We start from the raw sequence: 56,855 nt of genomic DNA, 5'->3' as shown, positions 1-56,855 counted from the left end.
CACCTTCGACTACAGCGCCTGTGTCGGGGTCAGCGCCGCCTATCAGGCCAGCGACCACCCGGCCGCCGACCACGCCAAGGCCGTCATGCAGGTCGCCGCCGCGGGCACCGGCGTACGCGTCTCCGACGGCTCGACCAACGTCCTGCCCGTCGGCCCGACCGACCAGGTCCACGAGGCCTGGCGGCTGCACTACGGCCTCACCCGCCGCGCTCTGGCCCGTGCGTACTACCAGGGCTGGGACATGCACCCCGGTCACCTGCCGACGCGCTACGCGGCCGTCTACGCCTTCTACCGGGAGGGCCTGGAGCCGGCCGCCGCCCGGCTCGCCGCCTATGTGGCCAAGGCCGGCGGCGACGTCATGGACGAGCCCGCCACCGCCAAGGCCCTCGGCGGTTACCTGCTGCGCGGCATCGACTGCGGCGCGCTGGACACCGCGGAGGTGGCTCGGCTGACCGGCCTGACCCGCGCGGACCTGGAGGCCTTCGCCTCGCCTCGCCGGGGCGACCTGACGGTCACGACTCCGTAAGGGGCGTCAGCGGATTTCGCGCCCCGGCGGGACGGTCCCTCCCGCCGGGGCGCTCCGGCGTGCCCGGCCGCCGTGAACGATCCTCCGGGACGTGTCCCGGGTCCTGTCGTCGAACTCCTGTCGTCGAACTTCCGTCGTCGAACTTCCGTCGTCCCCCGGAGGGCAGGCGGCCGTTTGACGACAGGGCCCAGGGAAGGCGGGGTCCCGGCCCGTCCTCAGGCGTCCCGGCGCGCGGCCGCCCCGCCGCGGGCGCGGTAGGCGCGCATCTTGTGCCGTGCGCCGCACACGTCCATGTCGCACCAGAGACCGTTCGACGACGGTGCCCGGTCGTAGAAGACCCAGCGGCACTCCGGTGCCGCGCAGGCCTTGAGGCGGGTGGCGTGACGTCCGGTCAGGCCATGCGCCAGGAGGGCTTCGAGCACCGGGCGTACCACCTCCGCCGCCGCCCCGCCGGAGGCCGGCCGCAGGGTGAGCGTGCCGTCGGGGCGTACGGCGGGAGCACCCGCGACCGCGGCGATGAGCCGGTTGAGAGCGTCGACCGCCTCCGGTGAGGTCCGCTCGACCAGAAAGGCCCGCACGGTCTCGCGCGCCTGCGCGAGTGAGGCCAGCTCTCCCTGATCGGCCGGTGTCGGGAAGCCGTGCGCGCCGAGCCACCGGGCAGCCGTCTCCGGCCGGGCGAGATCGTCCTCGTCGTGGAGATGGGTGGCCGTGTTGCAGAAGTCCTCGACCAGTTCGAGCTCCGCGGGCGCAGGGTTCCGTCGCATGGTCACCATCTTACCTAAGTTACCGACAATGAGCATTAGCTGGTAACGTCGATGGTCCAGTGAGGGTTCCCCCTCCCCATCGCACCCCAGGAGGCGCACCATGAACGGGAAGCTGACCAGGACGTTCGAGACTCCGGACGGTTCGGTCCGCTGGGACGTGCTGGGGGCGGGGGAGCCGGTGGTCCTGCTGCACGGCACCCCCTTCTCCTCGCTCATCTGGCGCGACATCGCCCCGGCGCTCGCCCGCGACCACCGCGTCCACCTCTGGGACCTGCTCGGGTTCGGACAGTCGGAGCAGCGCGACGGGCAGGACGTCGGTCCTGCGGCGCAGGCGAAGGTCTTCACCCGGCTCCTGGAGCACTGGGGGCTGGAGCGCCCGCGCGTGATCGCCCACGACATCGGCGGGGCCGTGGCCCTGCGGGCGCTGCTCCTGCACGGCGCGCGGTACGCGGACCTCACCCTGGTGGACGCGGTGGCCTGCGGGGAGTGGGGCACCGGGTTCTTCCGGCTCATCAGGGAGAACGCGCACCTCTTCGAGCAACTCCCCGGCTACGCCCACGAGGCGCTGGTCGAGAGCCACCTGCGCCACGCGACGCACACCGGTTATCGGGCGGACGTCCTGTCGGCCCATGTCGATCCGTGGCGCGGCGAGCGCGGCCGGGCCGCGTACTACCGCCAGTACCGGCAGGCCGAACAGGCCGCGACCGACGAGTTCCAGCACCTGCTGGGGGACGTTCCGGTGCCGACCCGGATCATCTGGGGGCGTGAGGACCGGTTCCTGCCGGCGCCCTTCGCCGAGCAGTTGCACGCGCTGATCCCGCACTCCGAACTGCACTGGATCGAGGGCGCGGGCCATACGGTGCAGGAGGACGCCCCCGCGCAACTGCTGGCCCTGCTGACCAGGGAATTCCGGCAGGCCGGCGCCGGCGCCTGACCACGCGCCGACGGGCGCCGTCCCGGCGTGCGGTTCTCGCATCCCCGCGACGCGGTCGGCCCGGTGCCCCCGTGCGGTCGGCCGTGCTCGACGGGCCTCAGGCGGGGGGCAGTTCGCCCGAGCCGCGGGGGATCAGCGTCGTCGGCAGTTCCACCCGTGCCGTGGCGTGGTCCGCCCCGTCGAGGCGGCGGAAGAGGTGCTCGGCGGCGGTCCTGCCGACCGCCGCGGCGTCCTGGGAGATCACGGTGATGCCGAGCAGGTCGGCCAGCTCGATGTCGTCGAACCCCACGAGCGCCACCGGCCGCTCCCGCTCCGCGATCACCCGGACCGCCGTCACCGTCACCCGGTTGTTGCCCGCGAACAGCGCGGTGACCGGCTCGGGCCCGGAGAGCATCTCCTCGGCGGCGGCCCGCACCCGCTCCGGCTCGGTGGAGCCGAGGGAGACCCACCCGTCCTCGACGGTGATGCCCGCGTCCCGCATGGCGGCGTGATAGCCGCGCAGTCGCTCGGTGGCCGTGTGGATCCGCGGCTGGTCGCCGATGAATCCGATCCTGCGGTGGCCGTGCGCGATGAGGTGGGCCACGCCCTCCCTGGCCCCGCCGAAGCTGTCGGAGAGCACCATGTCGACGTCCACGTGGCCCGCCGGGCGGTCCACGAAGACCGTGGCGATGCCCGCCTTGATCTCCGGCTCCAGATAACGGTGGTCGTCGCCCGCCGGGATCACGATCAGACCGTCCACCCGGCGGGCGCACAGCGCCAGCACCAACTCCTGCTCCCGCTCCGGGTCCTCGGCGCTGGAACCGTTGATCAGCAGCGCGCCGTGTGCGCGGGCGACCTCCTCCACGGCGCGGCTCAGCGGACCGTAGAACGGGTCCGCCAGATCCTCCAGGACCAGTCCGATGGATGCCGTACGGCCCTTGCGCAGCACACGGGCGCTGTCGTTGCGGCGGAAGCCGAGTGCGTCGATCGCCTCCTGCACGCGGCGCTCGGTGTCCGGTGTCACGCCCGGCTCGCTGTTCACCACCCGGGAGACCGTCTTCAGGCCGACTCCGGCGCGGGCCGCCACGTCCTTCATGGTCGGCCGGTTGCCGTAGCGGGTCTCGGAATGACGGGCGGTCCGGTCCACGTGCGCTGTCCTGTCGTCGGATTACGGGCGGGGCTGCGGTGCTCCGGCCGGCGCCGGGCGGGGCCCGCTGGGGGCGCCGCTGGGGTGATCGGAGGCTGTGGCGTCGAGCATAGGCCCTGGACAACGTTGTCAACAGAATGGAGACTGTGCAGACTGTGGACGGAACCCGCAGGTCCCGCCCCCTCACCGATCCGGAGAGCCCACACCGATGCATACCGACCTCGTCGCCGCGCTCGACATCGGCGGCACCAAGATCGCCGGCGCACTGGTGGACGGCGACGGCTCCCTCCTCGTACGGGCACAGCGGCCGACGCCCGCCCGGGAGGGCGCCGAGGCGGTCATGGGCGCCGTGGACGAGGTGCTGGGCGAGCTGACGGCCTCGCCGCTGTGGGGTCGCGCCGGCTCCGTCGGCATCGGCAGCGCCGGTCCGGTGGACGCCGCCGCCGGCACGGTCAGCCCGGTCAACGTCCCCGGCTGGAGGGACTTCCCGCTGGTGGAGCGCGTGCACAAGGCGGCGGGCGGACTATCGGTCGCGCTGGTCGGCGACGGGGTCGCGATGACGGCCGCCGAGCACTGGCTCGGCGCGGCCAGGGGCTACGACAACGCGCTGTGCCTCGTCGTGTCGACGGGCGTCGGCGGCGGCCTCGTCCTCGGCGGCACCCCGCGGTCCGGCCCCTCGGGCAACGCCGGGCACATCGGCCACATCAGCGTCGACCTGGACGGCGACCCGTGCCCCTGCGGTGCGCGCGGCTGCGTCGAGGGCATCGCCAGCGGCCCCAACATCGCCCGCCGCGCGCTGGAGAACGGCTGGCGCCCCGGCCTTGACGGCGACGCGACAGCCGCCGCGGTGGCCGTCTCCGCCCGCGCCGGAGACCCGGTCGCCATCGCCTCCTACGAGCGTGCCGCCCAGGCGCTGGCGGCAGGCATCGCCGCCACCGCCACCCTGGCGGACCTCGACATCGCGGTGGTCGGCGGGGGAGTGGCCGGGGCCGGCGACGTACTCTTCGTGCCGCTGCGCCGCAGCCTGCGCGACTACGCCACGCTCTCCTACCTCCGGCGGCTGACCGTGGCGCCCGCCCTGATGGGCACCGACGCGGGTCTGGTCGGGGCCGCGGCGGCGGCCATCGCGCTGCGCTAGCGAACCCCGGCGACAGCTTCCAGGGGGCGCCCGGTTCGTCGGGCCGGGCGCCTCCTGGGGTCATGTTCCGAGCGTCCTGCCCGGCCTCCGGTCGCCGGGACGACCGCATCCGGTCAACGCCGTCGCCGCCGCGGGGTTTCCGCGGCAGGGTGTTGCGGGCAAGCCACAGGGGGCTACGGAAGAGGGGGAACCGTGATCGTCTGGATCAACGGTGCGTTCAGTGCGGGCAAGACCAGCGCCGCGGGCGAACTGATCGATCTGATCCCGAACAGCACGCTGTACGACCCGGAGGTCACCGGCGCGGGGCTGCGCGGTCTGCTCCCGCAGAAGAGGCTCGCCGAGGTCGACGACTTCCAGGACCTGCCGATCTGGCGGCGGCTCGTGGTGGACACGGCGGCGGCGCTGCTCGCCGAGGTGCCCGGGGTGCTGGTGGTGCCGATGACCCTGCTGCGGCAGGAGTACCGCGACGAGATCTTCGGAGGGCTCGCCTCCCGGCGCATTCCCGTGCGGCATGTGGCGCTCTCACCTGAGGAAACGATCCTGCGCAGCCGGATCGCGGGCCGGGAGGAGTTTCCCGGCGACGAGGAGCAGAGCGAGCGCGTGCGCCGGTGGGCGTACGAGCACATCGGCCCGTACCGCGACGCCCTCGACTGGATCACCGAGGACGCGCATGTGGTCGACAACAGCGTCCTCACGCCCCGGGAGACCGCCGAGCGGATCGCGGACGCCGTGCGCACGGGGAACGCCGCGCCGTGTCCGATCGTCCAGAGTCCGGAGCCGACCGCCGAGACGGTGGCCGCCGGGGTGCTGCTCTTCGACGAGCAGGACCGGGTGCTGCTCGTCGACCCGACGTACAAACCGGGGTGGGAGTTTCCCGGCGGGGTGGTGGAGGCGGGCGAGGCTCCCGCACAGGCCGGGATCCGTGAGGTCGCCGAGGAGATAGGCCTCCGCCTCGACCGGGTTCCCACCCTGCTGCTCGTCGACTGGGAGTCGCCCCGCCCGCCCGGCTACGGCGGGCTGCGCTTCCTCTTCGACGGCGGCCTGTTGCGCTCCGAGGACGCCGGCCGGCTGCTGCTGCCCGGCTCCGAGCTGCGCGGCTGGCGCTTCGTCACCGAGGAGGAGGCCGCGGGGATGCTGCCGCCCACCCGGTACGAGCGGCTGCGCTGGGCCCTGCGGGCGCGCGAGCGGTCGACAGTGCTGAACCTGGAGGCAGGGGTCCCGGTGGGCTGAGCGGCGCCCGTTCGCCGCTCACGCGCCGTTCGCCGCCGCGTCCATCGCCGCGGCCGCGTTCTCGGTGAGCGGGTCGCCGTGACCGAAGCAGACGGTGCGGGCCGCGAGCGCGGCCAGGCGCCGGAACGTGGCGGCCGCCCCGGCCCGGTCCACGTTGAACACGCCGAGCATCACCCGCCGCTCCGCGGAGGCGACGGTGTCCCCGGTGAACAGCACGTCGTGGCGCGGCAGATGGAGCGCGACGGAGCCCGCCGTGTGACCGGGGGCGTGGACCACCCGTGCCCCGTCCCCGAACGGCAGCACCTCGCCGCCGGTCACCTCCCGGTCGACCCGGGTGGGCGGGGCGTCGGGGACCGTCAGCCCGTGCTCCCACAGCGGCAGTTCCCAGTCCAGCAGGTCCGGCTCCGGTACGGGGCGCTCGCCCCGTACCACCGGGGCGTCCAGTGCGTGGGCGATGATCTCGGCGCCGTGCCGCTCCGCCAGCTCCTGCGCGGCCCCGTAGTGGTCCCGGTGGCCATGGGTGATGACGATGCGCCGGATCCCGGCGGGGTCGAGGCCGAGCGTGCGGATCGCGTCCTCGATCGCGGCGGCCGACCCGACGTCACCCGCGTCGATCAGGGTGAGCTCCGTCCCGTCGTGCCAGAGATAGGCCTGACCGATCCGGAAGCGGAACATGTGCAACTGGGGGAGTACCTCGACGAGATCCATGCGGCGAACGTAAGCGGCGGGGGACGTCCGCCGCACGGACCTACGCTTCGGGCGACTCCGCCGAGGGCGTAGCGGCGCTCCCGGCCGCCCCGTGGGGCGGCCTCAGGAGGTCAGATCCTCTTCGACTCCGCGTAGTTCCGCAGGAACAGCGCCTCGGCGACCGACATCCGCTCCAGCTCCTCGGGTGACACGCTCTCGTTCACCGCGTGGATCTGCGCCTCGGGCTCGCTCAGCCCGATCAGCAGGATCTCCGCCTCCGGGTAGAGGCCCGCCAGCGTGTTGCACAGCGGGATGGAGCCGCCCATCCCGGAGGACTGCATCTCCTGGCCCGGGTACGCGTCCCGCATCGCTTCCGCCATCGCCGTGTACGCCGGGCTGGTCATGTCCGCGCGGAACGGCTGGCCCTGGCCCACCTGTTCCACCCGCACCCGCGCACCCCAGGGCGCGCGGGACTCCAGGTGGGCGGTGAGCAGCTTCGTCGCCTCGGCGGCGTCCTGGCCCGGCGGCACCCGCAGGCTGATCTGCGCCCGCGCGCTCGCCTGCACCGACGGTGTCGCGCCGACGACCGGCGGGCAGTCGATGCCGATGACGGTGACGGCGGGGCGGGCCCAGATCCGGTCCGCGACCGTGCCCGTGCCGATCAGCTCCACCCCGTCCAGCACCTTGGCGTCCTGCCGGAACTCCGCCTCCGGGTACTGGAGCCCGTCCCAGTCGGCGTCGCCCGTCAGACCGTCGACCGTGGTCGTCCCGTCCTCGGCGCGCAGCGAGGCCAGCAGCTGGATCATCGCGGCCAGCGCGTCCGGGGCCGCGCCACCGAACTGGCCCGAGTGCAGGTTCCCCTCAAGGGTGTCCAACCGCACCCGCAGCATCGTCATCCCGCGCAGCGTCGCGGTGACGGTCGGCAGCCCGACCCGGAAGTTCCCGGTGTCGCCGATGACGATCGTGTCGGCCGCGAGCAGCTCCGGGTGCGCTTCCGCGTACCGCTCCAGACCGCCGGTGCCCTGTTCCTCGGATCCCTCGGCGATCACCTTCACCGAGACCGGGACGCCACCGTTCGCCTTGAGGGCGCGCAACGCGAGCAGGTGCATGATGAACCCGCCCTTGCAGTCGGCCGCGCCCCGGCCGAACCAGCGGCCGTCGCGCTCGGTCAGCTCGAACGGCGGGGAGATCCACGCCGACTCGTCCAGCGGCGGCTGCACGTCGTAGTGCGCGTAGAGCAGCACGGTCGGAGCCCCGGCCGGGCCGGGCAGGAACCCGTAGACGGACTGCGTGCCGTCGGGGGTGTCCAGCAGGGCGACGTCCGTGAACTCCTCGGCGCGCAGGGCGTCGGCGACCCAGTTCGCCGCGCCCTCGCACTCGCTCCTCGGGAACACCGCCGGGTCCGCCACCGACTGGAACGCCACCAGCTCGGCCAGCTCCTCCCGGGCGCGGGGCATCAGCGAGGCGACGGTCTCGGGAATCGGACGGGCGGTCATGGGCACGCTCCTCGTGGGTGCGACGTTATGGGTAGGGCGCGGTGTGTACGCGACCGTGTGCGACGCCGTCGGTGAGGCGACGCATGTACGACGAAATCATGGCCGATCCTCCCACAGGAGGGCTTGGCCGGAACGCGCCGTAGGATGCCGTGAGCAGCTTGGGGCCACTGGTCGGATCAGGAGCAGAAGCACATCGTGAGCAGCGAGAACGCAGACGCCGGACGTGAGCCGGAAGAGTCGTCCGTGTGGGATGTCGTCGTGGTCGGCGCCGGACCGGGCGGCGCATCGGCGGCGTACGCGGCAGCCGTGGCGGGCCGGAGAGTCCTGCTGCTGGAGAAAGCGGAACTGCCGCGCTACAAGACCTGTGGCGGGGGCATCATCGGGTTCTCGCGGGACTCCCTGCCGCCGGGGTTCGAACTGCCCCTGAAGGACCGCATCCACGCGGTCACCTTCTCGCTCAACGGCAAGCTGTCGCGCACCCGACGCTCCCGGCGCATGCTCTTCGGGCTCATCAACCGCCCGGAGTTCGACGCCGGTCTGGTCGAGGAGGCGCAGAAGGCCGGTGCCGAACTGCGCACCGGGGCATCGGTGGTGCGGGTCGAGCAGCACGGTCCGGCCGTGCCCGACCGGCGTACGGTCGCCGTGGTGCTGGCCGGTGGCGAGACGGTGCTCGCGCGGGCGGTCGTCGGCGCGGACGGCAGCGCGGGCCGGATAGGAGCTCATGTCGGGGTGAAGCTCGACCAGGTCGACCTCGGCCTGGAGGCGGAGATCCCGGTTCCGGCCACCGTCGCGGAGGACTGGTCGGGCCGGGTGCTCATCGACTGGGGCCCGATGCCGGGCAGTTACGGCTGGGTGTTCCCCAAGGGGGACACGCTCACCGTGGGCGTCATCTCGGCGCGCGGCGACGGCGCGGGCACCAAGCGGTATCTGGAGGACTTCATCGCCCGCCTCGGCCTCGCCGGGTTCGAGCCGTCCGTCTCCTCGGGGCACCTCACCCGCTGCCGCAGCGACGACTCGCCGCTCTCCCGCGGCCGGGTCGTGGTCTGCGGGGACGCGGCCGGACTGCTGGAGCCGTGGACCCGCGAGGGCATCTCCTTCGCGCTGCGCTCGGGCCGGCTCGCGGGGGAGTGGGCGGTCCGGATCGCCGAGTCGCACGACGCGGTGGACGCCCGCCGTCAGGCCCTCAACTACGCCTTCGCCATCAAGGCCGGTCTCGGCGTGGAGATGGGCGTCGGCCGCCGCATGCTCAAGCTGTTCGAGCGCCGGCCGGGGATGCTGCACGCGGTGCTGACCGGCTTCCGCCCGGCGTGGAAGGCGTTCGCCGGAATCACCCGGGGAACGACGTCGCTGGCCGAGCTGGTCCGTACGCATCCGCTGGCGCAGCGGGCGCTGTCCGCGATGGACCGCTGAGGCCGCACCGTGCTTTCCGGGGTGCCGCTCCGCCCGGCCGGGGCGGCGCCCCTACGTCGGACGGGACGGGTCAGCCCGCGACCGTGATGCGGAAGACCGGGTGGTCCGGGCAGGCCGCGAGCAGCTCGGCGTCGGTGGACTTCGCCGTGATCCCCCGGAAGTACTGGTTGACCTCCCAGCCCCACCGCTCCAGATAGGCCCGGATGATCCGGGCCTTCTGCGCGTCGTCGGCGATCTCCACGGCGGTGAAGCGGCTCACCTTGCGCCCCAGTCGCAGCTCTCCGCCGCCCGCGACACGCATGTTGCGCACCCACTGCGAGTGACCCCGGGCCGAGACGACGTACCGCTCGCCCTCGAAGGCGTGGGCATTGACCGGGATGCGCTGAAGCTGCCCGCTCTTTCGCCCGCGCACCGACAGCTCGGCCGATCCCATCAGGCTGATGCCGTGTCGGGCCAGCCATCCGACGATCCTGTTGAGACGTTCGGCGGCGGCGCTCGCCCGGAGGTAGTAGGGCTGGTGCGACATGGGTGACTCCCGCAGTTGAGAGAGCGGCGCTCTCGCTTGAGATCAGTGTGCACGAGCTGGGCGCCCCGAAGCAAGAGCGCTGCTCTCTTCGTGGATTCTCGCTCTTGTTTCTGGTCGGCGATCCATGCGCGTGGCAGACTGATCGCATGAGCACCATCCGAGGGGCCAGGGAACGCGCCCGCATCGAAGTGACCGCGGCCATCAAGGACGAGGCCAGGAAGCAGCTCGCGGAGGAGGGCGCGGCGAAGCTCTCGCTGCGAGCCGTGGCCCGGGAGCTGGGCATGGTCTCCTCCGCGCTCTACCGCTACTTCCCCAGCCGCGACGACCTGCTCACCGCGCTGATCGTCGACGCGTTCGACGCGATCGGCGCGGTCGCGGAGCGGGCGGCGGAGGAGCGGGCGGGGGCGGCCCCGCCCGCCGAACGCTGGATCGCGGTGGCCTGTGCCGTACGGGAGTGGGGGCTCGCCCACCCCCATGAGTACGCCCTGATCCACGGTTCACCCGTCCCCGGCTACACCGCCCCGATGGACACGGTGGGGCCCGCGTCCCGGGTGGGGCTGGTCCTCATCGACATCGTCCGTACCGCGTCCCGGGCCGAGGACCTCGCCGTACCCTCCCTCGCCCCGGAGCTGCGGTCCGACGCGGAGCGGATGGCCGCCGAGTTCGCCCCGGACGTGCCTCCGGCCGCCGTGGCGGCCCTGATCGCCGCCTGGGCCCAGCTGTTCGGCCTGATCTCCTTCGAGCTGTTCGGCCAGTTCAACCGGGTCGTCGAGGCGCGCGAGCCGCTGTTCCGGCAGGCCGCGGGCGACCTGGCCCGCTCGGTCGGCCTGCGCGCGGTCGAGCCGTAGGTCGTGTCCGCGAAGTCTCGTCCGGCCCGCGACGCCTGGCACTTCCCGGCAAGGAGGCGCTCGACGAGGTACGTCAGGTGCTCGCCGGCCTCCGGGCGCCCGGCGACGCCCCCACCTCCCCGGCCCCCGGCCCGGGCCGGCTCCCCGAGCGCGTCGAACGGGCGGCGTCCGCCGGGCTCACCACCGTGGCGAGCGAGGGCGATCCGGCCGCCGTCCCGCCCGGCCCCGGTCTCGCCGCCTTCCGCATCGTCCAGGAGGCCCTGACCAACGTCGTCCGCCACTCCGGCTCCCGTACGGCCCTGGTGCGCATCGGCTACGGCTCCGGGCGCGTCCGGAGCCGCGTCGACGACGAGGGACCCGCGACCGGGCCCAACTCGTCGTCCTCGCCTACGCGTCGGGTCCGGTGCGCCCCGGTCGGCTCGGCTGGGCCGAGGCGCACCCGGTCTCTCGGCCGGCGGCGCTCATCAGGTGACCGCGGAGTTGTCCGTCCAGATCCGGGCCACCGAGCGGTCGCCGCGCAGCGTGACGGCGGTGAGCGGCAGCCGGTTCCAGAGGGCGAGGTAGAGCCCCTCCGTCGTACCGCTCAGCTCGCAGTCGAAGCCGTCGTCCGGCTGGGCCCCGGCCTCCGACCGCACGGCCCGGGGCGGATCCTGGGAGATCCGTACCGTCCAGGTCGCCTCCGTGTCCACGGCCCGCACCCGCAGCGTCCGGGGCTTCTTGGAACGCACCTTGCTCTTGGGCCGGGCGTGGAACCCCGTCAGGAGTTCGTCGATGCCGTCGACCGCCCGGTCCGCGGACACCGCGGTCAGCGGACCGCCGAGCGCCGACTCGGCGTCCACGCGGTGCACGGTCGTCTCGTTGAGCTGGCGGCGGGACCAGAACGCCAGGGGAGAGGGGGCCGGCAGGAAGGTCCAGCAGTCCAGGCCGGCGGGGGCTTCCTCCAGGGACCTGACCAGATGGCGGTGTCCCTCGCGGAACCAGTCCAGGAGTTCGGCGCCGTCGAGAGCGGGTTCGCCGCCGTCCGGGCGGTAGGCGGTGTGGGCCTCGGTGACGAACGCCGCCGCCCAACGGTGCACCATGCCGGTGTGCCGCAGGAGGTGACGTATCTGCCAGCCGGGACAGGTCGGAACCGATGCTCCCGATCCGGCCCGCTCGGCGGCGGCCGCGAGCAGCCGCCCTTCCTCGGACAACGACGCTATGTGCTCGGCGATCTGCATGGCGGCGATTGTGCCAGGGCCCTGTTCGGTCCTCAGACGCCCTGCGGGTGCGCGGAACCGGCCGATCCGGTCCGGCGCACCAGGCGGACGAACCAGCCCAGGGCCAGCGACTGGACGAGGACCGAGACCACCAGGCCGAGCACCAGGAACCAGGTGGGCCCGCCGGCCTCGGCGCCCGCGAGGGAGCCGCCGAGGAAGAACAGGAAGACGGTCGGGGCCGCGAGGAGGAACAGCCAGACGCCGGAGAACGAGGCGTCCTCATGGGCGACGAACAGGGTGTCCGCGGCCACGAACAGCGTCGCCGCGAGCACCAGCCCGAGGTAGATCAGGGAAGCGGGGTTGCGGAACGTCAGCCGGACCAGGGTGTTCAGGTGCGGGTGGTCGGTCAGGCGCGTCATGGTGTGCTCCCCTGCTGCTCGCTCTGCCTCTTGCTCGGTCGAGGCTTCCATCGTGCGCCGGGCGAGCGGGTCCCGCCTGAGTACGGCTACTCAATCGGCCATGTGTGCGGTGATCAGGTGTGCGCGTCCGTCGTCGCGTTGCGCGCTCCGTAGCCCAGGGCGGCCGCCGCCGCGGCCAGCAGGGCGACCGTCGTCAGGGCCAGTGGCAGCGAGAACCAGTCGGCGAGGAAGCCGATCGCGGGCGGGCCGAGCAGCATCCCGCCGTAGCCGAGCGTCGACGCCGCCGCGACTCCGCTCGGCCCCGCGAGTTCGCCCGCGCGCCCCACCGCGACGGGGAAGATGTTGGCGAGCCCGAGGCCGGTGACCGCGAACCCGGCCAGCGCCAGCCAGGTGGTCGGCGCCAGCGAGCCCAGCAGCATTCCGGCGGAGGCCGTCGCGCCGCCGAGGACGAGGGTGCGGGTCTGGCCGAGCCGTTCCAGGAGTATGGTCCCGGTCAGCCGGCCCGCCGTCATCGTCAGGGCGAACAGCGCGTAGCCGGCGGCGGCGAGCCCGGGGTGCGCGCCCAGGTCCTGTTCCAGGTGGAGTGCGCCCCAGTCGGCGAGGGCCCCTTCCCCGTACGCCGTGCACAGGGCGATCACGCCGAAGAGCACGACGACGCGGCGGGCCCGGGGCGACAGCCGCTGCTTCGGTGCTTCCCGGTCGACGGGCCGAGGGGCGGCGGGGGCCGGGCGGTGGCGCAGCAGGGCGGGCCCGGCGAACGCGGTGACGATCAGGCCTGTCCCGGCCAGCAGGAAGAGGTGCGTGGAGGCGGCCAGGCCCCCCGCCACCAGCCCGCCGAGCCCGGCGCCGACCATGCCGCCCAGGCTGAACGCCGCGTGGAAGCTCGGCATCACGGGCCGGCGCAGTTCGGCGACCAGGTCGACGGCGGCGCTGTTCATTGCCACGTTCATCCCGCCGTACGCCGCTCCGAACACCAGCAGCACGAGTCCGAGGGAGAGCGCCGAGTGGGTCTGGGCGGGCAGGGCGATACTCAGGGGAAGCAGGAGGCCGCAGACCACGGTGACGGCATGGCTGCCGTAACGGCGGCACAGCCGGCCGGTGAGCATCATGGTGACGACCGCCCCGGCGGAGACGCCCAGCAGGGCGAGGCCGAGGGTGGAGGCGGAGGCTCCGGTCTGCTGCTTGATGGCCGGGATACGGACCACCCAGCCGGCGAAGAGGAACCCGTCGAGGGCGAAGAACACGGTCAGTGCGGTACGGAGGCGGGCCGACGAGGGTGCGGCGGTGTCTCCGCCAGGTCCCCCGGGTAGGGCCGTCCGCAGTTTGTTTAGTTGCGGCACAAACTCAGCATAGGGGCGCTCTGGCGACGGGCGCAACACCGCTGCGCGCCGTGCGTCGCGGGGGCCCGGCCGTGGCCGGGACGGGGCCGCCGGGCAGGCCCGGGGCGTCCGGGGCGCCTTCGGATCATGGGAGACTCGCCCCCATGAACGGCAAGGCGACGACCACCCGGACGAAGTTGGAGAGGGGCCGCAGTGCGCTCGGGCCCGCACTGGAACTGGTCCACACCGGACGCGCCCCCACCCGGGCCGTGCTCACCTCCGAACTCGGCGTCACCCGCGCCACCGCCGGGGCGGTCGCCGCGGAACTGGAGGCGCTCGGGCTGATCCGGGTCGACTCCAGCCCCGGTTCGGCGGCCGGCTCCCAGGGCCGCCCCTCGCACCGGCTGTCCGTCCTGGAGACCGGCCCCGTCGTCCTCGCCGCGCAGGTGCACGCCGACGGCTTCCGGGCCGCGCTCGTCGGGCTCGGCGGCCGGATCGTCGCCACCTCGCCGGGCTGCGTCGCCGTGATGGCCGACCCGGCACAGGTGCTCGGCGAGGTCGTGGAAGCGGGGGCGGGGCTGCTGCGGGAGGGCGGGCTGCGCTGCGTCGGGGCCGGGCTCGCGGTGCCCTCCGCGGTCGCCGAGCCGGAGGGCACCGCCCTCAATCCCCTGCACATCGCCTGGCCCGCCGGCTCCCCGGTCCGCGACATCTTCGCCGCCTGCGTACGCGAAGCGGGCATCACCGGACCCGCGTTCACCGGCAACGACGTCAACCTCACAGCCCTGGCCGAGCACCGGCACGGCGCGGGCCGCGGCGCCCAGCACCTCCTGTGCGTGGCCACCGGGCACCGGGGCGTCGGCGGGGCCCTCGTTCTCGACGGTCGCCTGCACAGCGGGAGTTCGGGTCTCGCGCTGGAGGTGGGACATCTCACCGTGAACCCCGAGGGGCGGCCCTGCCACTGCGGCGGGCGCGGCTGCCTCGACGTGGAGACCGACCCGCTGGCCTTCCTCACCACCGCCCGCCGCGAACCGGGTCCCGAGGAGTCCCTCCTCAAGCAGGCCGGAAACCTGCTCCGTACGGAGTACGGAGACCTCGCCGTACGGCACGCCGCCGAAGCGCTGATCGACCGCCTGGGGCTGGGGCTGGCCGGACTGGTCAACATCCTCAACCCGGACCGGATCATCCTCGGCGGGCTCCACCGTGACCTGCTGGAAGCGGACCCGGAGCGGCTGCGCGCCGTCGTCGCGGACCGGAGCCTGTGGGGGCGCAGCGGCAGCGTGCCGATCCTGCCGTGCACGCTGGCCCACAACAGCCTGGTGGGCGCCGCCGAACTGGCCTGGCAGCCGGTCCTCGACGACCCGCTCGCGGCGCTGCCCTGACGCCCGCAGGCCCCGCCGCCAGCGCACCGTTCACCGCTGCCGCTGCCGCTGCCGCTGCCGCTGCCGCTGCCGCTGCCGCTGCCACTGCCATCCCGGCCGGCCGCTGGAGGCCAGGCGCGGCACGGGCTCAGACCGCTTCCGCGGGAGTACGCGTACGACCGCCGGGTGGACGACGCCCCGGAGCACCTTGCTCGGGCAGGCTCGAAAGCGACCGGAAAGGCGCCGTGCCCTTCCGTGAACGAGAGAGCTGACCGAGAGGAACACCCCGGCGCACGTCGCCGGACCCGGTCCCTGGCTCCTGCTCCTCCCGCTCGTCCGGGCGGCGGTCGTCATCGGGATCGTCATCCTGCCGCGCCGCACCGTGGGGCGCGGCCGCCGAGGCACGTGGTCGGCCGGCCGTGCCGCGCGGGCGGTGCCGCCGCCTCCTCACCGATCGCGCTGCTCGGCCGCCGCTTCGCCGCAGGGGAGTCCGACGAGGACGAGTACTGGCCCCGACTGCCGCTCCTGGGCGAACAGTTCGGCCCGGCCGCGGGCGGCGGCAGGACGTGACCACCGGGCCGGAACGGAGTGCGGCGGGGCGGCGCGAAGCCGGCCTGCCGCACACCGGTGGCCCGCCCCGCCCGCTCCGTTTCAGCCGACGACCGCCGACCGGGCGGGCACGGCCACGATGTCGTCGGGGGTGATGGTCACGGCCCCGAACGGCCCGTCGGTCATCGACCCGTACACCGCGAGCGGTGGCAGGGTCGAGGCGCCGGTGGCCGCGGGCAGGGTGAACCAGACGGCCTTTCCGGCCGAGCCGATCGGCCGCACGCCCCAGCTCTCGCTGACGGCGGCGATCAGGGCCAGACCCCGCCCCGACGTGGCGAAGGAGTCCGCCTCGTTCACTGTGGGCAGGCGTGGGTCGTGGTCGTGGACGGAGACCGTCAGACGGTCGAGCAGCAGCTCGATGTCGACGGTGCATGACTTGTCCGGCTGTGCGTGCCGGTGAACATTGGTGAGAAGCTCGGTGACGCCCAGGGCCGCCTGGTCGATCAGAGGATCGAGATGCCAGTAGCGCAGTTGCGCCGAAATGATTCTGCGGACCTGACCGATCCGCGACGGCAGGGCCTGGAGCTCCACCGTGCAGTGCCTGCTTGGCTCGCTGATCACGGCTGCGACTCCCCGAAATAGGTCCGGAAGAAGAGAGGAGAAACGAACGGAGCCGGCGGACGACTTGACTGCCGAACCCGCTCTGCTCTTGTCGTGTCTGCTCGTGTCGCGCGATCCGGTCCGTGGAGCGAATCGCTCTGTCACCGAGGATGCACCTTCAGTGACATGGGACCAGCGTGGCCCAGGGGATACGGCTCCGCAACTCGCGGCGGAGCCCGGCGGCCCGCGAACCGGCCCGCCGGGCCCGTGCCGGCCCGGTCAGTCCCGACGGCCGCGCGCGTGGCGCAGAGCCTCCAGGAAACGCCGCAGTGGAGCCGCCCCGTCGCGTCTGCGGCTGCGCTGTCCCATCGTCAACCGGTAGCGCACCCCGTTCACCCGGGCGATGACGGAATCCGCCGCGATGAACCACCATGTGCGGGCGCTGACCGAGCCCACCGGGGCGCTGTCGATCTCCCGCCCGTTGCTCGTGAGCAGCGACAGCCGCCCGTCCTTCACCACCACCTGACCAGCCCTGGTCAGCGACCTGGTGAACCGCTCGATCCTGACCCCCGAAGCACTGAACTCGACGTCCGTCATGGCGGATTCGCCCCCCTTCGACACCACTCCCTGCTGTGCAGTGTGCCCCGGCGCGGGCCGGATCGCCAGAGGGCCCGGAAGCATGGCCGGCTCTCGCCCGCACCGCCCGTCGCCGCAGCCCCCGCGAGCGGTGGGCAAAGGCAGCGCTATGGACCATCAAAGTGACCGTTTGTGCAGGTGGGGTGCATATCGTGGAGGCGCGAGCATCGGATCGACGACCAACAGGAGCAGGCCCATGGACACCAGTGAGCACGCAGCCGGGCACGGGGCCAGGGCGACCGTGGACGTCGACCGCAGCGACCCGGAGTACCGGGCCTGGCTGAAGGAGGCCGTACGCAAGGTCCAGGCCGACGCGAACCGCTCCGCCGACACCCACCTGCTGCGCTTCCCGCTGCCCGAGACATGGGGCATCGACCTCTACCTCAAGGACGAGTCGACGCACCCCACCGGCAGCCTCAAGCACCGCCTCGCCCGCTCGCTCTTCCTGTACGGGCTCTGCAACGGCTGGATCCGGCCCAACAGGCCGGTCATCGAGGCGTCCAGCGGCTCCACGGCCGTGTCGGAGGCGTACTTCGCCAAACTGATCGGCGTCCCGTTCATCGCCGTGATGCCGCGCACCACCAGCCCGGAGAAGACCCGGCTCATCGAGTTCCACGGCGGGCGGTGCCACTTCGTGGACGACTCGCGCACCATGTACGAACAGTCCGCGGCCCTCGCCGCCGAGACCGGCGGGCACTACATGGACCAGTTCACCTACGCGGAGCGCGCCACGGACTGGCGCGGCAACAACAACATCGCGGAGTCGATCTACCAGCAGCTGCGCCTGGAGCGCTACCCGGAGCCGGCCTGGATCGTCGCCACCGCCGGGACCGGCGGCACCTCGGCGACCATCGCCCGCTACGTCCACTACCTCCAGCACGACACCCGTATCTGTGTGCCCGACCCGGAGAACTCCTGTTTCTTCGACGGCTGGACCGACCACGACCCGCTCGCCACCAGCGACAGGGGCTCGCGCATCGAGGGCATCGGCCGCCCGCGCATGGAGCCCAGCTTCGTGCCCGGCGCCATCGACCGCATGATGAAGGTGCCCGACGCCGCCAGTGTCGCCGCCGTCCGTGCCCTGGACCGCGCCATCGGCCGCAAGGCGGGCGGGTCGACGGGCACCGGACTGTGGAGCGCGTTCAAGCTGATCGCCGAGATGGTGGAGCGGGGCGAGCGAGGGAGCGTCGTCACGCTGCTGTGCGACCCGGGCGACCGCTACCTGGACAAGTACTACTCCGACGCGTGGCTGGAGGAACAGGACCTGGACATCGCCCCATACACCGCCGCCATCGACGACTTCCTCACCACCGGAACCTGGCCCTGCTGAGGCCTGCGCCGGCCGCACAGCTCAGGGCGTCGTCGTCGCCAGCCGGGCGTCCAGGCGGCGTACGGCGTCCCGGAAGGACCGGCCCACCCCCGCCCGCGCGAGGCTCAGCACCAGACGGAACAGCCCCGTCCCGTCGGCCGCGAAGGTCCACTGCACCCGGGTACCGGACCCCTCCGGAGTGAGCCGCCACTCCTCCAACAGGGCACGGAGACCCGGCGCGTTGGACTCGTCGGCCCGGTAGGCGTAGCACGTGTCCGGTTCGGCGGCCACGATCGTCTCGCGGAACCGGACCCCGCCCCGCAGCCGCACCTCGCGGCCCGCCCCTTCATGGGTGGGCGTGGCCAGGATGACGGCGGTGAACCACGAAGGCCAGGACGCGACATCCTCGGCGAGCGCGCGGTACACCACGCCCACCGGCGCGGACACCTCGGCGGCGAACACCAGACGAATCGGCGCGGAATCGACGAACTCCCGTCCCACGGTGCGGAGTAGGCGTGCCATCGCGTGCACCTCCCGGCGGTCTGCGGCGTGTTGGGCCGGGCACACCCTAGCGGCAGGGCCGTCAGTTGTCTGTACCACTGTCGGCCGTCGACGCACGCCGTTTCTCCTCGGCCGAGGCCGCCTCGGCGATGTTGCGAGCCATGCCGCCGAACACCACCGAGTGGAAGGGCCACACGCTCCACCAGTACGCGTGGCCGAACAGTCCCCGCGGATGGAACAGGGCACGCTGCCCGTACACCGTCCGGCCCCGGTCGTCGCGGCGCACCGACAGCTCCAGCCAGGCCAGGCCCGGCACCCGCATCTCGGCCCGCAGCCGCAGCAGTTCGCCCGGCAGGATCTCCTCCACCCGCCAGAAGTCCAGCGAGTCGCCCACCCGAAGCCGCTGGGCGTCCCGGCGGCCGCGCCGCAGCCCCACCCCGCCGACGAGCCGGTCGAGCCAGCCGCGTACTGCCCAGGCCAGGGGGAAGGAGTACCAGCCGTTCTCGCCGCCGATGCCCTCGATCACCCGCCACAGCGCGTCCGGTCCGACCGGCACGGTCAGCTCCCGCTCGTCGCGGTAGAGGCTGCCGCCCGCCCAGTCCGGGTCGGTGGGCAGCGGGTCGCTCGGCGCGCCGGGCACCGAGGCGTTCGACCAGCGGGTGTCGACCCGCGCCTCCTGGATCCGCTTCAGGGCCAGGCGCAGCGCCCGGTCGAAGCCGATGGGCCCGTCCGGCGGATCGGGGACGTACTCCTTGATGTCGTGCTCCCGGCACACCACCTCGTGGCGCAGCGATTCCGTGAGCGGCCGGGCGATGGAGCTGGGCACCGGGGTGACCAGACCGACCCAGCGGCTGGAGAGCGTCGGGGTGAGCACCGGCACCGGCAGGATCAGCCGGCGCCGCAGCCCCGCCACCCGAGCGTAGCGCTGCATCATGTCCCGGTACGTCATGACGTCCGGACCGCCGATGTCGAAGGCCCGGTTCACCTCATCGGGCAGCTTCGCGCTCCCCACCAGATACCGGACGACGTCCCGTACGGCCACCGGCTGGATCCGGGTCCGCACCCAGCTCGGGGTGATCATCAGCGGCAGCCGCTCGGTGAGATACCGCAGCATCTCGAACGAGGCGGACCCCGAGCCGATCACGATCGCCGCGCGCAGCACCGCCGTCGGCACCCCGGAGTCCAGCAGGAGGTGCCCCACCTCGGCCCGCGAGCGCAGATGCGGCGACAGGTTCCGCTCCGGCACCCCGGCCGGGGACAGCCCGCCCAGGTACACGATCCGGCGCACCCCGGCCGCCCGCGCCCGCTCGCCGAAGGTCCGGGCCGCCCTGCGGTCGGTCTCCTCGAAGTCCGAGCCGGACCCGAGCGCGTGCACCAGGTAGTACGCCACATCGACGTCCCGCATCGCCTCCGTCAGGGACGCGGCGTCGGTGACATCGCCGCGCACCACCTCGACCCGGTCCGCCCACGGGTAGTCGCGCAGCTTCCTCGGCGTTCTGGCGAGAGCGCGCACCCGGTACCCCGCATCGAGCAGGGCGGGCACCAGCCGGCCGCCGATATAGCCGGTCGCCCCGGTCACCAGAGCGCGCGGACGCGAGCTGTCGGGGCCGTCCGGGCCATCGGGGAGACTCAGGTCGGCAGAGGTATCGCCCAGATCCGTCACCTGGCCGATTCTGGCACCGAACGGCCGGTACGACCGGTCGGGGGGCTCCGTACGGCGGCATCGATCCCCTGGGTACGGCGCAATCGTGTGACGGTCACCTCACCCGGACCGAATCGGCCACCCGGTCGTTGGCGACCTTGGCGGAGAAGCCGACGTACATCTGCTCCGGCCCGACGGTCCTACCGGTCGCCGGGGGAGGCGAGCAGGGCGTCCAGAACCTTGCCGAACATCCGCCGTCCGGTGGAGGCGAGCAGCGGATCACCCCACCGGGGCACCAGCCGCACCCGCAGTTCCTCGACCCAGACCACATGGGAACCGGAATCCGTGGGAAGCACGTCGATCGAGGCCCGGCCCAGCACCACGGCCCCCCGCTTCTCCAGTCGGCAGACCCCGGCCCGGCCCCCGGCGGGAGGCGTCCACCTCACCACTTCCATCGGATCGTCGAACGCCAGCGGGCCCAGCCCCGTACGCGCCACGAAGACCGTCCCGAGCTGCGAGGGAAGTCCGGTCGGGACCGAGACCGCGGTCAACGGCACCTGCGCGCCGTGCCGTTCCCAGTCGGTCACCCGACGCCAGGCCTCGGCTGCGGGGAGAGGGGAGAAGCGCTCGATCCGGAAGACGGCCACCCCACGATCCTATGGGGTGTCCGGCGCACCCGCGCCGAGCCGAACGGAATGCGGAGCCCCCGCCTCAGCCCTCGGTGGCGGACGAAGCGGCGGCGGCCCCGGCGGGAGAGTCGCCCGCCACCAGCAGACCCGGCAGATGTTCCTCGATCTCCCCGCGCGTCTGCGGAGCCAGACCGGCGTCCGTGACGAACGTGTCGACCTCCTCCAGCGCCGCGAAGGAACTCAACCCCACCGTGCCCCACTTGGTGTGATCGGCCACGACCACGATCCGGCGCGCCGCCCGGACGAAGCGACGGTTGGTCTCCGCCTCCGCGAGGTTGGGCGTCGAGAGCCCGGCCTCGGCCGAGATCCCGTGCACACCGAGGAACAGCACATCGAAGTGGAGGGAGTCGATGGCCCGGTCCGCGACCGGCCCGACCAAGGAGTCCGAGGGAGTGCGCACCCCGCCCGTCAGCACCACCGTCGCCGCCCCCGGCCGCGCACCGTGCCCCCCGGCCGGACGCTGCGCGTCGTGGAACACGTCGGCCACCCGCACCGAGTTGGTCACCACCGTCAGATCCGGCACGTCCAGCAGATGCCGGGCCAGCGCGAAGGTCGTCGTCCCGCCCGAGAGGGCGATCGCGCTGCCGGGCACCGCCAGCGCCGCCGCCGCCCGCGCGATGTCCTCCTTGGCGCTCAGCTCCAGCGCCGACTTCGCCTCGAACCCGGGTTCGTGCGTACTCGCCTCGACGACCGGGACCGCGCCGCCGTGGACCTTCTCGATCACGCCCTGGCGGTCCAGCGCGTCCAGGTCCCGGCGGATCGTCATGTCGGAGACGTTCAGCTTGCGGGTCAGCTCGTTGACCCGGACCCCACCACGCCTGCGCACCTCGTCGAGGATCAGCGCACGTCGCTGCTCCGCGAGCAGGTTCTGATTCTCGCTCAACGCCGGGCCCGGTCCTTCCCTCTGCCGTACGGTCCGCAGCGGTCTGCGCGACACGCTCATCCTGCCACGCACGCATGTCCGGCGTACCACCTGGGGAGATTCCGTGAGACCGCTTCACGCACCCGCCCCGCGCCCGGAATCCTCGGGACTCCGCGACCGGCGGGTCACCACGCCCCCAGGGGGTGACTGATGGTTCCGCGCGGGCGGGCGACGCCCGGCACGGCACCGTCCGCTCCTGAGCACGTCTTCGTCGGCCGCGAGGCCGACGCGCCCGAGAGAGAGTCCCCCCTTGGCCCCTGCCGCCCTGCCCCCGACCCCGCCCGACTCCCCGTCCGCGCGGCACACCGGAGCCGCACTGGAACTGCTCGTCCACGGCGTCGGCGGCGCCACCCCGCAGGAGATGCTGGGCGACCCCCGTACCGTCCGCGTCACCGGGGACGAGACGGCGGCCGTGTACCGGCGCACCGAGGACGCCCACGGCGAGAAGCACCCCGAGCGCTACCGGGACGAACCCGTCGCCGAGGCGTACTGCTGGTCCGGCCTCACCTCCGGCAACGGCTCCCGCGCCCTGTGGCTGTTGCTCCTGCCGTTCATGGTGGTCAACCTCGCCCACTGGATGCGCCCCACCGCCACCGGCCGCACCCGCGCGGTCCGGCTGTACGGCGTGCTGGTGCGGCTCGTCGCGCTCAGCCTCACCGTGCTGCTCACGGCGGCCGCCTGCGAAGTCGCCCTGGACCTGCTGGCCTGGCAGTGCGCGGGTTCCGAGGCCTGCGCCGAACGCCGTTCCTGGCTCGGTTTCCTGTCGGCCCGGCAGGGCGGCTGGTGGTCGCAGCCCGGCCGCCGTCTCGCCCTGGCCGCCGTCGTGCCCGCGGCCCTGGTGGGGCTCCTGTGGTACCTGTCCAACCGGACCTGGAGCGCGTACGAGTCCCAAGCCCCCCTGGACGGGCAGGACATCGACGGGCAGGACATCGACGGGCACGACCCCGACGGGTCGCGGGAGCCCCACCACCCCGACGGGTCGCGGGAGCCCCACGACCCCGACGGGTCGCGGGAGCCCCCCGGCCCCGGCGCGCCCGACCCGGACACCGACGGGGCCCCGCGCCCGCTCGCCCCGTTCCGCCCCGCGCTCGGCAGGCCCGGCTTCTGGTACGGCCGCCGCATCGTCGCCCGGCTCCGCGCCGCCCACACGGCGGCCGGGTTCCTGACCGTCGCCGCGGCCGTCGCCGGCGCCGCCGCGCGACAAGACCGGAGCGCCGACGGCCCGGTGCCCCCGCTCCTCGGTGCGGCCGTCGAGGGCGGGATCGTCCTGTGCGCGCTCGTCGTCGTCCGGGTCGTCTGCAGCCGGGGCCGCAGCGAACGGACCCGCGACACCAAGCTGGACGCCGCTCTGATCACCTATCTGCCCGGCTCCGCGCTCGCCCTGCTCGCCCTCGCCGTCGTGTACGCCTCCTGGTCGCGCCCGGACTGGGAGTCCTCGGGCAGCCTGCCCGGCGAGACCGCCTTCCGGCTCATCACCCTCGGCCAGGGTGTCCTCGTCGTCGGCCTCGCCCTGGTCGCCCGGGGTATCCACCGGCGTTCGCCCGAACCGCGCACCGTCCTGCACGGACTCGGCGGCCCCGCGGTCGCGATGCTCGCCTGCGCCCTCGGCGGAGTGATGACCGGGGGAGTGGCCCAGCGCGTCGCCGACTGGCTGGACGGTCCGGGGAGCCCGGGCATGGGCCACGGCACCGACCTCGCCGGACCGCCCGTCCTGCTGAGCTGGCAGGCCTCCGTCATCCCGGTGCTCCTGCTGCTCCTGCTCGTCCCGGCCCTGGTGCTGATCGTCCGCACCACGCGCACCGCCCGCCGGCTGGGCCCGCTCATCGAGGCGGAGTACGCCCCCGAACCGCCCGACGAGGGCCGTACCCGCCGCATCGCCCGGATCCGCGCGACCGCCGCCCTCACCGACTCGGCGCCCTGGATCGTCGGCGTGGTCTCCGGGGCCACCCTGCTGCTCGGGGCGGGCGCGATCGTCGGCTCCTGGCGCAGCGACGAGGTGCCGGGCCGGGCCGCCGACGGGAGCTGGCCGCTCATCGAGTCGTTCGCCGAGGCCGCGCAGTCGACCGGCTCCTGGCTGATCGGCTTCGGCTTCGTCCTGTTCGTCGCCGGTGGCCGCCGCGCCTACAAGGACGCCTCGGCCCGCCGCACCATCGGCATCCTCTGGGACGTGGGCACCTTCTGGCCCCGCGCTGCCCACCCCTTCGCACCCCCGTGCTACGCGGAGCGCGCGGTTCCCGACCTCGCCTCCCGGATGTCCGCCTGGACGACGACCACGCCACGGGGCCGGCTCGTCATCTCGGGCCACTCACAGGGCAGCGTGCTCGCCGCGTCCGCCGTCTGGCAACTGCCCGACGCGACCCGCCGCCGGGTCGCGCTGCTCACCTACGGCTCGCCCCTGGAGCGGCTGTACGGGCGGTGGTTCCCGGCCTACTTCGGCCCCGGACCGCTGCTCGGGCTGCACCGCTCGGTGCACTGCTGGCGCAATCTGTGGCGGGACACCGACCCGATCGGCGGCCCCGTCCGCATCTGCGCCGACCCCGACCCGGGCGTCGACCGAGGCCCCTTGAAGGACCCCCTGGCCTACGGGCGGACGACGAAGCTCCCGCTGCCCGAACCGATCCTCGGGCACTCCGACTACCAGGCCGACCCGGTCTTCGCCGAGGAGCGGGCGGACCTCCTCGCGGAGTTGGGCCCGCTCCTCCCCCGGCAGGCGGCGGAGGCGGGCCTTCAGAAGGGCAGCTCGGGGAGGTCTTCGGGGTAGAGCAGGGTCAGGTCGTCCGTGCTCGTCTCGGCGAGCTGGGCGACCCGGCCCGCGTGCCGCTCCACCATCGACTCGAAGGTCTGGCGGGCGGTGCGGCCGTTGCCGAAGGCGGGGCCCTTGGGCAGCTCCGTGAAGTACTTCAGGAGTGCCTCCCCGGTGCCCTCCGCCAGGCTGTACTCATGCTCCTCGGCCTGCTGCTCGACGATCCGCAGCAGCTCCTCGGGGAGGTAGTCATGGAAGGTGATGGTCCTCGAGAACCGCGAGGCCACCCCGGGGTTGACGGTGAGGAACCGCTCCATCTCGTGGGTGTAGCCCGCGACGATCACGACCACCGCGTCCCGGTGGTCCTCCATCAGCTTCACCAGGGTGTCGATGGCCTCCCGCCCGAAGTCCCGGCCGGAGTCCTCGGGCGAGAGGGCGTACGCCTCGTCGACGAACAGCACCCCGCCGCGCGCCCGGTCGAACGCCTCCTGGGTCCGGATCGCCGTCGAGCCGATGTGCTCGCCCACCAGGTCCACCCGGGACACCTCGACCAGATGGCCACGCTCCAGCACCCCGAGCGAGGCCAGGATCTCCCCGTACAGCCGGGCGACCGTGGTCTTGCCCGTACCGGGGGAGCCGGTGAAGACGAGGTGCCGGCGGACGGACGCGGCCTTGAGACCGGCCTCCTGACGGCGGCGGCCCACCTCGATCATGTCGGTCAGCGCCCGCACCTCGCGCTTGACACTGTCCAGGCCCACCAGCGCGTCCAGTTCACCGAGGACCGCCGAGGAGTCCCGGGCCGGCTCCACCGGGACGACCGGCTCCGGAGCGGGCTCGACCGCGCGCTGCCCGGGCAGCGCGCCCAGCAGACCGGGCGTCGACCGGGTCTCCGTCAGCACCGCGGGCGGCGGCGGGGCCGAAGCCGTACGCAGACCGCTCTCGTCGCTCGTGCAGTCCTCGGCCACCGGGCCGGTCGTGCCGGCGTCGCCCTCGGGGAACTCGTAACCGCCCCGGGCGCACCGCTCGGTGCGGCAGCGGGTGAGCGTGGTGCGGCAGCCGTCCATGACGTGGAAGCCGTAGCCCTCGCTGCCCGTCACCCGGCAGCTGTCGAAGGTGCCCCGGCCCTCGGCCGAGACGTAGAACCCCGCCTCGGCCGGCGAGGTGACCGTGCAGCGCTCGATGGTGGGGTCCGCGCCCTTGGTGACGATGACCCCGGTCTGCGCCGCGTCGATGGTGCAGTTGTTCAGCGTGCCGCCGCTGCCGTGGTCGCGGAACCAGGCGCCCGTGGACGCCTCCCGGATCCGGCAGTCGTCCAGCTGGGCGGTGGCCCCGTCGCTCACGGAGACGGCGGTGTTGCGGATCTGGGAGAGGTCGCTGTCCACGACGTCGGCGCGTGACCCCCGGTCGAGGACGAAGAGGGCGTCGGGCACGTCGTGCACCCGGCAGGCGTCCAGTATCACCGTCGCGCCGTCGCTGACCCAGACCGCCGGGTAGTCGCCCGTGCTGTCGTGGATCTCGCACTGGTTGGCGTCGACCCGGGTGCCCGGGTCCCAGACCGAGAGCCCGTTGCGGCCGAAGCGGCGGACGGTGGAGCGGGTCAGCGTGAGCACCGAACGCGACCGCAGGTCGACGGCGTTCTCCGGGATGTCGTGGATGTCGCAGTCGGCGAGGGTGAGCACCGCGTCGGTGTCCAGCGTGACGCCGTCCGCGGAGGTGCGGTGCACGGTGCAGTCGGTCAGGTGGGCCGAGGCACGGGCGGTGACCTGGATGCCGCTGCCCTTGATCTCGTACACCTCGCAGCCGAACGCCTCCAGGCCGCTGCCCTCGCCGGTGACGCCGATCCCCGCCCCGGACGCGTGGTGGATCCGGCAGCGGTCCAGGCGCGGATGCCCTCCGTCGCGGACCGAGACCCCGGACTGGCCCGCGGAGACGATCTCGCACTCCTCGAACACGCCGCCCGCGCCGTCCAGCACGGCGATGCCGACCCCGGCCGGATTGTCGACGGTGCACCGCCGCACGGTGGGCCGGGCCGCGCCGCGCACCTCGATGCCCGCGGCGGACCGCGTCACGATCCGCAGGTCCGTCAGCTCCGCCGTGCCGTCCTCGACCAGCAGCGCCGGGGCCGCCGAGTCCTGGCCCTCGACATGGAGGTCCTGGATGACCGCGGAGGCGCGCACGGTCAGCGGTACGCCGTCGACCGGCGCGATCCGCACGGAACCGGCCGAACCCTCCGGCCCGCGCAGCGTCACCGCGCGGTGGACGACGAGGTTCTCCCGATAGGTCCCGGGCGCGACGGTGAGGACGTCGCCGTCGGCTGCCGCCTCCAGGGCCGCGGAGAGGGAGGCGTACTCGCCCGTGCGGCGGCGCCATCGCGATGTGCCGGTGTGCGTCACCTGGACCGTGCCCTGTGCCATGGCGTTGCTCTGCCCCCACCTCGTGCTGTGCGATGCCTCGGGTCCGTCCGTCGCCGGGGAGGCGGACGGGGTCGGACCACCGTAGCGCGCGTGAGGGGCGGCAGTTGACGAGTCCGCCCCGCGGAGCGTTGTCTCCCCCCGCCCGTTCCCGGCCGGGGGAGGCCGTGGTCAGTCGCCCTTTCCGGCCCTGCCCCAGTCCGGACCGGCCGCGGCCCACTCCCGGTCCAGCCGTGCGTACCGCCGCCGCGCCATGCGGCGCACGGTCAGTCGGCGGGCCGCCTCGACGCATGCCGCGGCGAGCAGGAACGTGCCGATGCCGCCCAGCACCGCGTGGGTCCGGGCGGTGCGCCCGTCCATCGGCGGCGGCACCGGGCGGCCCGCCGCGTCCGTCCAGATGCGCACCGGGGACCCGGGGCCGCCCGGCCGCGACGCGGTGGCCACCTCTCCGGTGCGCGGGCTACCGTCCGGGGCCTTCCAGGACGCCACCACCCAGGTGCGCGCGGCCCGTTGGACGCCGCCCTCGGGATCACCGGCGAACCGCTTTCTTCCCGCCGGGCCCACCACGAACGCGTCGACGGGGTGGCGCTCCTCGTGCTGGGCCCGCACCGACCGCTGGAGGGCGGCGTCGGCCACCGTCCCACCAGCCCAGCCCGCGGCGGGGGCGCCGACCACGAGGAGCAGCAGCGCTCCGAGCGCCACCCAGGCCTCGCGGCGGTCGGTGGCACGGCGCAGCGGACTGCCCCGCCCGCGCAGCAGTGCCCACAGCACCCACACGCCGTCCCCCTGCCCCTTCTGTCGATCCGGTCGGTCTATCCGTCGAGGACGTCGAGGATCCGGACGGGGTCCCCGGCCCTGATCACTCCCGTCCCCTCGGGAATCAGATGCTGGCCGAAGACCAACTGCTTGCCGAACCGCCGGTGGCGGGCCAGCGTGAGCAGCGGTTCCCTGCCCCGCTCGGCGGTGCGCTGGTCGGTCGTCGCGATCACACAGCGGCCGCAGGGCTTGGCCACCGTGAAGGCGACCTCGCCGATGGCGATCCGCCGCCAGCGGTCCTCCGCCCACGCCTCGGTCTCCCCGATCACCACGTTGGGCCGGAAACGGTCCATCGGCAGCGGGCCCTCCCCGGGCCGCCCGCCGGCGGCGATCAGAGTGTTGAGCGCGGCGAGCGACGCAGTGGTGGTCGCCAGCAGCGGGTAGCCGTCGGCGAGGGAGACCATGTCCCCGGGCCGGGCGAAGCGCGGGTCGACGGGCCTGCGGTGCGACGGATCGTCGAGATGCACGAGCCGGACCTCCGTGCCGAGGACCGCGCTCAGCCAGTCGTGGGCGTCGCCCGGCGCCTCCTCCACCACCACGGTGTCCCGGTGCAGCTCCACGGTGATGACGCGTCCGGCGTCCGGCCCCTCGACGCGATGGGGCGGAAAGCCCGGCGCGGACAGGAGCACGCCGCCGCCCGGCAGGAGCTCGGCCGAGATCCGCGCCATGGGGGGCTGCTGACGCTGTGTGACAGCTCTGGCCGCCTTGTCGATCAGCATCCAGCGGCGGTCGCCGTCGAGTCCCCATGGCTCGACGGCGACCAGGTCGCAGGCGCGGGCGGCAAGCGACTTGACCGGATAGATGTGGGCTGAACGGAGCACGGGAAAGCTCATGCGCCCATCCTGCCAGCAACCTCTGACCCCGTACGCGTGGATTCCCGGGCACCAACTCACCCCCATATGTCCTGGATGGGGCCGGTGCCCGGTGCGTCCCCCGGCGCAGCTCGTCGTACGGAGTCGCGGGTTCAGTACCCCCGGCTCTGGTACGGGCGGTTGTACGGGTCCTCGTACGGTGACTGAGCCGGCGCGGGCCGCGGCGAGGCCGGGCGCATCGACTCGTACCCGGTGCCGGGCGCGGGCCGCGGCTGCTGCGGGTAGCCGCGGACCGCCGAGGGCTGCTGCGGGATGTACGGGGCGGGCGCGTGCTGCAACTGGGCGGGCTGCATCGGCGCGTGCTGCGCCGGAGCCTGCTGGTACTGCGGCACCGGCTGCTGCTGCGGGTAACCGTAACCGGTCTGCTGCGACGGGGCCGCGGGCAGGGCGGGCAGCGCCGACGGCAGGGCCGGCAGGTAGCTGTTGCCGGTGTCATAGGCGGCCGGAACCCGGATGGGGGCGATCTGAGGGGTTCCCCGCTCCGCGACCAAGGAGTCGTAGATCGGAGTGTCGGGGAACGACGCGGCGTAGTAGCCGCCGCCGAAGGTGGAGCGGGGGGACGTCATGCCACCTAAGTTAAGCCCACAATGTGCTGTATGGGGAGCCCCAATCTTTGGACTATCCGTTTTACGCTGGTTCTGTGCGGCCGGCCCGCCAAAGCATCGTTAAAGATTCCGTTAACGGGAGGGACCTTTCCGCTGGTGGGCGAGGGCTTCGGCCCCGCGCTCCCGACCGTGAAGGGGAACGGCGTCGAAGCATCGGGGAGGCGAGCGAATAGCGTTTGGCCAAAGCGTGATGCGCACGGTTCGGCGTCACGGAGATCGTCCGTCGGCCCGAAAGGCCCTGCCTTCCGCCGGCCCTCGTAAGGCTTTTGGCGCCGGCCTCACCCGCCCGGCCCGGTGGTACCGGCCGTGCGTGGTGCGCGGCGCGGGAACCGGCCGGCCACCGGCAGCACCAACAGGGCGGCCAGCCCGCCGATCAGAGCCAGTGCCGGGTAACCGTCCCACGCGACGACCAGGCCGGACGCCAGGCTGCCGGCCGCTCCGGCGGCCGCGAGCCCCACGTCCACCAGCCCCTGGGTCGAGGCGCGCCGGTCCGGGGGCAGGGCGTCGGTGACGATCGCGGTGCCGCTGATCAGCCCGAAGTTCCAGCCCAGGCCGAGGAGTACGAGAGCGGCGCCGAGCGCGGGCGTCGAGCCCGCGGACGACAGGGCGGCCAGTGCCCCGGCCGCCAGCAGCAGCGGTCCGGACGCGCAGGCGACCCATCGTCCGCCGATCCGGTCGACGAGCAGCCCGGTGAGCGGGGAGGGCAGGAACATCGCCCCGACGTGCAGGGAGATCACGAGCCCGGCCGCCCGGGCGGTATGGCCGTGCGCCAGCATGTGCACCGGCGTCATCGTCATGATCCCGATCATCAGGACCTGGGTCAGGATCATCACGGTGGTGCCGACGGCGACGTCGTGACGCCCGGCGGGCGCCGTGGCCCCGGCGCGGGGCGCGTCCGCACGCGCGTCACCCTCCTCGCCGGTGTCCTCGTCCTCGTCCGGGGCGCCCGCCGCCCGGACGGCCAGCTCCTGGGCGAGCCGGAGCGGATCGGGCCGCAGCAGGCAGGCGAGGACGACCGCGGTGGCGGCGAACGCCGCGGCCGCCAGCAGGAAGGGCCCGGCGAGTCGCGGCACGCCCCAGACGTGCGCGACCTCGCCGGCCGGTGCCACCAGCATGGGCCCGGTCACCGCGCCCAGGGTGGTGGCGAAGAGCACCGCGCTCACGGCCCGTCCGCGCCGGGCCGGGGAGGCCAGGTCCGCGCCGGCGTAGCGCGCCATGAGGCCGGTCGCCGTACCCATCCCGTACACCACGAGGGCCGGGAAGAGCAGCGCCACGCTGCCGGTGGCGGCGGCCACCACGACACCGACGCTGCCGAGCGCCCCGGTCGCGTAGCCCAGCGCCAGTCCGGGGCGGCGGCCCCAGCGGGCGCAGAGCCGGCCGATGCCGAGCGCGCCGAGTGCGGCCCCCGCGGTGAAGAGCGCGCTCGGTACTCCCGCGAGGCCGGTGGAGCCGAGCATCTCCTCGGCGAGCAGGGCCCCGACGGTTATCCCCGCGGTGAGGCCGGCGCCGCTCATGATCTGGGCCAGGACCAGCACGGCCAGAATGCGCCGCTGTTCCGGAATCTCACCCGTGGCAACCGGATGTCCGATGCGAGTCGACAAGGGAGAGCTTCCGATCGTCATGCGGGCGAGGAGACCTTCCCTCAGGCAACGGCCAGGGGTTTCAGCTCCGCGATGTCCGTGAGGGAAACGCCCAGCTGTTCATGGAGGAACCGGACCATGGTCCAGTGCGGCAGCGCGCCTTCGTCGAAGGGCCCGAATTCCTGGCAGTAGAGGGGAATCCAGCGCAACGCCTCTTCCAATGCCTGTTCGCGTCCCGGCTCTTCCTGGTAGTTCTCGTAGGCGATGCTGCGGTGGTTGATGAAGAACCGTCCGGGAAGCCGTTCTTCGCACAGCGCGCGATATTCGCGGGTCTGCAGGATGAGGTAGTGCCATATCTCGTCGATGTCCTGTTCGACGGGCAGGAAAAGCCCGGCGAGCCTCTCCCGGTACCGGGAGACGAGGTAGAGATACCGCAGGCATTCGGTGACCTGACGTTCCACGAAGTCCTGAGGTGTGTCCGGCGCCTTGTCGCGGAAATGCTGTATCACCTCGGTGTGCAGCGCGTCCCCGAGAAGACGCTTCAGGTCGTCGGCGGAGAGTGTCTGTCCGCTGGTCATGGCACTCCGTTTCCTGAGAGGGGAGGTGGCGGTGCGTCAGGTGCCGGAGCCGACGAGCCAGGCGTACTTGCCGGAGCGCCCGATGGGGATATGGGTGCGGTGTTCGATCCGGCAGTTCCGTCCGGTCAGTTCGGAGACGACCTGCCGCAACGCGGCGGCCTCCGTGGCCCCGAGGGGTTCGTCGGTGAACGTCGTGTACAAGAGGGAGGCGTCGGCGTCGCCTTGGAGGTGCAGTTGGTGCAGGAAGATCCGGGGGGAAGCGTTCGCGATATGCCGGTCGAGGTCGCCCTGGGCGACCGGGCCGTTCGGTGTGCTCAGCAATTCCTTCTGACGACCACAGAACTGGGTGATCGCCGCGGGGTCCGGCGAGCCGTCCAGGGTGCGCACACAGTCGCCCGACCGGTAGCGGACGAGCGGCATGTAGGGATTGCGCACACTGGTGACGATGAGCTGGTGGATCGTGCTTCCGGGGGCCACCGGCAGGAGTTCGACGCTCATCCCGGCCAGGTGGGGCCAGTACCGGCCCTCCCGGTCGCTGTAGTAGAGGTAGCCCAACTCCGTACTGCCGAACAGGTCGATGACCGGGCAGGCGAAGCGCCGGTGCAGGAACCGCCGTACGTTCACCGGGGTGTACTCGTAGGCGGTGATGACGCTGGCCGGCGCGGGGAAGGCGTCCAGCAGACCCCAGGCCTCCGCCTTGCGCACCAGGTGCGCCAAGTGGTAGCCGGAGCAGTCGAGGTGGTACCGGCCCTGGGGGTGTGTGCTCCGAGCCAGGTCGATCTCACGGAGCATCCGCAGTACGTCCTTGCGGACCCACTGCGCCGGATCCAGCCGCAGGTTGAGGTAGCAGGTGCGCTCGTCGAGCCAGCGGTCGGCCAGGATGGGTATTCCCTTGTGCTCCACGCCGCGGCGGGCGGCGTTGACCCGCGCCACGTGCTCCGTCGCGAGCACTGTGGTGAGGGAGACCCGGCGGCAGCCCGATTCCCACGTCTCGCCGATGTCGGGGTGGTTCCGCCACAACTCGTAGTAGGAACGGAGCAGGAAGTACGGAGGCCGGATGATCTGCATCCGGGCGTGGTTGGTGCCCGTGGACAGGACGAACTCCGCCTCACCGTTCTCCAGCGCCGCCGCCAGCCGCGGCGTCATCCAGTTGTCGGGGAACCCGCGGGCGATCTCCGGCTTGTCGAGCAGGGGGAAGTGCCCCTTCGCCAGGGACTCCTGGTAGATCGGTATGTCACGAATATGCTCGATGACAGAGCTGGTCGGCTGGCCCTTCATTAATTCCTTCTCATGTTTCGCATAGCTGAAGAAATACGGGCTATGAGGAAGACGGAGTCGAGGCGCCCGGGAACATGCTGTGGTGGGGGAGGAATCTCTCACAGAGCTGGTCCCGGGCGCCCCCGGCCGATCAGGAAATACAGCCGGCCTTCGGTGCGGCGCTGATGCACCCGCTCTTGGGTGCCGCGCTGATGCAGCCGTTCTTCGCGGCCTGCTGGGCCGAGTTGGCGGCGAGCCAATTCTGCCAGACGTGATCCTGGGCCATCTTCTTGATCAGGTGTTCCATGAGGTCCTCCGGTGATAGTGCGGAAGGTACTCCCTGAGGCGGACCGACGGCGAATGGATTCCTCCTCGGCCTGCCCGCTGAATGTAAAAGCGTGGTTGAGCAACTGTCAATGAATGGCAATGTCGAACCATGAGGAAGCAGCCCCATTCGGGACCGGTTTGGCGTGATTCCACTCTGCCGGTGTCGCGTTGGCACCGGCTCGGGCCGGGGCGCGCGCACCCGGCCGCATCATCCGCAGAGCCCCTGATGGGAGCGGGTCGCCCGGCCTGCTCGGGGGTGCCGACGCGGTGACGGACGTGTCGACGGCCACCGAAGATGAGAATGTTTTCCTCATGTCCGTCCCCGGGACCCCGCGAAGGCAGACTGGTCCGATGCTGTGGCGTGGGGTGGGGTCGGTATTGGCAGGGTGTGGAGCAGGAACACTGGTGTTACTGGTTGTATGGATATGGCCCGGGCAGAAGGTGCCGCCCTCCATGGGGCCCGTGGTCGTCGTGCCCTTCCTGCACGGCCCCACGCCTCCGGCCACCGCACCGGCCGTCCCCGGCCGTCCCGCCGTGTCACCGGCACCGTTCCCCGCCACGCCCGCCCCGTCCGGCTCCTGCCCGGGCGGCCGGGCCGTGTCGCCCCCGCCGCCGCCCGAGTCCGACGACAGGAGCACCGCATCTCACGGGCTCCCGAAAGGCGGCGGGGCCGCCGGGGGAGCGTCACGAACCACGGGTGACGACGAGAAGGCCTCACGTGTTCCCAGGGGCGACGTGGGCGACACAGGCGCTGTGGGCGACGAGGAGGACCCGGCAGACGCGGAAGACGCGGAAGACGCGGAGGACGAGCCCGACGACGAGAACGAGGAAGCCTCACACGGCAATCGGGGGGATGCGGACGACGAGTGGGACGACTGATGCTCAGGCGCCCGACCAGCGCCCGGTCCCGGATCGTCGGCTGGATGCTCATGCTTCTCAGCGCGGCCCTGGCCGTGCCCACCTTCGGGATCACGATCGTCTGGCAGGCGGAGCTCAACCGACAGGTCGACGCGCAACTCCTGTCCGAGGCCGACAAGCTACGCGCGTTCGCCCGCACCTCGCGCGACCCGTACAGCGGTGAGCGCTTCACCACCGGCGCCTCGCTGCTGACGGCGTTCATGGCGGTCCACCGGCCCGAGCACAACGCCGCCTTCTTCAGCGTCGTGAACGGACGGGCCGACCGCCGCAGCCCCGGCCCGGTTCCGGTCCGTCTGGACCGGGACCCGGAGGTCGTCGCCCTGATGGCGCGGACGGCCGACACCCGTATCAGGTCGCTGGACTCCCCGGCCGGCACGGTCCGCTACGGTGTCGTGCCGGTACAGATGGCGGGCGACCACGTCGACAGCCGGCTCGTCCTGGTCACCTTCCGGGACCGGGAACTGCGGCAGGAACGCCACATGGCACGGCTGCTGCTGGCATCGGGAAGCTTTGCCCTGGTGGTCGCGGGACTGGCCAGCTGGCTGGTAGCGGGCCGGGTGCTGGCTCCGATCCGGCTGGTCAGGCAGACCGCCGAGCGGATCAGCGAGACAGACCTGACCCAGCGGCTGCCGGTGCGGGGCAACGACGACGTGGCGGAACTGGCCGAGACGTTCAACCACATGCTCGACCGCCTGTCGGGCGCTTTCACCGCGCAACGCCAGTTCCTGGACGAGGTCGCGCACGAACTGCGGACCCCCATCACGGTCCTGCGCGGACATCTGGAGCTGATGGACGAGGACCCCGACAGCCAACGCGGCCAGACCCGCGCCCTGCTCTTCGACGAACTCGACCGGATGCGGCGGATCGTGGACGACCTGCTGCTCCTGGCCCGGGCCGAGCGCCCCGACTTCCTCAGCCTCGGCCAGACCAGTCTGACCGACCTGGTGGTCGACACCGCCGCCAAGGCCCAGGCGCTGGGGCGCAGGCACTGGACGGTGGCCGAGGTCGCCGACGTCAGCGTGCATCTGGACGAGCAGCGGGTCACCCAGGCCCTGATGCAGCTCGCAGCCAACGCGGTCAGTCACACCGGGGAAGGAGACGCCATCGAGATCGGGTCACGCCTGCGGCGCGGCAGGGTACTGCTGTGGATCGCGGACACCGGGCCCGGCGTGGCCCCGGAGGACCGCGAACGGATCTTCCAGTGCTTCTATCAGGGGGGCAACGCGGTTCCCGGCCGGGCCGCTCCAGGCATCGGGCTGGGCCTCGCGCTGGTCCGCGAGATCGCCCAGGCACATGACGGCGTCGCCCACGTCGAGGAGGCACCCGGGGGCGGCGCGAGATTCGTCATCGACCTTCCCGCACTGCAGCCCACGACGGAAGGAACCCATGGTGAGCAGGATCTTGATAGCCGAGGACGAGGAAAGAATCGCTGCCTTCGTCGAAAAAGGCCTGCGCCGTAGCGGGTACGTCACCCGGGTCGTCACCGACGGAGTCTCCGCCTACGAGCACGCCCGCGGCCGGGACTTCGACCTCCTGATCCTCGACCTCGGACTGCCCGGCGACGACGGGCTGGCGGTGCTGCGCAAGTTGCGTAAGGCGCGCATCTCCCTGCCGGTCGTCATCCTCACCGCGCGCGACGGCGTGAGCGACATCGTGGCCGGACTGGAGAGCGGCGCCGACGACTACATGGTCAAGCCCTTCGCCTTCGACGAGTTACTGGCCCGGGTACGACTGCGCCTGCGCCGTGAGGAGCCGGCGGAGAACTTTCTGCTGCGGGTGGGCGATCTGATCCTCGACCTCCGCACCCGCCGGGCCCAGGTGGGCGAGCGTGTCTCCGACCTGTCCGCCCGGGAGTTCGCCCTCGCCGAGATCCTCATGCGCAACCCCGACCGGGTGCTGTCCCGCGAGCAACTGCTCAGTCAGGTATGGGGGTTCGACTACGACCCCGGGTCGAACATTGTCGACGTCTACATCCGCTATCTGCGGCGCAAGATCGGCGCCGACCGGGTCCAGACCGTGCGGGGCGTCGGCTACCGGCTCCGGGCCTGACCACCGGGGCGGGCGGCCTTCGCCCGGCGGCGGACACACCCCCAGGGACCCATGAGAACAGTCTCACCGCTGTCTCACCGCCACCTCATCGCCCGCCCCGAGACTCCTCCTTACGGGTCATCGGTGACGCGGGGCCCGTGAGCGGCGCAGACGGTCGCCGCGGCCCTGCCCGGAAACAGGGCGCCGCCGCAACACCGGACCAGCAGACACGGAGGCGAACCCCCCGCCTGCCCTGCGCCGCGAGTACCCGCACCTGATCCCCCGTGGCACCCGGGCCATCCGTGTGCCACGAAGGCCCGGTTGTGGGCGGGGTGAGAGCCCCGCCCCGCGTGAAGAGCCACACGCCACTTCCGTATGGAGGACACTCCTGTGCGACAACTCATCGAACACGCCCGCACCTTCTCCGCCCGCTGCGACGGAGCAGGCCGTGAACTCAAGGAGTTCGAGGCCGGCCAACTGCCCTCCACCATGTTCATCACCTGCTCCGACTCCCGGGTGGTCCCCACCCTGCTGACCGACTCCGGCCCCGGCGAGCTCTTCGAGATGCGCACGGCCGGAAACATCGTCCCGCCCTACGATCCGGACGCGCCCACCAGCGAGATGGCGACGATCGAGTACGCCGTCTGCGTGCTGGAGGTGTCCGACATCATCCTCTGCGGGCACTCCCACTGCGGGGCCGTCGGAGCCCTGGCCAGGGGCGACGACCTGCGGACCCTGCCGGCGGTACGCGGCTGGCTCGGCAGATGCGCTCAGACGGCCGGTCCTCAGCACCCCGACGAGTTCGGCCCCGACTGCGAACAGCCGGTACAGCGCCACGCGGTGGCGCAACTGGACGCGTTGCGCGACTACCCGTGCGTGAGCCGCGCCGTGCGCGAAGGCCGGCTCGGGCTGCACGCCTGGTACTACGAGGTCCACACCGGCGCCGTGCAGGCCCACCGCCCCTCCACCGGAACCTTCTCCTCCCTGTGACAGCGACCCACCGGTGAACACGCGGGCCGCTCCCGCCGCCACCTGCTGTCTCCCCCCACTCCTCTAGGAGCTGAAGCTCTCATGTCGTCTCCACAACTCCGGTTACGCCCGGACGCCCTGTCCCGCGACTTCCTCGCCTCGATCGTGGTGTTCCTCGTCGCCGTGCCCCTGTGCGTCGGCATCGCCGTCGCCTCCGGTGTCCCCGCCGAACTGGGCCTGGTCACGGGCATCGTCGGCGGGCTGATCGCCGGCGCGATGCCCGGCAGCTCGCTCCAGGTCAGCGGCCCGGCCGCCGGGCTCACCGTCCTGGTGTACGAGGCGGTCACCACCCACGGCGTCGCGGCGCTCGGCGTCCTCGTCCTGTCCACGGGGCTCCTCCAGGTGGGGCTCGGTCTCGTCGGCTTCGGCCGGTGGTTCCGCGCCATATCGACCGCCGTCGTCCACGGCATGCTCGCCGGCATCGGTCTCGTCCTGATCGGCAGTCAGCTCTACGCCATGGCCGGGGCCAGCGCCCCCGGCAACGGTCTCGACAACCTGGCCGGGCTGCCGGAACTGTTCACGCGGATCACGGGCGCCACGGCGATCTCCTCCACGGCGATCGGCGTCGGCACCATCGCCGTACTGATCTTCTGGAAGCGGCTTCCCGGACGCCTGCCCCAGGTGCTCCCCGGGCCGCTGGTGGCCGTGGGGCTGGCCACCGCGGCGGTGGCCGTGTTCGACCTGCCCGTCGCTCCCATCAAGGTGCAGGGGCTGATCGACTCGATGCGGCTGACGGGCCTGGACGACTTCGGCCTCCTGGCCGACGTCAGTCTCCTGGGCGTCATCCTCGCCTTCACGCTCATCGCCTCGGCCGAATCCCTCTTCAGCGCCGCCGCCGTGGACCGGATGCACGACGGGCCGCGCACGCAGTACAACAAGGAACTCATCGCCCAGGGGACGGGCAACACCATCTGCGGCCTCGTCGGCGCGCTGCCCATGACCGCCGTCATCGTGCGCAGTGCGGCCAACGTGCAGGCAGGTGCGCGCACCAAGGCCTCCCGGATCATGCACGGAGCCTGGCTGCTGCTGTTCGCGGCCCTGTTCCCCGCCGTGCTCGGTCTGATCCCCGTGGCCGCCCTCGCCGGGATCCTGGTCCACGCCGGAGCGAAGCTCATCCCCGTCGCGACCTTCCGACCGCTCTGGCGTGAACACCGGGGCGAGGCCGTGGTCCTGGTGGTGACCGCGCTGGCGATCGTCCTCACCGACATGTTCATGGGCGTGCTGCTCGGCATCGGGCTGGCCGTGATCAAGACGGCCTGGGAGACCTCCGCGGTCCGCCTCGACATCGACGAGCAGGACGACCGCACCAGGGTCTCCCTCAGCGGCAGCGCCACTTTCCTGCGCCTGCCGCTGATCCTCGACACCCTGGAGGCCCTGCCGAAGGACCGGCCGGTGGAGCTCGACCTCTCGCGGCTCCGCCACCTGGACCACGCCTGCCGCACCGCCCTGGAGGCGTGGACCGCGCACAGCGGCGCCGTCCAGGGCTCCGCCCCGGCGCCGGACGACCCGCCGCGCGAGGTCGCCCTCGCGGGCGCCGCCCCGGACGGTGATGGTCCTCCGCGCACCGGGGGCCGCTAGCGGACCACCGGGACCCGCGGGCGTGTCCGGCGGACCTTGACCGGGTCCGCCGGCCACGCTCTCGCCCGCCACGGTCCCGGCGCCCGGAGGCTTTCCCCCCGCAGGCCGTTAGGTTGTGGGGGGAAAGCCTGCGGGCAGCCGGATTCGTGATGGGGGCGAGCATGACCATGCAAAAAGGAAGCAACGTCGCGGTGCCGGCCGGCACGGTGCGCGTCGAACTGGGCAGGCACGCCGCAGTGGGCACCCCGGACGTCGACGCCTCCGCTCTCCTGCTGGTGGCGGGCAAGGTCCGAAGCGACGCGGACTTCGTCTTCTACAACCAGCCGACCCACGCGTCCGGCGCGGTGCGGCACGAGGGCAAGCGGACCGCTCCCGACCACGTCACCGACACCCTCGTCGTCGACTTCGGCAGGGTCGAGCCCGCGATCGACCGCATCGTCGTCGCCGCCTCGGCGGACGGCGGGTCCTTCGGCCGGGTGAGCGGCCTCTACGTGCGGGTCACCGACGCGGCGAGCGGCGCGGAGCTGGCCCGCTTCGACAGTACGGACGCCACGGTCGAGACCGCCTTCATCCTCGGCGAGCTGTATCTCCGGCAGGGCGCCTGGAAGTTCCGCGCGGTCGGACAGGGCTACAGCACGGGCCTCGAAGGCCTGGCGACGGACTTCGGCATCTCCGTGGACGAACCGCAACAGGCCCCGCCCGTCCCGCAGGCCCCGGCGGCCCCTGTCACCCCGCCGCAACCTCGCCCCGCCGCCCCGGCCCCGACCTCGACCCCGGCCTCGACCCCGGCCCCCGCCCCGGTCGCCCCGCCCGCCGCCCCTCTCCCGCCGACGGCGCCCGCCGCGCCCGCGGCCGCGCCCGCCGCGACACCCGTACGGCTGACCAAGGTCACGCTGACGAAGAGCGCGCCGTCCGTCTCGCTCGCCAAACAGGGCGGCACCTCCGGCACACTGCGCGTCAACCTCAACTGGGAGGTGCGCAAGCAGTTCAAGAGCTGGGGAGCGAAGCTCGGCCGGGCCGTCGCCATGCACGCCGATCTCGATCTCGACCTCTGCGCACTGTACGAACTCGCCGACGGCCGGAAGGGGGTCGTGCAGTCGCTCGGGAACGCGTTCGGCTCACTGAACAGGCCGCCCTTCATCCACCTCGACGGAGACGACCGCACCGGCGCCCTCTCCAGCGGCGAGAACATGACCATCAACCTCGACCACAAGGACCTGCTGCGGCGCGTACTGATCTTCGTCACCATCTACGAAGGCGCCAGGAGCTTCGCCGATCTCCACGCCACGGTCACCCTCCAGCCGCAGAACGGCGCGGCCATCGACTTCTCCCTCGACGAGTGCACCGTGCCCTCCACCGTCTGCGCCCTGGCGCTGATCACCAACAACGGCGGCGACCTCACCGTGCAGCGCGAGGCCCGCTACCTGGTCCCCGACCGGGGCGTGAGCCCGCAGCGCACCATCGACGCCGCCTACGGCTGGGGCATGAACTGGACGCCCGGCCGCAAGTGACCCGCCGCGCCCGCCCCGACCGGCCGCACGCCTTCCCGCGGCGTCACCGGTCGGGCGCGGCCTCCGGGCGCGCGTAGGTACGGCCCTTCCAAGCCGCGCCCCGCCCCCGGTAGTGCTGCACCGCCGAGTCCACCGTCATCAGCAGGTAGAGCACCGCCGTCAGCGGCAGCAGCGGCCCCAGCCACGGCGACTGACGGTAGTAGGCCAGCATCGGCAGATACGTCGCCGTCATCACCGCCCACGCCGCGCCGCCCGCCCAGGCCGCCGCCCCGTCACCCGTCAGCAGCCCCACCGCCAGCGTCGCGGGCGGCGCCACGTAGACGAGCAGCAGCCCCGGCACCGTCCCCGCCAGCAGCAGCGGACTGTGCCGCAGCTGGGCATACGCGCTGCGCGCGACCATCCGCCACAGATCCGCCAGCCGGGGATACGGCCGCACGCTGTCCACCCGGTCCGCGAGCCCCAGCCAGATCCGGCCGCCGCCGCGCCGCACCTCACGCGCCAGCGACACGTCGTCGATCACCGCCTGGCGGATCGAGTCCGGGACGCGCGCCCGCTCGGCCGCCTCGGTGCGCAGCAGGACGCAGCCTCCCGCGGCCGCCGCCGTCCGTGACCGGGCCCGGTTCACCCGGCGGAACGGGTAGAGCTGCCCGAAGAAGTAGACGAACGCCGGCACCACCAGACGTTCCCAGACGCTCTCCACCCGCAGCCGCGCCATCTGCGACACCAGGTCGAAGCCCCCCTCGCCCCCGGAGCCGGCCGCGGCCACCAGATCGCGCAGACTGTCCGGCTCGTGTGCGATGTCCGCGTCGGTCAGCAGGAGGAAGTCCGGTTTGTCCCCCCGGGCCACCGCGATCCCGTGCCGCAGGGCCCAGAGCTTGCCCGTCCAGCCCTGCTCCGGCTCCCCGGGCTCCACCACGGTCAGCGGGAACCCGCCGTACCGGGCGGCCAGCTCCCGGGCCAGCTGCCCGGTGCCGTCGCTGCTGCAGTCGTCGACGAGGATGATCCGTACGTCCCCGGGATAGTCCTGGACCAGCAGCGACGGCAGGCTCACCGGCAGCATCTCCGCCTCGTCGCGGGCCGGCACCACCACCGCCACCGACGGCCAGCGCGCCGGGTCGGTGCCTCGGGGGAGCCGCTGGTCCGTCCGCCAGTAGAAGCCCTGCCCCAGCAGCAGCCACACCCACGCGATCAGTGAACCCAAGGCGATCCAGGCAACGGCGCTCATCCGCCGAAGTCTGCCCCACCGAGCCCGGTCCGCAAGGGCTGTCGGCTAGGGTGACCGGGTGAAGATCGCGCTCATGGACTCCGGAATCGGCCTGCTGGCGGCAGCGGCCGCAGTGCGCCGCCTGCGGCCCGACGCCGAACTCGTCCTCTCCTCGGACCCCGGCTCCATGCCCTGGGGGCCCCGCACCCCCGAGGACATCACCGCGCTCGCCCTGGACGTCGCCCGCGCCGCCGCGGCCCACCGGCCGGACGCGCTGATCGTCGCCTGCAACACCGCATCCGTCCACGCTCTGCCGGCGCTCCGGGCCGAACTGGAGCCCGCGCTGCCGGTCATCGGCACGGTCCCCGCGATCAAGCCGGCCGCTGCGGGTAGCGGATCCGTCGCCATCTGGGCGACCCCGGCCACCACCGGCAGCCCCTACCAGCGCGGGCTGATCGGTGACTTCGGCGGGACCGCGGACGTCACCGAGGTTCCGTGCCCCGGCCTCGCCGACGCCCTGGAGCACGGCGACGAGGCCGCGATCGACCGGGCCGTAGCGGCGGCCGCCGCCCTCACCCCGCCCGACGTCCGGGCCGTCGTCCTCGGCTGTACCCACTACGAGCTGGTCGCGGCCCGGATCCGCGACGCCGTGCAGCGGCCCGGACGCCCGCCGCTCGCCCTGCACGGGTCCGCCGGAGCGGTCGCCGCCCAGGCGCTGCGCCGGATCGGAGCGGACCCCGCCCCGACGGCCGAGCCCTCCGCCAGGCTCACCGTGCTCCAGGCCGGCCGCCCCGCCGCCCTTCCGCGGGCCGCCCTGACCTACGCCGAGGGCCGGATGCTGGCCGCCGCGGTGCCCGCCCGCTGACCGAGGTCCCGGGGAGCCTTCGGCGGATCCGGGCCGGGTAGCCCGATCGGCCCCCGCAGCCCCGGCCGGTAGGCAGGAACGCGGCTACGCTGCTGCGTATGACGGACCTCCCCGAGAGCGCGACGCACGGGTCGAGCCAGGCGCCGCCCACGGAGTGGAACGGCCGCGCCACCAACCGCGTCCAGTGGCTGCTGGCCCTCGCGGGCGCGGGCTGCGTGGCCCTCGGCATCGAACTGGCTGTCGACGGCGCCTGGACCTCGGGCATCGCCCCGCTGCTCATGTCGGTGGTCGGCTGCCTCGCCGCCGGGCTGCTGATCCTCTTCGGAACGCTCGCCTTCGTTCACGTGGCCGTCAAGGTCGACGGGGACAGCCTGGAGGTGCGCTGCGGCCACGCGGGCCTGCCGCGCCGCCGGATCCTGCTCAGCCATGTGACGGGCGCGGAATTCATTCCCCGGATCAACCCGCGCCACTGGGGCGGCTGGGGCTACCGCTGGCGTCCCGAGCAGGGCACGGCCGTCGTGGTCCGCAAGGGCGAGGGCATGGCCCTGCACCTCGGCGACGGCCGCACCTTCACCGTTACGGTCGACGACGCGGAGACGGCCGTACGGTTCATCCGGCAACGCCTGCACCTGCCGGCCTCCGGGAAACGACCGGGCGACTGACCGGACCGCCGACCGGGCCGCACCGGCCCCCGTTCCGGCAGCTGACCGGGCCGCCGACCGGACCTCGCCCGCCACCGTCCCGGCGAGCGACCGACCGGACCTCGCCCGCCACCGTCCCGGCGACCGACCGACCGGGCCGCCACCGTCCCCACCGGCCGACCGCGGGCCGCCCGCCGCCGACCGAGAGGCACCCCGGAGCCGCCCGCGTCCCGGCCCCGCGCAGGTCAACGCCGCCGCTCACGGCCGCCCACCGTAGACTCCGCCGGGTGAGCGCCACCATGACTTCCGTCGACGACCCGCCGCCCGCCACGGCCTCCCCGGCCGCCGGACCGCTGCCGCGGCTCCTCCGTCCGGCCGCCGCCGTGCTCTCCGGACTGCTGCTCTACGCGAGCTTCCCGCCCAGGCCGCTGTGGTGGCTCGTGCTGCCCGGCTTCGCCCTGCTGGGATGGGCGCTGCACGGGCGCCGGCTCAGGACCGCCTTCGGCCTCGGTCTCCTCTCGGGCCTCGGTTTCATGCTTCCGCTGCTGCACTGGACCGGTGAGGACGTCGGCCCGGTGCCGTGGCTGGCCCTGGCCGCCGCGGAGGCGCTCTTCGTCGCGGTGGGGTGCGTCGGTATCGCCGCGGTGACCCGGCTCGCGTACTGGCCCGTGTGGGCGGCCGCGGTCTGGACGCTCGACGAGGCGGTCCGCGCCCGGATCCCGTTCGGCGGCTTCCCCTGGGGCAAGATCGCCTTCGGTCAGTCCGAGAGCGCCTTCCTGCCGCTCGCCGCGCTCGGCGGCACCCCGCTGCTCTCCTTCGCCGTCGTCCTGTGCGGCTTCGGGCTCTGCGAGGCCGTTCGACAGCTCGTCGCGTACCGCAGGTGCGGAAAGGTGCCGCACGCCGCCGTCGTCGGCGCCGCCGTGAGCGTCCTCGTGCCGGTCGCCGGGGCCCTCGCCACGCTGCCCCTGGTCGACGACTCGGCGGAGAACGGCACGGCCACCGTCGCCGCGATCCAGGGCAACGTGCCGCGCCTGGGCCTCGACTTCAACGCGCAGCGCCGCGCCGTCCTGGACAACCACGCCCGGCGCACCACGCAGCTGGCCGAGGACGTGAAGGCGGGCAAGGAGAAGCGGCCCGACTTCGTGCTGTGGCCGGAGAACTCCTCCGACCTCGATCCCTACCTCAACGCGGACGCCCGCCAGGTCATCGACGACGCCGTCAAGGCGATCGGCGCCCCCACGGTCGTCGGCTCGGTGGTCGAGAAGGGCTCCGACAGCCTCCGCAACACCCTGATCGAGTGGGACCCGGAGCAGGGCCCCGTCGACACGTACGACAAGCGGCACATCCAGCCGTTCGGCGAGTACATGCCGATGCGCACCGTCGCCCGCTTCTTCAGCGAGGACGTCGACCGGGTGCAGCGCGAGTTCGTCCCCGGCACCGAGGTCGGCGTCTTCGACCTCGCGGGCACGAAGGTCGGACTCGTGACCTGCTACGAGGCCGCCTTCGACGACGCCGTACGCGACACCGTCACCCACGGCGCCCAGATGATCGCCGTGCCGAGCAACAACGCGACGTTCGGCCGCAGCGAGATGACCTACCAGCAGCTGGCCATGTCCCAGGTGCGGGCCGTCGAGCACGGGCGGGCCGTCGTCGTCCCCGTCACCAGCGGGGTCAGCGCGGTGATCCGCCCGGACGGCACGATCGTCGAGAAGAGCGGCATGTTCACGCCCGACGCCCTCGTCGACGAGGTCCCGCTGCGCTCCTCGCTCACCCCCGCCACCCGGATGGGCCCCCTGCCCGAGGGCGTCCTCGCGCTGCTTGCCCTGGCCGGCCTGGGCTGGGTGAGCGCCTCGGCGTTCCGGGCCCGCCGGGGCCGGGGGACCGGACAGTAGCTCCTGATCCGGCCACGTAGGCTCGGATCCATGGCTACTCCCGACTTCATCCGTGACATCCGCGCCACCGCCGGGCACCAGCTGCTCCTGCTGCCCGGGGTGACGGCCATCGTCCTCGACGACGAGGGCCGCGTGCTGCTCGGCCGGCGCGCGGACACCGGGAAGTGGTCGGTCATCGGCGGGATCTCCGAGCCGGGGGAGGAGCCTGCGGCGACGGCGGAGCGCGAGGTGCTCGAGGAGACCGGTGTGCACTGTGTGGCCGAGCGGGTGGTGCTCACGCAGGCGCTGGATCCCGTGCAGTACGCGAACGGCGACATCTGCCAGTACCTCGACGTCACCTTCCGCTGCCGGGCGACCGGCGGCGAGGCGCGGGTCAACGACGACGAGTCGCTGGAGGTGGGCTGGTTCTCGTTGGACGGGCTCCCGCCCCTCGGCGAGTTCGCCCTGTTCCGGATCAAGCAGGCCCTCACCGAGGGCCCCGCCTGGTTCCAACCCACCCCGCGCACTCCGTGACCCTCTAGTTCACCGTGAAGGACCGCGTCGTCCCGGTGAACGGCGTGATCTTCCCGAGCAGGCTCCTGGCGTCCCCGTGGTGCACGATCCGGTACGTGCCAGGTGCCGTGTCCGCCGCGACGTCCCAGGTGATCGTGGCCTTCGAGGTGCCGGTCAGACCGTTCAGCCGCGTCCAGCGGTAGGCGGTCTCCCAGTCGCCGTCGTCCAGCACGCGCTGCCACGTGCCGTTCTCCAGCCGCTGAACCTCCAGGAAGGTGGAGCCCCGGCGGACGTTGTTCTTCGGGTGCCCGGTGGCGAACTCGACGGTCGCGGTGGAGCCGCGCGGGTACGAGCTCTCCGGTGCCTTCAGGACGCCGCCGAACGCCTTGCCGGCGGGCGGGTTGTCGTACACGACCCCCGTCTGGAAGGTGAACTGCCGGTCCGACTCGTCCGGAGGCGTCGCGCCCCGCTCCAGGGGGGTGCCCTCGCGCAGGGAGTCCGCGATCCGGGCGTACTCCTGCTGGTAGGCGGGCAGGGTGTAACGGCCGTACAGCGTGGAGCCGCCCTCGTAGTTCTGGGTGTCGTACTCCTCCGGCGTCGTGACGTACTGGCTGTACGCGTTGGCGTACCCCTGGAGCAGGACGCGGTCCAGCGGGACGCCCAGCCGCTCGGCCACCGTACGGCGTACGCGGAGGCCGGAGGTGATCGTGAACTCGCCCGGGGCGGCCACCAGGTACAGCTCGCCGATCTTCATGATCTGGAGCGGGAGGCGCTTCGGGGTGACCGGGTGGACGTTGCTCAGCAGCCCCGTGGGGATCAGGCTCGCCTTGGGGTACTGGCAGGTCGCGAGCCAGGACGGGGTGTCGACGCGCAGCGCGTCGAGGATGCCCGCGACCGGGGTGCGCGTGCCCTCCTCGAAGCCGGGGATCGCCGGACCGTCCTCGACGCTGCCCGCGAGCGTGGACGCGCCCACGACGGCGGGGCAGGTGCGGTGCTCCTTGCCGTCCGGGGTGTACTCCGGGCGTACGGTCACGCTCTCCATGTCGACGTAGGCGAGCCGGGAGTCGACCCCTCCGGAGACGGGCCGGGTGGCGTCGTAGATCGCGCGGGCCTTGTCGAGCTGGCGCTCGCCGATGATCCGCGTGTTCTCGAACTCGTCCTCGGTGGGCCCCGACCCCGGCTTCAGGTTGAGGTTCGGCGACATGTCGCCGGCATTGGTGTTGGGGAAGGCCGCGACGAACCCGGGGGTGTCGTCGAGGTAGCGCACGCCCTCGTGGTCGTGCTCCCAGGCGTAGGCGGCGTAGCCCTTGTTGTCGGGGCTGATGAGGGTGTTCCTGTTGGTGATCGAGGTGGTGTGGGTGGCGAACCAGCTGATCGCGCCCGCGTCCCGGTCGCCCTGCTTGAAGCGCAGGACGGTCATCGCCGGGTCGATCGCGTCGGGGAAGGCCGCCCGGTCGGCCGCCGGGTTGCGGTCGAAGGCCTCGCGGGAGCGGTTGACGCTGGCATCGGTGAGGGTTCCCGTGCCCAGGCTCATCGTGCCGGGCTTCAGGTCCTCGTGGGCCTTGGCGACGGAGTCCGTCATGCCGTCGACGATCGCCCGGTAGGTCTCCTTCTGGAAGCCGAGGACGGAGAGGTTGTAGGCGACGTGATGGGAGTAGCCGCCGGGCCCCGAGTGGGTGTGGGTGGCCGACAGCAGGACGTTCTCCTCGTCGTACAGGTCTCCGTAACGCTCCTTCAGACGGGCGATGACTCCCTGCTGGACGGACTGGAAGATCATCGCGAGGTCGGCGTTGACGTACACCACGCGCTTGCCGCTCGACCGGTCGACCACGACGAAGGCGCGCGACCGCTGCCGCTGATGGATGCCCGACGTCTTCTGGTCGAAGCTGGAGTAGCCCATCATCCCGGTCTCGGCGGCCTCGCCCGTGACGTCGGAGATGCCTCGCCCGACGAGGTAGTCCCCTCCACCGGCGGCGTTCGACGCCGACGCGGGGGAGGGGGCGCCGAGGGTGACCGTGCCGAGGACGGTGGCGAGCACCGCGACGGGGAGCCTGCGCCGGGCGCGGCGGGCGGTGGGGGGTGGCATGGAACCTCCTGGGGCGGGAGACGGGGATGCCCGGGCCCGGTCGGCGGCTCGCTGACGGGAGAGGCCGGGGCGGTGTCCCGACCGTAGAGGAGTGTGACCTGCGTCGCATAGATGCCTACCGGCCAGTAAAGCGGTGGGCCCGCGCCCTGCTCGTTGACATGGGCATGTCGCATTGTTCTACTGAGTGGCGGATCAATTGACCAGCACGGGAGGAGGATATTCATGCAGGCAGTTGAAGAAAAGGTCCAGTCTGGAACGGACCGGAACGCCGATGATGTATTCGATCTGGTGATCGGCGATCTGGAACAAGAAATTCCGCCGCTCGCCTCACCGACGAACTCGGGCAGCGGCACCGCCTGTGGTTCGTGCGCGAGCATCTACTGCTGTTGACGCGTGCCGGGTGGTGTCGCCGCGTCGGCGCCACCCGGGTGCGCCGCACATTCCCTCCCCGTGACGAGCCGAAGGGCTGCTGTGCCGGAATCGCCAGTGGATGCCGAGCCCCTCTGGGAGATGAGCGACCCCGGCCGAGACCTCGGCGAAGAACCCGGCGGCGACACTGGGCGAGGGTCCGCCCCGAGGTCCGGCCAGGTTGCCGAACAGGCCGGATCACTCCAACTCCCGCCAGTCGCGCGACGGGTGACCGACGCCGTCCGGAAGGGCGAGGCCGGCGGGCTGTTCCCGCCCGTCGTCGCGGCGGGCCCCGAAGGGACGGTCGCCGTTGACCGGCTGCTCGGCGGCGAGGCGGACGCACGGCTGATCGAACGCGCGCTCCGCGACCGGCGGTTCGCTCCGCTGCTGGACCTGTGGGACCGCCTGGACGCCTGGTGCGTATTCTCCGGACCGCGCTATTCGACCGTGGTTTCCCCCGGAATACTGGATATCACCAACGCCGACATCTTCGGCCCCGTGGTATCCGAGGCATTCGTCGCCTGCGCTGCCGGAAGACCGCACTACGCCCGTGACCGGGTGGCCGAGTGGGGGGTGCGCTGCGAGGAATTCCTGACGCTGTTCCTCGACCGATTGCTCCGGGACATGGACGCCTGCTGGCCCGGTGAACCCGCCTTCCGGGGGCCGGTCGTCGGACTGTGGGCCCACGGCGAGGAAACCCACAACGGACGCCAGCGCGTTCTGCGCCTCGACTGTGCCGGCGGCGGCAGGGTCGCCTACAAACCGCGGCCGGCCTCCGGCGAGCTGCTGTTCACCGCGTCGACACCGTCTGCCGCGTCGACCGCGTCTGCCGCGTCGACCGCGTCTGCCGGATCCGCAGCGTCCGCCGGATCCACCCGATTCGCCTCGTCCGCCTCGCTGTTCGATCTGCTCAACCACGCGCCCACGGCGTCCGGCGAGGTCCGGCTGCCCGTGCTGTCCTGCTGGCCCGGAGCCGAGCCCGGCTATGTGTGGCAGGAGTGGATCGAGCCGCCCGCGCAATGGGGGCCGATCCGGGCCTCCGGACCGTGGGAGCTGACCGGAACCCGGCTCACCCCGGAGGAGTCGCGGCGGTTCTGGCATCGCACCGGCTCGCTGACCGCCGCGATGTTCGCCTTCGGGATCACCGACATGATCGGCGGCAACGTGGTCACCGGGAGCAGGCCCGGCGACCCCGAGCCCCTGCTCTACCCGATCGACCTGGAGATCTACTTCTGCCGGGTCCCGCGCCTCTACGACACGGGCCTCCTGCACGACGCGACCGCCGAGATCGACCAGCACCACGTCGGCCTGGAACGCACCGCCCGCTGGTGCGACGCCGAAGGCCCGCCGGTGTGCTGGACCGAGCGGCCGACGGGGGAGCTGCGCCTGCACCGCCGCCGCGCGCCCCTTGCCCGCGAGGAGACGAGGAACGTCGTCGCCGACACCGACGGGCGGACCGGTTACGGGCCCTACCTCCCGGCCATGCTGCGCGGCATGTTCGACGCCTGGACCCTGATGTGCCGACAACGGCCCGCCATCGGGGAGTTCCTGTCGACCGCCACCGCCGGTCACCACGTACGCGTCCTGCGGCAGCCCACGTTCCGGTACTTCGACGCGCTCGTACCCCGCTGGCTGTCCGGGGGCGGCGCGGCACCCCGCCCCACCGAACCCGACGTCCACTTCGACCGGGCCGAACGCGACCAACTGCGACGCCTGGACGTGCCCTACTTCGTCCGCTCCCTGGAGGGCGGACCGGTGCTGAGCGTCGCACCGCCGCCCGTGCCGTTCGGGACGGCCCGGGTCGCCGCCCGGCCCGAACCCGAGGGGGGCTGGCCTCCGTTGCGGGAGCTGCTGGAGGGCGAGAACCTCACCCTCGCCGGTCTCGGAGTGGCCCTCCGGGACGCGGTGGAGCACGTGTTCGACGATGTGACGGACCACGTCGTCGCGGATGCCCCGCTGGGTGTCCGACTCCACCTCCAGAGCCCCGCCGAGGGCCGGGTCGCCTTCGACTGGCCGGAGGCCGGCCGGCGGATCACCTACCTCTGGGACCGGCAGAAGGTACGGCTGCGCATCGACCCGATCGACGCGCCCGAAGCCCCGGTCGAGCCCGCGCCCGCCGGGGAGATCCGGCGCAGGCTGCTGCGGCTCGACCGGCTCGACGGCGCCGTCCGGACGCCGTGGGCCGACGGCGGTATGAGCGACGGGACGGCCGAGCGCCGCCTGCGGGACCTGACCGACGCCGGCATCACCTGGCTCACCACGGTCGTGGCCGACCACGGCTGGCCCGGGCACGCCCTGGTCGGCGCGGAGGCGGCCGCCGCCGCGAGCCGCCTCGTACAGCACGCCCGGGAGCACCTGGACTTCCGCCGCCACTGTCTGGAGCTGATGCGGGACGCTGCGGAGCGCCGCGATCTGCCGTGGCGGGAAATCGCCTATCTGACCGACGAGCTGCGGGTGACCGAGGGGCTCCCGCAGGTGTACGGAACGAAGTTCGAGCCCGTCGGCGGAGTACTGGTCCCCTGGCCGGTGGAGGACCCGGAAGACGTGGACCACCGCCGGGCCGCTCTCGGCATGGAACCGCTCGCCGACCACACGGAGCGGATCCGGCGGCGGTTCCCCCTGACCGGAAGGGAAGCATCATGAGCACGCTGGCCCCCGAGGCGCGGCGGACGCCGGACGGCGTCGACTGGGAGCTGTTCGGGCAGCGCTACTGGGACCGGCGGCCCGTCCGGCTGCGCGCCAGGCCGCCGTTCGGCCTCGACGAGGTCCACCCCCTGAACGTCGCCTCCTGCGCGCCGTTCCGCGCGGGCACCCGCTTCTGGGTGACGCCCGACGTCCGGTTCCTCCTCGGCGACGGCTGGCTGCGCGCGCCCGGAACCCTGCTGCCGGACACCACGGACCCGACCCTGGACGACTATCTCGACCGGCTGGACGCCGAGGTCCCCGGACAGGGCTACCTGCTGACCGTGCGACAGCCGCTCCTCCTGGACCACGCCCTGTGGTCCGCGGTACGGGACACGGTCAGGGGGCTCTGGCGACACGTCGGCTGGCCCAATCTCCCCCTCACCGCCGAGGTGCTCACCGGCGACGGGTTCACCCAGCACGCCGGCGCGGCCGAGGCCCCGACGCACGCGGCGCTGACCTGGGTGCTCCGCGGGCGGATGGACGTGACGCTGTGGGACGAGCGCGGCGGGCCCCCACCGGCGGACATCGCCGACCCGGACCGGGACGTGCCCGGTGCCCGCACCCTCGGCGCCGAGGCCGGGGAGCTGCTGTACTGGCCCGGCGACCAGCGGCACGTGGACACCTACCGCGAACGGTGCGTCGCCCTGCGCCTGCGGATACCGGTCGACCGGGGGCTGCCGTTCACCGCGCTGCGGGACCTGCTCGCCGACCTGGTCCACGCGGGCCAGGACAACGACGAGACCGTGCCGTACTTCCCGTTCGGCCCCGGAACCCGTATCGACGACCGGGGCGGCGTGCTGCCCCGCCTGACCGCGCTCGGCGACGAACTGCGCGGAGCCGTGGACGGGGAGCGGCTGCGCAGGACGCTGCGGATCCGCTGGGCCGCGCTGCGCTCGGCCGCCGGACTCGAACCGATTCCGGTGCCCCGCGCCGGCGTCACCGTCACCCGGGACACGCGCTTCCGCCGCACCGGCGAGATCGTCCGGATGGCCGACGGGCCCGCGCACGAGGTCTGGGCGGTCGACGGGAACGTCTTCACCCTGCCGAGGGCCGCGAGCGACCGCGTGTACGCCGCCCTCGGCGACGGCGAGGAGACCTGTGCCGACGACGTCTGCCACGCCCTCGCCGCGGGCGACGACGACAGGAACGATCCGACGGTGCTCGCGCTGCTCGACAGGCTCTACCGACTGCGCGGCATCGACCTGGCCGAGGAGAGGGCACGATGACGCTGACCGTCGAGAAGTCCTTCGACTGGGACACCTTCGCCGACCGGTACTGGGACCGGGCGCCCGTCCTCTACAAGGGCCTCGACACGGCGCCGTTCGACGAGCGCGAGGTGTTCCGGGCCGCCGTGCTCGGCAGCCGCCCGCCCCACCCGCTCGCCGTGCCGGGCAACCTCCAGTTCCTCGTGCGGCGCCGGCAGCAGACCCGGCCCCGCGACTATCTGCCCCAGTCGCGCGACGGCTCGCTCGACGGCTACGAGCGGCGCATGGCCGACCGGCTGGACGGGCAGCGCTACGCCCTCGTAGTCCACCGCTTCCACTCCTTCTCCCACCCGCTGTGGGACCGCGCGCAGCGGTTCTACGCCGGGCTGTGGGAGAGGGTCGGCCAGCCCACGCACACCGCCGGTTCCACGATGTTCCACGGCTCCTACGAACACAGCCCGGTCGGCGTGCACCAGGACCGCTTCGCCACCTTCATGTTCTGCGTACGCGGCACCAAGCGGATGCGGTTCTGGGCCGAGCGGCCGTGGTCGGACCCGGTGCACACGGTGCTGGACTACCAGCCGTTCCTGGCGTCCTCGTTCGTCGCCGAGGTCGAACCGGGAGACCTGCTGTACTGGCCCGCGCGCTACTACCACGTGGGGGAGAGCGCCTCGGACGCCCCGGCGACCAGCGTCAACGTGGGCATTCCGCGCCGCGAGCACCGGCCGTACTACGAGATCAAAGACCTGTTCCGGGGCACCCGGCCGCAGAGCTCCGCCCCGCTGTTCACCCCGGACGCCGGTCCGGACGGCCGGCTGGCCGAGGAACTGCCCAGGGCCCTGGCCGACGCCGTGGACGCCTTCGCGGAACACCTGGACGAGGAGCGGTTCGCCGACCGGGCCACCGCGCTCGCGCTGCGCGTCAGGACGGCGGGCGGCTTCTGGCCGACCGAGCCGCCCGCCGCGCCGCGCCCCCTGGACGACGACACCCCCGTACGCGGCTGCGCCCCCCTGCTGCCCCCTCCCGGCGGGAGCCCGCACGGCTGGGCCGCCAACGGCCATGTCACCTCCGGCGCGACCGGCGCCGAATCACTCGCGGTGCTGCGCCGGCTGGACGCCGGCGCGACGGTGCGGGTCGGGGAACTGCCCGAGGCCCGACGCGCGGACGTCCGCCGCCTGTTGCAGGAACTGGAGAGCTTCCGTGCCGTCACCCGCGTCGACACCGACGGGCCGAACACCCAGTGACCGGACACTCACGGGCCGAGCGCCCAGTGACCGGACATCCGCGGGTCGGACACCCACTGACCGAACTCCCACCGACAGGACGCCCGGGCCCGCCGTCCGCGGGCCCGCCCACCGGCAGGCCGCCGCGCGGGTCGTCGCCGAGATCGCGGACCGGCTGGCCGACCCGGAGCGCGTGGCCCGGGTCGCGGGCGTGCCGGACAACCTGATGCACTACCCGGGCGACCCCCAACCGGTGTGGGGCCCCCTCTCGCTCTCCGACGGGCACCCCGGAGTCGCCCTGCTCCACGCCGAGTTGGCGGCCGACGACCCCGAAGCGCGCGAACGGGCCCACGCGCACCTCTCCGCCGCGCTCGCCGCCGGGATCCGGCTGCGCCCCCAGTCGCTGTTCGACGGCATGGTGGCCCTCGCGTACGCCGGGCACACGGCGGCCGTCGGCTCCGGCGGCTACACCACGATGCTCACCGGACTGGACCGGCACATCGTCGACCAGGCCCGCACCCGTGCACGGTCCGACCGGGAGCGGGCCGACGCCGGGGAGCCGGCCGGAGCGTGGAGCCGCTACGACGTCCTCGGCGGCACCGCCGGGGTCGGCCGTTACCTGCTGGCCCGTCACCGGGCGGCGGACGCGCCGGAGGAGCGCGAGGCGGCGGGCGTCGCGCTGACCGAGGTGCTCGCCTCCCTCGTGGCCGTCGCCACCGCCGAGGACCTCACGCGGCACGGCTCCCGGCTGCCCTCCTGGTGGATCACCGAAGGCCTCGACCACGGGCTCGTCGAACACGTCAACCTCGGTCTCGCCCACGGTGTCCCCGGGCCGCTCGCGCTCCTCTCCGTCGCCTGGCGGGCAGGGTTCCGGGTGGACCGTCAGGACGAGGCCATCGAGCGGATCATGGAGCTGATGACCCGCCTCCGTACCGCCGACGAGGCCGGCCCGCGCTGGCCGCACCTGATGACCCGCGAGCGCATCGAGAACCGAGCGGCGCCGGAACGCGGACGGGACTCGTGGTGCTACGGCGCTCTCGGCGCGGCCCGCGCCGTCCATCTCGCCGGCACCGCGCTGGACCGGCCGGACTGGCACGCCGACGCGCGCGCCGCACTTCTCGGCGCCCTGACGGCGGCCGACGACGAGCTGATCCGCGACTCCGCGCTCTGCCACGGCTGGGCCGGCCACCTCCAGATCGTGCTGCGCACCGCCCACGACACCGTCGACCGGGACCTCCACGCCACCGCCGACGGGCTGGCTGCGCGGGTGCTGGACGGGTTCGACCCCGGGGCCCCGTTCGGCTACCGCTACGGCCATACGCTCGCGGCGCGCGAACTCGACCGCCCCGGATTCCTGGAGGGAGCCGCGGGCATCGCCCTCGCCCTGCACACGTACGCCACCGGGAACCTGCCGGCCACGTCCTGGGACAGCGCCCTGCTGCTGAGCTGACCCTTCCGGCCCGTGCGGGAACAGGGTGACGGCGGTGCGATAGTGGGGGCGCGTCGGCAAGGGGCCGACCGGAGGGGGCGCCGTGTACTACGAACTAGCCGATCGGCTGGTCATCGGGATCGCCTCCAGCGCGCTCTTCGACCTGACCGAGTCGGACGCCGTCTTCCGGGAACAGGGCGAGGAGAGCTACCGCGCCTACCAGGAACAGCACGTCGGCGACCGGCTCCGTCCGGGGAGCGCGTTCCCCTTCATCAGGCGCCTGCTCTCGCTGAACGACCTGGGCGAGGTGGACGACCCGTTGGTCGAGGTCATCGTCCTGTCCCGGAACGACCCCGACACCGGCCTGCGGGTCATGCGCTCCATAGAGAGCCACGGCCTGCCCATCAGCAGGGCCGTCTTCATGCAGGGCCGCTCGCCCCACCGGTTCATGCCCGCCCTCAACATGTCCCTGTTCCTGTCCGCGAACGAGACGGACGTCCGGGAGGCCGTCGCCGCCGGGCTGCCCGCCGGGCACGTCCTGGGAGCCCCCTACGAGGACGACGTCGACGACGACGACCTGCGGATCTCCTTCGACTTCGACGGGGTCCTGGCCACGGACGCGTCGGAGCAGGTGTTCCAGGAGGGCGGGATGGAGAAGTTCCGCGCCCACGAGGTCACCAACGCCGGGGTTCCGCACGACGCCGGGCCGCTGAGGGACTTCCTGGCGAACGTGAACCGGATCCAGCAGCGGGAGGAGCAGGAGCGGCGGAAGAACCCCGACTACCGGATCCGCCTGCACGTCTCCATCGTCACGGCGCGCAACGCGCCGGCGCACGAGCGCGCGGTGCAGAGCCTCAAGGGATGGGGTGTGACCGTCAACGACGCGTTCTTCCTCGGCGGCATCGACAAGGGCCGGATCATGAAGATCCTCAAGCCGCACATCTTCTTCGACGACCAGCAGGGCCACCTGGAGAGCACCTCGCGGTCCACCCCGAGCGTCCACGTGCCGTTCGGGAAGCTCAACGAGCCGGTGGCGCCCACGGCCGGGCTCAGCAGCCGAGCGTGACCTCCTGGCTCCACGCGTCGTAGCCGATGTGGTCGCTGTCCCAGCCGTGCGTCCGCACCTGGTAGGTGTGCGTGCCGCCGACGCACGGCAGACCGGTCGAGTAGATGACGTTGAACGCGCCGTCCTCCCAGAACTCGGCGCTCTTCACCTCGACGCCGTCCCGGTAGAGGCGCACATAGGTCTTCGCGCCGCCGTCCGGAGGCAGCGTGGAACAGTTCCACGGAGCCTCGGCCCAGACGTGGTCGCCGGTGTGCTGCGGATTGCTGGCGCTCACCGTGCACTGGCCGAGGGCCTCGGCGTTCCGCGCGGTCGCCGGAGCCGCGGCGAGCCCCGCTAGGGCGCCGGCGAGGGCCAGACCGGTCAGCAGACGCTTCATGGCAGGAATCGGGAACATCATGGTCTCCGGGTCTCTGTCGGAGTCGCCGCAGGAGCGGGCGACTTCCCACCTATGCACTCATGGTCACTGAAAGGATACCCAGAGTGACGGAAAGGGGTGGGTTGGCGACACCGGCGGCACGCTCCGCGCCGTGGGCGTGAGGCGGGCTCACGGGCAAGGTGGCCCACCCCGCTGCGTGCCGCCGGGCGGCGGGGTACGGTCACCCTCAGGGCCCCGGCCAGCGGGAATTCGGTCAACGGCCTTGCACGGACAGTGAGTAGAGGAGAGACATGAGCGTCGACAACGACGATTTCCGCCGCCGGATCCGGTCCGACATTCCCCACTCCGCGCGCGTCTGGAACGCGTGGCTGGGCGGTAAGGATCACTATCCGGTGGACCGGGAGCTGGCCGACGTGGTGAGCGCGGCCTACCCGCAGATGGTCGACATCGCCCGTGCGTCACGCGCCTTCCAGATCAGGGCGATCCACCACCTCGCCTCGGCGGGGGTGCGCCAGTTCCTGGACGTCGGGACCGGGCTTCCGGTGGCGAACAGCACGCACGAGGTGGCGCAGAGCATCGCACCCGAGTCGCGGATCGTCTACGTGGACAACGACCCGATCGTCCTGGCCCACGCCGAGGCGCTCCTGACCAGCTCCCCGCAGGGCCGCACGGCCTACGTGGACGCCGATCTGTCCGATGCGGACGCGGTCGTGGACGAGGCGGCCAAGACGCTCGATCTGTCCGAGCCCGTCGCCGTACTCCTGCTCTCGACCCTGGGGCACCTCGTTCCGGCCGAGGGCATCGAGGTCGTCCAGCGGTACCTGGCCCGGATGCCGGCGGGCAGCTACCTGGTGCTCTGCGACACGGTGACGACGCCTCAGACGCTGGCCGCCCAGGAGGCGTACGCGTCGGGCGACAACCCGCCCTACCTCGTCCGGAAACCCGAGGAGATCACCGACTGCGCCAAGGGTCTGGAGCTGGTCGAGCCGGGATTCGTCTCGATCGACCGCTGGCGGCCCGAGGAGGACGACGCGGTGCCGGTCGACCAGTGGGGGCTCGTCGCCCGCAAGCCGTAGCCGTACGGCGGGCGGGGGGGGGGGGGTGCCCCCGGGACTTACTTCGGGGGGGGCCCCGGGTTTGTTCCCGGGGCCCGCCTCCGTACGCCGTGTGTTCCCGCTCTCAGCGCCTAGCTGAAGGAGTCGCCG

General features: G+C 72.8%; 51 protein-coding genes and 2 pseudogenes (1 of these 53 only partly in view). 28 read left to right on the top strand and 25 right to left on the bottom strand.

Annotated features, from left to right (window positions below; genetic code table 11):
• Positions 1-526: the end of a DUF6986 family protein gene (locus ACH4RG_RS27220; RefSeq protein ID WP_397924330.1), read on the top strand. It extends 773 nt beyond the left edge of the window; the window shows 526 of its 1,299 coding nt (coding positions 774-1,299); its start codon lies off the left edge, out of view; the stop codon is at positions 524-526.
• Between the two features lie 215 nt (positions 527-741).
• Here the strand turns inward: ACH4RG_RS27220 and ACH4RG_RS27215 are convergent, their stop codons facing one another.
• On the bottom strand, positions 742-1,290 hold the full coding sequence (locus ACH4RG_RS27215; RefSeq protein WP_397931614.1) for a CGNR zinc finger domain-containing protein: 549 nt from the start codon (positions 1,288-1,290) through the stop codon (positions 742-744).
• A 100-nt stretch (positions 1,291-1,390) separates the two neighbouring features.
• On the opposite strand from ACH4RG_RS27215, the gene ACH4RG_RS27210 reads away from it, so the two are divergent.
• Positions 1,391-2,224, top strand: a complete 834-nt coding sequence (locus tag ACH4RG_RS27210) for an alpha/beta fold hydrolase (RefSeq protein WP_397931617.1) — start codon at positions 1,391-1,393, stop codon at positions 2,222-2,224.
• A 97-nt stretch (positions 2,225-2,321) separates the two neighbouring features.
• On the opposite strand, the gene ACH4RG_RS27205 is transcribed toward ACH4RG_RS27210, so the two are convergent.
• Positions 2,322-3,350, bottom strand: coding sequence for a LacI family DNA-binding transcriptional regulator (locus ACH4RG_RS27205; protein ID WP_397924336.1), 1,029 nt, complete (start codon positions 3,348-3,350; stop codon positions 2,322-2,324).
• Positions 3,351-3,558: 208 nt separating this feature from the next.
• Between ACH4RG_RS27205 and ACH4RG_RS27200 the strand changes: the two genes are divergently transcribed.
• On the top strand, positions 3,559-4,488 hold the full coding sequence (locus tag ACH4RG_RS27200; RefSeq protein ID WP_397924338.1) for an ROK family protein: 930 nt from the start codon (positions 3,559-3,561) through the stop codon (positions 4,486-4,488).
• A 192-nt stretch (positions 4,489-4,680) separates the two neighbouring features.
• Positions 4,681-5,718: an NUDIX domain-containing protein gene (locus ACH4RG_RS27195; RefSeq protein ID WP_397924340.1), complete on the top strand. Its 1,038-nt coding sequence runs from the start codon at positions 4,681-4,683 to the stop codon at positions 5,716-5,718.
• A gap of 18 nt (positions 5,719-5,736) precedes the next feature.
• On the opposite strand, the gene ACH4RG_RS27190 is transcribed toward ACH4RG_RS27195, so the two are convergent.
• Both ACH4RG_RS27190 and ACH4RG_RS27185 read right to left on the bottom strand, forming a co-directional pair.
• Positions 5,737-6,426: an MBL fold metallo-hydrolase gene (locus ACH4RG_RS27190; RefSeq protein WP_397924342.1), complete on the bottom strand. Its 690-nt coding sequence runs from the start codon at positions 6,424-6,426 to the stop codon at positions 5,737-5,739.
• 110 nt (positions 6,427-6,536) lie between these two features.
• Positions 6,537-7,901, bottom strand: a complete 1,365-nt coding sequence (locus ACH4RG_RS27185; protein WP_397924344.1) for a dipeptidase — start codon at positions 7,899-7,901, stop codon at positions 6,537-6,539.
• Positions 7,902-8,096: 195 nt separating this feature from the next.
• Between ACH4RG_RS27185 and ACH4RG_RS27180 the strand changes: the two genes are divergently transcribed.
• A complete protein-coding gene (locus ACH4RG_RS27180; protein ID WP_397924346.1) occupies positions 8,097-9,311 on the top strand; it encodes a geranylgeranyl reductase family protein in 1,215 nt (404 codons plus the stop codon).
• Between the two features lie 70 nt (positions 9,312-9,381).
• Here the strand turns inward: ACH4RG_RS27180 and ACH4RG_RS27175 are convergent, their stop codons facing one another.
• A complete protein-coding gene (locus ACH4RG_RS27175) occupies positions 9,382-9,837 on the bottom strand; it encodes a nitroreductase family deazaflavin-dependent oxidoreductase (protein ID WP_397924348.1) in 456 nt (151 codons plus the stop codon).
• A gap of 146 nt (positions 9,838-9,983) precedes the next feature.
• On the opposite strand from ACH4RG_RS27175, the gene ACH4RG_RS27170 reads away from it, so the two are divergent.
• Both ACH4RG_RS27170 and ACH4RG_RS27165 read left to right on the top strand, forming a co-directional pair.
• Positions 9,984-10,685, top strand: coding sequence for a TetR/AcrR family transcriptional regulator (locus ACH4RG_RS27170; RefSeq protein WP_397924350.1), 702 nt, complete (start codon positions 9,984-9,986; stop codon positions 10,683-10,685).
• A gap of 50 nt (positions 10,686-10,735) precedes the next feature.
• Positions 10,736-11,200 (top strand): annotated as a pseudogene (locus ACH4RG_RS27165) (sensor histidine kinase); the annotation flags it as partial.
• On the opposite strand, the gene ACH4RG_RS27160 reads toward ACH4RG_RS27165, so the two are convergent.
• The 3 genes from ACH4RG_RS27160 to ACH4RG_RS27150 all read right to left on the bottom strand — a co-directional run bounded on the left by ACH4RG_RS27160 (position 11,150) and on the right by ACH4RG_RS27150 (position 13,544).
• A complete protein-coding gene (locus ACH4RG_RS27160; RefSeq protein WP_398163234.1) occupies positions 11,150-11,902 on the bottom strand; it encodes a maleylpyruvate isomerase family mycothiol-dependent enzyme in 753 nt (250 codons plus the stop codon). The pseudogene ACH4RG_RS27165 and the gene ACH4RG_RS27160 overlap by 51 nt on opposite strands.
• Before the next feature lie 32 nt (positions 11,903-11,934).
• Positions 11,935-12,300: an SCO4225 family membrane protein gene (locus ACH4RG_RS27155; protein ID WP_397924354.1), complete on the bottom strand. Its 366-nt coding sequence runs from the start codon at positions 12,298-12,300 to the stop codon at positions 11,935-11,937.
• Positions 12,301-12,413: 113 nt separating this feature from the next.
• Positions 12,414-13,544 carry an MFS transporter gene (locus ACH4RG_RS27150; RefSeq protein ID WP_397924356.1) on the bottom strand — a complete coding sequence of 377 codons (1,131 nt, stop codon included), beginning with the start codon at positions 13,542-13,544 and terminating at the stop codon, positions 12,414-12,416.
• 239 nt (positions 13,545-13,783) lie between these two features.
• Here ACH4RG_RS27150 and ACH4RG_RS27145 point away from each other — a divergent pair, with 239 nt between their 5' ends.
• Entirely contained in the window at positions 13,784-14,998 is a 1,215-nt protein-coding gene (locus ACH4RG_RS27145; RefSeq protein WP_398540390.1) for an ROK family protein, read from the top strand.
• 247 nt (positions 14,999-15,245) lie between these two features.
• A pseudogene (locus ACH4RG_RS27140) lies at positions 15,246-15,547 on the top strand (SHOCT domain-containing protein).
• Positions 15,548-15,628: 81 nt separating this feature from the next.
• On the opposite strand, the gene ACH4RG_RS27135 reads toward ACH4RG_RS27140, so the two are convergent.
• The gene (locus tag ACH4RG_RS27135; protein ID WP_003970858.1) at positions 15,629-16,147 is read right to left on the bottom strand and encodes an ATP-binding protein; all 519 of its coding nucleotides are present in this window, start codon (positions 16,145-16,147) and stop codon (positions 15,629-15,631) included.
• Between the two features lie 258 nt (positions 16,148-16,405).
• A complete protein-coding gene (locus ACH4RG_RS27130) occupies positions 16,406-16,723 on the bottom strand; it encodes a hypothetical protein (RefSeq protein WP_361877905.1) in 318 nt (105 codons plus the stop codon).
• Positions 16,724-16,958: 235 nt separating this feature from the next.
• Between ACH4RG_RS27130 and ACH4RG_RS27125 the strand changes: the two genes are divergently transcribed.
• Positions 16,959-18,092 carry a PLP-dependent cysteine synthase family protein gene (locus ACH4RG_RS27125; RefSeq protein WP_397924361.1) on the top strand — a complete coding sequence of 378 codons (1,134 nt, stop codon included), beginning with the start codon at positions 16,959-16,961 and terminating at the stop codon, positions 18,090-18,092.
• Positions 18,093-18,113: 21 nt separating this feature from the next.
• Here the strand turns inward: ACH4RG_RS27125 and ACH4RG_RS27120 are convergent, their stop codons facing one another.
• From ACH4RG_RS27120 to ACH4RG_RS27105, 4 genes are all read right to left on the bottom strand, one after another.
• Positions 18,114-18,593 (bottom strand): SRPBCC family protein, encoded by a 480-nt coding sequence (locus ACH4RG_RS27120; RefSeq protein ID WP_398163237.1) that lies wholly within the window; start codon positions 18,591-18,593, stop codon positions 18,114-18,116.
• Between the two features lie 61 nt (positions 18,594-18,654).
• Positions 18,655-20,235 carry an SDR family oxidoreductase gene (locus ACH4RG_RS27115; protein WP_398163238.1) on the bottom strand — a complete coding sequence of 527 codons (1,581 nt, stop codon included), beginning with the start codon at positions 20,233-20,235 and terminating at the stop codon, positions 18,655-18,657.
• A gap of 179 nt (positions 20,236-20,414) precedes the next feature.
• Complete coding sequence (locus ACH4RG_RS27110) at positions 20,415-20,861, bottom strand: SRPBCC family protein (RefSeq protein ID WP_397924367.1); 447 nt, start codon at positions 20,859-20,861, stop codon at positions 20,415-20,417.
• Between the two features lie 64 nt (positions 20,862-20,925).
• Positions 20,926-21,786 carry a DeoR/GlpR family DNA-binding transcription regulator gene (locus tag ACH4RG_RS27105; protein ID WP_397924369.1) on the bottom strand — a complete coding sequence of 287 codons (861 nt, stop codon included), beginning with the start codon at positions 21,784-21,786 and terminating at the stop codon, positions 20,926-20,928.
• A 289-nt stretch (positions 21,787-22,075) separates the two neighbouring features.
• On the opposite strand from ACH4RG_RS27105, the gene ACH4RG_RS27100 reads away from it, so the two are divergent.
• Positions 22,076-24,586 (top strand): hypothetical protein, encoded by a 2,511-nt coding sequence (locus ACH4RG_RS27100; protein WP_398540389.1) that lies wholly within the window; start codon positions 22,076-22,078, stop codon positions 24,584-24,586.
• Here the strand turns inward: ACH4RG_RS27100 and ACH4RG_RS27095 are convergent.
• The 8 genes from ACH4RG_RS27095 to ACH4RG_RS27060 all read right to left on the bottom strand — a co-directional run bounded on the left by ACH4RG_RS27095 (position 24,553) and on the right by ACH4RG_RS27060 (position 32,994).
• Positions 24,553-26,982 (bottom strand): right-handed parallel beta-helix repeat-containing protein, encoded by a 2,430-nt coding sequence (locus ACH4RG_RS27095; RefSeq protein ID WP_397924374.1) that lies wholly within the window; start codon positions 26,980-26,982, stop codon positions 24,553-24,555. The two genes, ACH4RG_RS27100 and ACH4RG_RS27095, sit on opposite strands and share 34 nt — an antisense overlap.
• Positions 26,983-27,150: 168 nt before the next feature.
• Entirely contained in the window at positions 27,151-27,756 is a 606-nt protein-coding gene (locus tag ACH4RG_RS27090; protein WP_397924376.1) for a hypothetical protein, read from the bottom strand.
• 35 nt (positions 27,757-27,791) lie between these two features.
• On the bottom strand, positions 27,792-28,628 hold the full coding sequence (locus tag ACH4RG_RS27085; RefSeq protein WP_398540388.1) for an MOSC domain-containing protein: 837 nt from the start codon (positions 28,626-28,628) through the stop codon (positions 27,792-27,794).
• A 131-nt stretch (positions 28,629-28,759) separates the two neighbouring features.
• A complete protein-coding gene (locus tag ACH4RG_RS27080; RefSeq protein ID WP_397931637.1) occupies positions 28,760-29,233 on the bottom strand; it encodes a DUF6643 family protein in 474 nt (157 codons plus the stop codon).
• Positions 29,234-29,550: 317 nt separating this feature from the next.
• Positions 29,551-30,807: an MFS transporter gene (locus tag ACH4RG_RS27075; RefSeq protein ID WP_398540397.1), complete on the bottom strand. Its 1,257-nt coding sequence runs from the start codon at positions 30,805-30,807 to the stop codon at positions 29,551-29,553.
• A 107-nt stretch (positions 30,808-30,914) separates the two neighbouring features.
• Complete coding sequence (locus ACH4RG_RS27070) at positions 30,915-31,430, bottom strand: hypothetical protein (protein ID WP_397924382.1); 516 nt, start codon at positions 31,428-31,430, stop codon at positions 30,915-30,917.
• Between the two features lie 36 nt (positions 31,431-31,466).
• Positions 31,467-32,708, bottom strand: coding sequence for a hypothetical protein (locus tag ACH4RG_RS27065; protein ID WP_397924384.1), 1,242 nt, complete (start codon positions 32,706-32,708; stop codon positions 31,467-31,469).
• 130 nt (positions 32,709-32,838) lie between these two features.
• Entirely contained in the window at positions 32,839-32,994 is a 156-nt protein-coding gene (locus ACH4RG_RS27060; protein WP_274028574.1) for a hypothetical protein, read from the bottom strand.
• A 773-nt stretch (positions 32,995-33,767) separates the two neighbouring features.
• Between ACH4RG_RS27060 and ACH4RG_RS27055 the strand changes: the two genes are divergently transcribed.
• From ACH4RG_RS27055 to ACH4RG_RS27030, 6 genes are all read left to right on the top strand, one after another.
• The gene (locus ACH4RG_RS27055) at positions 33,768-33,893 is read left to right on the top strand and encodes a hypothetical protein (RefSeq protein ID WP_397924387.1); all 126 of its coding nucleotides are present in this window, start codon (positions 33,768-33,770) and stop codon (positions 33,891-33,893) included.
• Entirely contained in the window at positions 33,893-35,392 is a 1,500-nt protein-coding gene (locus ACH4RG_RS27050) for a sensor histidine kinase (protein ID WP_398540387.1), read from the top strand. Before ACH4RG_RS27055 ends, ACH4RG_RS27050 begins: the two co-directional genes overlap by 1 nt.
• Positions 35,322-35,981, top strand: coding sequence for a response regulator transcription factor (locus ACH4RG_RS27045; RefSeq protein ID WP_397924391.1), 660 nt, complete (start codon positions 35,322-35,324; stop codon positions 35,979-35,981). The genes ACH4RG_RS27050 and ACH4RG_RS27045 overlap by 71 nt, the downstream gene beginning before the upstream one ends.
• Before the next feature lie 369 nt (positions 35,982-36,350).
• The gene (locus ACH4RG_RS27040) at positions 36,351-36,950 is read left to right on the top strand and encodes a carbonic anhydrase (RefSeq protein WP_397924393.1); all 600 of its coding nucleotides are present in this window, start codon (positions 36,351-36,353) and stop codon (positions 36,948-36,950) included.
• 81 nt (positions 36,951-37,031) lie between these two features.
• Complete coding sequence (locus ACH4RG_RS27035) at positions 37,032-38,567, top strand: SulP family inorganic anion transporter (protein ID WP_397924395.1); 1,536 nt, start codon at positions 37,032-37,034, stop codon at positions 38,565-38,567.
• Between the two features lie 149 nt (positions 38,568-38,716).
• Entirely contained in the window at positions 38,717-40,078 is a 1,362-nt protein-coding gene (locus ACH4RG_RS27030; protein ID WP_397931643.1) for a TerD family protein, read from the top strand.
• A 43-nt stretch (positions 40,079-40,121) separates the two neighbouring features.
• Here the strand turns inward: ACH4RG_RS27030 and ACH4RG_RS27025 are convergent, their stop codons facing one another.
• Positions 40,122-41,303, bottom strand: coding sequence for a glycosyltransferase (locus ACH4RG_RS27025; RefSeq protein WP_398163244.1), 1,182 nt, complete (start codon positions 41,301-41,303; stop codon positions 40,122-40,124).
• A 58-nt stretch (positions 41,304-41,361) separates the two neighbouring features.
• Here ACH4RG_RS27025 and ACH4RG_RS27020 point away from each other — a divergent pair, with 58 nt between their 5' ends.
• The 4 genes from ACH4RG_RS27020 to ACH4RG_RS27005 all read left to right on the top strand — a co-directional run bounded on the left by ACH4RG_RS27020 (position 41,362) and on the right by ACH4RG_RS27005 (position 45,193).
• The gene (locus tag ACH4RG_RS27020; RefSeq protein ID WP_397924401.1) at positions 41,362-42,147 is read left to right on the top strand and encodes a glutamate racemase; all 786 of its coding nucleotides are present in this window, start codon (positions 41,362-41,364) and stop codon (positions 42,145-42,147) included.
• 98 nt (positions 42,148-42,245) lie between these two features.
• A complete protein-coding gene (locus tag ACH4RG_RS27015; protein WP_397924403.1) occupies positions 42,246-42,809 on the top strand; it encodes a hypothetical protein in 564 nt (187 codons plus the stop codon).
• A 278-nt stretch (positions 42,810-43,087) separates the two neighbouring features.
• Positions 43,088-44,680, top strand: coding sequence for an apolipoprotein N-acyltransferase (gene lnt / locus ACH4RG_RS27010; protein WP_398540396.1), 1,593 nt, complete (start codon positions 43,088-43,090; stop codon positions 44,678-44,680).
• Between the two features lie 30 nt (positions 44,681-44,710).
• Positions 44,711-45,193, top strand: a complete 483-nt coding sequence (locus ACH4RG_RS27005; protein ID WP_397924405.1) for an NUDIX hydrolase — start codon at positions 44,711-44,713, stop codon at positions 45,191-45,193.
• Between the two features lie 4 nt (positions 45,194-45,197).
• Here ACH4RG_RS27005 and ACH4RG_RS27000 read toward each other — a convergent pair whose 3' ends face one another.
• Entirely contained in the window at positions 45,198-47,258 is a 2,061-nt protein-coding gene (locus ACH4RG_RS27000; protein WP_397931648.1) for a neutral/alkaline ceramidase, read from the bottom strand.
• Positions 47,259-47,480: 222 nt separating this feature from the next.
• Between ACH4RG_RS27000 and ACH4RG_RS26995 the strand changes: the two genes are divergently transcribed.
• The 6 genes from ACH4RG_RS26995 to ACH4RG_RS26970 all read left to right on the top strand — a co-directional run bounded on the left by ACH4RG_RS26995 (position 47,481) and on the right by ACH4RG_RS26970 (position 55,274).
• Positions 47,481-47,648, top strand: a complete 168-nt coding sequence (locus tag ACH4RG_RS26995; RefSeq protein ID WP_397924409.1) for a hypothetical protein — start codon at positions 47,481-47,483, stop codon at positions 47,646-47,648.
• A 120-nt stretch (positions 47,649-47,768) separates the two neighbouring features.
• Positions 47,769-50,309: a DUF4135 domain-containing protein gene (locus ACH4RG_RS26990; protein ID WP_398540395.1), complete on the top strand. Its 2,541-nt coding sequence runs from the start codon at positions 47,769-47,771 to the stop codon at positions 50,307-50,309.
• On the top strand, positions 50,306-51,577 hold the full coding sequence (locus tag ACH4RG_RS26985; protein ID WP_397924411.1) for a hypothetical protein: 1,272 nt from the start codon (positions 50,306-50,308) through the stop codon (positions 51,575-51,577). Before ACH4RG_RS26990 ends, ACH4RG_RS26985 begins: the two co-directional genes overlap by 4 nt.
• Complete coding sequence (locus tag ACH4RG_RS26980) at positions 51,574-52,800, top strand: JmjC domain-containing protein (RefSeq protein ID WP_397924413.1); 1,227 nt, start codon at positions 51,574-51,576, stop codon at positions 52,798-52,800. The genes ACH4RG_RS26985 and ACH4RG_RS26980 overlap by 4 nt, the downstream gene beginning before the upstream one ends.
• Before the next feature lie 190 nt (positions 52,801-52,990).
• Positions 52,991-54,229: a lanthionine synthetase C family protein gene (locus ACH4RG_RS26975; protein ID WP_398540386.1), complete on the top strand. Its 1,239-nt coding sequence runs from the start codon at positions 52,991-52,993 to the stop codon at positions 54,227-54,229.
• A gap of 82 nt (positions 54,230-54,311) precedes the next feature.
• On the top strand, positions 54,312-55,274 hold the full coding sequence (locus tag ACH4RG_RS26970) for a 5'-nucleotidase (protein ID WP_397924418.1): 963 nt from the start codon (positions 54,312-54,314) through the stop codon (positions 55,272-55,274).
• Here the strand turns inward: ACH4RG_RS26970 and ACH4RG_RS26965 are convergent.
• Positions 55,258-55,650: a hypothetical protein gene (locus ACH4RG_RS26965; RefSeq protein ID WP_397924420.1), complete on the bottom strand. Its 393-nt coding sequence runs from the start codon at positions 55,648-55,650 to the stop codon at positions 55,258-55,260. The two genes, ACH4RG_RS26970 and ACH4RG_RS26965, sit on opposite strands and share 17 nt — an antisense overlap.
• A gap of 290 nt (positions 55,651-55,940) precedes the next feature.
• Between ACH4RG_RS26965 and ACH4RG_RS26960 the strand changes: the two genes are divergently transcribed.
• The gene (locus tag ACH4RG_RS26960; protein WP_397924422.1) at positions 55,941-56,726 is read left to right on the top strand and encodes an SAM-dependent methyltransferase; all 786 of its coding nucleotides are present in this window, start codon (positions 55,941-55,943) and stop codon (positions 56,724-56,726) included.
• The last annotated feature ends 129 nt before the right edge of the window (positions 56,727-56,855 follow it).

Origin of the sequence: Streptomyces sp. NPDC021019 (assembly GCF_044333295.1) — a bacterium.
In the GTDB taxonomy this organism is placed as follows: Bacteria; Actinomycetota; Actinomycetes; order Streptomycetales; family Streptomycetaceae; genus Streptomyces.
Note: the sequence above shows the minus strand (reverse complement) of the source record. Positions and strands in the feature narration are given on the sequence as shown.

Coding starts and splice junctions, on each gene's coding strand:
- ACH4RG_RS27215 (WP_397931614.1), bottom strand. CDS start 1,290: ATGCGACGGAACCCTGCGCCCGCGGAGCTCGAACTGGTCGAGGACTTC.
- ACH4RG_RS27210 (WP_397931617.1), top strand. CDS start 1,391: ATGAACGGGAAGCTGACCAGGACGTTCGAGACTCCGGACGGTTCGGTC.
- ACH4RG_RS27200 (WP_397924338.1), top strand. CDS start 3,559: ATGCATACCGACCTCGTCGCCGCGCTCGACATCGGCGGCACCAAGATC.
- ACH4RG_RS27190 (WP_397924342.1), bottom strand. CDS start 6,426: ATGGATCTCGTCGAGGTACTCCCCCAGTTGCACATGTTCCGCTTCCGG.
- ACH4RG_RS27185 (WP_397924344.1), bottom strand. CDS start 7,901: ATGACCGCCCGTCCGATTCCCGAGACCGTCGCCTCGCTGATGCCCCGC.
- ACH4RG_RS27175 (WP_397924348.1), bottom strand. CDS start 9,837: ATGTCGCACCAGCCCTACTACCTCCGGGCGAGCGCCGCCGCCGAACGT.
- ACH4RG_RS27170 (WP_397924350.1), top strand. CDS start 9,984: ATGAGCACCATCCGAGGGGCCAGGGAACGCGCCCGCATCGAAGTGACC.
- ACH4RG_RS27160 (WP_398163234.1), bottom strand. CDS start 11,902: ATGCAGATCGCCGAGCACATAGCGTCGTTGTCCGAGGAAGGGCGGCTG.
- ACH4RG_RS27155 (WP_397924354.1), bottom strand. CDS start 12,300: ATGACGCGCCTGACCGACCACCCGCACCTGAACACCCTGGTCCGGCTG.
- ACH4RG_RS27145 (WP_398540390.1), top strand. CDS start 13,784: ATGAACGGCAAGGCGACGACCACCCGGACGAAGTTGGAGAGGGGCCGC.
- ACH4RG_RS27130 (WP_361877905.1), bottom strand. CDS start 16,723: ATGACGGACGTCGAGTTCAGTGCTTCGGGGGTCAGGATCGAGCGGTTC.
- ACH4RG_RS27125 (WP_397924361.1), top strand. CDS start 16,959: ATGGACACCAGTGAGCACGCAGCCGGGCACGGGGCCAGGGCGACCGTG.
- ACH4RG_RS27120 (WP_398163237.1), bottom strand. CDS start 18,593: ATGGCACGCCTACTCCGCACCGTGGGACGGGAGTTCGTCGATTCCGCG.
- ACH4RG_RS27095 (WP_397924374.1), bottom strand. CDS start 26,982: ATGGCACAGGGCACGGTCCAGGTGACGCACACCGGCACATCGCGATGG.
- ACH4RG_RS27085 (WP_398540388.1), bottom strand. CDS start 28,628: ATGAGCTTTCCCGTGCTCCGTTCAGCCCACATCTATCCGGTCAAGTCG.
- ACH4RG_RS27080 (WP_397931637.1), bottom strand. CDS start 29,233: ATGACGTCCCCCCGCTCCACCTTCGGCGGCGGCTACTACGCCGCGTCG.
- ACH4RG_RS27070 (WP_397924382.1), bottom strand. CDS start 31,430: ATGACCAGCGGACAGACACTCTCCGCCGACGACCTGAAGCGTCTTCTC.
- ACH4RG_RS27065 (WP_397924384.1), bottom strand. CDS start 32,708: ATGAAGGGCCAGCCGACCAGCTCTGTCATCGAGCATATTCGTGACATA.
- ACH4RG_RS27060 (WP_274028574.1), bottom strand. CDS start 32,994: ATGGAACACCTGATCAAGAAGATGGCCCAGGATCACGTCTGGCAGAAT.
- ACH4RG_RS27050 (WP_398540387.1), top strand. CDS start 33,893: ATGCTCAGGCGCCCGACCAGCGCCCGGTCCCGGATCGTCGGCTGGATG.
- ACH4RG_RS27035 (WP_397924395.1), top strand. CDS start 37,032: ATGTCGTCTCCACAACTCCGGTTACGCCCGGACGCCCTGTCCCGCGAC.
- ACH4RG_RS27030 (WP_397931643.1), top strand. CDS start 38,717: ATGGGGGCGAGCATGACCATGCAAAAAGGAAGCAACGTCGCGGTGCCG.
- ACH4RG_RS27025 (WP_398163244.1), bottom strand. CDS start 41,303: ATGAGCGCCGTTGCCTGGATCGCCTTGGGTTCACTGATCGCGTGGGTG.
- ACH4RG_RS27015 (WP_397924403.1), top strand. CDS start 42,246: ATGACGGACCTCCCCGAGAGCGCGACGCACGGGTCGAGCCAGGCGCCG.
- lnt (WP_398540396.1), top strand. CDS start 43,088: ATGACTTCCGTCGACGACCCGCCGCCCGCCACGGCCTCCCCGGCCGCC.
- ACH4RG_RS27005 (WP_397924405.1), top strand. CDS start 44,711: ATGGCTACTCCCGACTTCATCCGTGACATCCGCGCCACCGCCGGGCAC.
- ACH4RG_RS27000 (WP_397931648.1), bottom strand. CDS start 47,258: ATGCCACCCCCCACCGCCCGCCGCGCCCGGCGCAGGCTCCCCGTCGCG.
- ACH4RG_RS26995 (WP_397924409.1), top strand. CDS start 47,481: ATGCAGGCAGTTGAAGAAAAGGTCCAGTCTGGAACGGACCGGAACGCC.
- ACH4RG_RS26990 (WP_398540395.1), top strand. CDS start 47,769: ATGAGCGACCCCGGCCGAGACCTCGGCGAAGAACCCGGCGGCGACACT.
- ACH4RG_RS26985 (WP_397924411.1), top strand. CDS start 50,306: ATGAGCACGCTGGCCCCCGAGGCGCGGCGGACGCCGGACGGCGTCGAC.
- ACH4RG_RS26980 (WP_397924413.1), top strand. CDS start 51,574: ATGACGCTGACCGTCGAGAAGTCCTTCGACTGGGACACCTTCGCCGAC.
- ACH4RG_RS26965 (WP_397924420.1), bottom strand. CDS start 55,650: ATGAAGCGTCTGCTGACCGGTCTGGCCCTCGCCGGCGCCCTAGCGGGG.
- ACH4RG_RS26960 (WP_397924422.1), top strand. CDS start 55,941: ATGAGCGTCGACAACGACGATTTCCGCCGCCGGATCCGGTCCGACATT.